Source organism: Mycobacterium appelbergii (assembly GCF_032883035.1).
Lineage (GTDB): Bacteria > Actinomycetota > Actinomycetes > Mycobacteriales > Mycobacteriaceae > Mycobacterium > Mycobacterium appelbergii.
Map to the genome: position 1 here is coordinate 115,344 of NZ_JAMQTH010000011.1, position 56,653 is coordinate 171,996.

Genomic DNA, 56,653 nt, shown 5'->3' on the forward strand with positions numbered 1-56,653 from the left:
GATCGTCACCTCCGCCACGGAAGGGCTGGAGTCCCCGGGACCGGACGACGGTCGGACCTTCATCGCCGACTGTGCCGTCGCGGGCCTGCCGACTGCGGCGTTCCGGCCGCAGAGTGGGAAAGCGCTGATCTGAGCCGGCCTCAGGCCGCGTCGTGGAACACCAGCCCGAGGGTATGGCGCTCACCCGACCGGATCGCCGACACCCCGTGCCGCACCGGCGCCGCCGACCAGCCGCGAGCGGAGCGGACCGGTCGGTCGCGCGTGGTGAACAGATAACCGTGGCCGTGGGGCAGCAGGGTGGCGGTGCCACGGGACTGGGCCCGAGGTCGTTGTTCGACGAGCAGGAACTCGCCACCGGTGTGGTCGATTCCGGGCCGGTTCAGGTTGATCACCACCTGCAGTGGGAAGACGAGCTCCCCGTAGAGGTCGCGGTGCAGCGCGTTGCAGTCGTTCTCGCGGTACCGCAGCAGAATCGCGGTCGAGCGGGTTTGTCCTGCGCGGTGGCACATCTGGAGCCACTCGTCCAACGTGTCCGGCCACGGCGCCGCGCGGCCGAGTTTGTCCGACCAGTCCCGCGCGATCGGCAGCAGCCGCGGATACAGCGCCTGCTTGAGTTCCTCGATGGGCTCGGGGTACGGCGCGCGGAAGTATCGGTACTCGCCTTCGCCGAACCGGTGCCTGCTCATGTCGATGGTGCTGCGGAACCTGTCGTCATCGGTGTACATCGCTTGCAGCTGCGCGGTTTCGGCGTCGGTCAACAGCCGCGGCAGCAACGCACCGCCGTACCCGTTGACCTCAGCGGTGATGGCTTCCCAGTCACCGGAGTCCACGCGCTTGCGCCATCGATCGCTCATGCGGCCTGCTCCAGGTTCAGCAGGGTGGTCTTTGCTGCCAGCCCACCGATGTACCCGCCGAGGGTGCCGTCGGTGCGCAGCACGCGGTGGCAGGGCACCACGACCGGCAGCGGGTTCGTGGCACACGCCGTGCCCACGGCGCGAACGGCTTTGGGATTCCCGACGATCTGGGCGACGGTCTTGTAGGACTCGGTGCGCCCGTAGGGGATGTGTGAGAGCTGGCGCTGCACCACCTGCCGGAATCCACTGGACAGCGAATAGTCCAACGGCAGATCGAACTGGCGGCGCCGGCCTGCGAAATACTCCTCGATCTCGCGTGCTGCGGCGTCCAGACGCTGCGGGGCACGCAGCACGCGCGGGCTCAGGCTGCCTGCCAGGGAAGCCAGCACGGCGTCGTGGTCTTCGACGTCGTAGGCCACCCGGACAAGACCGATCTCGGTCGCGGCCAACAGCAGTGACCCGACCGGGGTATCGATGGTCGTGTAGGCGATGTCCAGCAGACCTTCGGCGGCCGCGGCCTCTTCGAGCCTGCGGTGCAGACGGGCAAGGGTGTCGTTCATCGGTGCGCTTCTTTCAGGAGGGCGTCCGGATATGTGGTTCGTAGGGTGGCGATTCCGTCGGATGCGGCCTTGCGGACCGCTGCGGTGGTACCGCCGACGATCGCCGCGACCTCGGTGTACGGCAGCCCGACGAGATAGTGGTAGGCGATGGCTTGGCGTTGCTTGGGCGGCAGCGCTCTCACCGCATCGGACAAGTCGTCGTCGGCCGGTCCCGGCACTCCGATCGAGGAGGGGCGATCGGGCACCGCGCTCACCGCGACCGCGTCGCGTTGGCGCGCGCGGATGATGTCGACGGACTTGCGGTGGGCGATGGTGACCAGCCACGCCTGGATGTTGGCGTCCTCGGGGAGCTGCGGATATGCGCGTAACGCGGCCAGGAAGGTCTCCGACCATGCGTCCTCGGCGTCGCTGGGGCCGACCACGAAGGTGCACATCCGCAGCACGGTCGCGCCGTGCTTGTCGACGATGCTCTCGAACGGTGCCTTCATGTGCATCGAGGTTCCATGAGCCTGCTCCTTACCCGCGGTGAGTTACTTTCACCCTGTAGACGCGCGGGCGCTCCCGAATGTGAGCCGCAGGCCGAAATTGGACGGTTCTATCCAGGTGGGGCGAAGAATTCCAGGGCGATGCCGTCAGGGTCGCGGAAGCTCAGACCCGAGCCATAGTGGGCGTCGACGATGCCGCCGTGCGCGATGCCGAGTTCATCGAGCCGCGCCTGCCATGCGACCAGGGCGTCGCGGTCAGCGCAACCGAACCCGACGTGGTCAAGCCCGGCGCGTAGTGCGGTGAACGTTTCGTCCGCGACGTCGCGATCGTGCTCGTGGATGCCGAACAGTGTCCCGCCGTCGAGCGCCCACACCACGTGCCGGAAGCCGGCGTCGGTGTGTTCGTCCAGGACCGGGTCGGCACCGATCAGGGCGCGGTACCACGGTGCGCTGACCCCGAGGTCGGTGACGGTGACTGCGACGTGATTGAGCGACGGAAATTCCATGACAACCTCCACTGTCTCAGACGACGCGCCTGCCGTGGCGTGCCCTGGTCCGCATGTCCCACAAGTAGAGCTGATAGCCCAGCAGCCACACCTCCCGGGGGATGACCCGGTCGGCGACACGCAGGCTTTTCAGCAGCCAGTCGAAGCGGCGCTGTTGCGCCCCGCTCCACGGTAGCTGCATGTGCGCGCGGAACTCCGCGGGTAAGAACCCGGCGGTGGCGAACAGGTTGAAGCGTCCGGCCAACAGTCGCAGCGGCGCGGGCAGGAACGCCATCGCAGCCACCCCGTGGAGGTGTTCGCGCACCGGTGGGTCGATCCGTAGGTTCTCCAGCGAGCGTTTCCAGTACTCGTCGAAGGCGCGTCGGTCTGCAGGCCACATGCCGTCGCGCACCTGCAGGGTGGTGCCCAGAGTGCGGGCGTCGGCGTAAATCGCGTCGGCGGACGCGTCGTCGAGCGGGCCGTAGAGAAACTCGTGCATATCGACGTAATACCGGTACAGGCAGGCCGCCACCCACAGCTGCAACTGTGGATCGAATGCGTTGTAGGGCACCGGGCTTGATGCGCCCGAGCGGACCTGGGCGTGTGCCTTGTCGACTGCGGAGCGGATCAGTGCGCGATCGGCATCGGTGCCCATGGTGGCCGCTGCGAGATATGTTCCGGTGGTGCGGGCCCGCTTGAAGGGGTGCTTGTAGACATTGCCGCTGTCGACCGGGCTCTCCAGCACGCCGTATCCGACACCGGGCGAGGACAGTTGCATGATGACATTGGCCGCGGGCAGCAGTACCGCGGCCGGGTTGAGCAGATCGACAACCCTGCGTGGCCGCCGCGGTGGACCCAGCCTCATATCTTCGAGTATCGCAGTCCGGCGGTGGCGGCGGAGGCGGTTACCGGCGCCGTCCGTAGCGGTCCTCGAGCTTCTCCTCGGTGGTGAGCGGCGCGGTCGGGGTCGGCTCACGCACCGCGCGTTCCCGTCGACGTTGCTTGATCTCGGCGAAGATGAAGTAGCCCAACCCGATCGGGGCGACGATGCCGAACGCGATCCACTGGATGCCGTAGGACAGGAACGGCCCGGCGTCGAGATGGGGCAGCGACAGCACCCCGAGCCCGCCGGGCTGATCGGCGACCAACTGCAGATACGAGCCGGCCAGCGGCACCCCGGTCACGGTCGAGATCTGGCCGGGATTGATCGAGTAGACCTGCTGTGCGCCTTCTGCGCGGAACGGTTCCTTACCGATCGCGACGGCTTCCGGATCGCGCAGGCGGGCGGTGATCGTCACCGGATCTCGCGGTGCGTCGGAGACCGGCGGCACCGCCGTCCCCTGCTCCGGCAGCACGTAGCCGCGGTTGACCAGCACGACGGGGCCGCCGTCGACCGCGAACGGGGTCAACACCTCATAGGCGGGGTTGCCGTCGACCACCCGCAGCCGCGCGAGCACCTGGGCCTCGGGCAGATAGTGCCCGGCGGCGGTGACCCGTCGCCACTGTGCGTCGGGGGCGGCCGAATCCTGATGTGGCAGCACGCTGGTCACGGATACGGGCTCGGCCGTCAGGGAATCGGCGATCTGGTTGTTCTCGCGTGAGGTCTTGGTGTTCTTGCCCAGCTGCCACGGCGCCAGCACGGTGAAGCACAGGTACGCGAACGCGATCACCACGACGAACAGCGCCAACCACTGTGGCCGGAACAGGAACGCCAGACGTCGCATCAGCGGGTCCGGTCCGCCAGGGCGGCATCGACCCAGTCATGCAGACCGGGCAGTGCCGCCTCGATCACGGTGAAGACGTCCTCGAAGTCGGACCGGGCGCCGTAGTAGGGATCCTCGACATCGGGGGTGTGGGCCCCTGACCGGGGGTCGAAGGCGCGCAGCATCCGCAGCCGGTCGGGCTCGACACCGAGATCTCGCAGGATGCGGACGTGGTTGCGGCCGAGCGCGACGACCAGGTCAGCACCGAGGTGGTCATCGCAGACCTGAGCGGCACGGTGGGCACTCGGATATCCGCGGTCCTGGAGGACCAGGCAGGCCCGCTCGTCGGCACCGTCGCCGGCGTGCCAGCCACCGGTGCCGGCACTGGTCACCCGGACCAGTTCGCTCAGGCCCCGTTCGCTGATCTGGTGGGCGAACATCTTCTCGGCCATCGGTGACCGGCAGATGTTGCCCGAGCAGACAAACGTCACATGCAGCTCAGGCTGATTCCCCGGTCGCTTCGCGCCTGCCCGCCGGTCAGACACCGAGCACCTCGCGCAGCTCCGCCATGGTCGACACGTGGGCCAGTGCGGCGACTGATCCGGGCTCCGCAAAGTCGGCTGCACCGTAGCCCCAGCCGACCACCACGGTCCCGATGCCGTGTTCGGCGGCGCCCTCGACGTCGTGGGAGCGGTCGCCGACCATCAGCATCTGCTGCGGCAGTGGCTCCAGCTGGGCCAGCGCGCGTGCCACCACGGCGGCCTTGGTGGCACGCGAGCCGTCGGGACTGGCCCCGGCGATCACCTCGAAGTAGCCGTCCAAGCCGAAATGGGTCAGGATCCGGCGCGCGGTGGGCTCGGCCTTCGAGGTGGCCACTGCCAGCCGCACCCCGGCCGTGCTCAGGTCGCTCAGCAGGGCGGGAATGCCGTCGAACAGGCTGTTCATCTCCCAACCGCGGCTGACGTAGTCGGCGCGATAGGCGGCGATGGCGGCGTCGGCGTGTTCGCCGAGGCCGAGTCCGTGCAAGGTGTGGTGCATGGGTGGTCCGACGATCAGGCCGGCGAGATCACCGTCGGGCACCTCGGCGCCGACTGACCGCAGCGCGTGGCAGAAGCTGGACACGATGCCGGCGGCCGAGTCGGTCAGCGTGCCGTCGAGGTCGAACAGCACCAACTGCGGGCGGGTCTGCAGCAGCGTGTCGGTCACAGGGCCAGTCACAACGTCGGTCACGGCCCCATTCTCCCCGATGCGCAGACCGGTCGTCCGAATGCCCGGCCAGGCGCCCGGACCACTAGTGTCGTGCTGTGGAAAGTCCAACCCGCGCGGCCGCCCGTTACCACGGTGACCAGGCAGCTTTGCCGGGCATGCTGGACTTCGCGGTCAACGTCCGCGCCGGGTCGCCGCCTGGCTGGCTGACCGAGCGGCTCACCGCACGGCTGGCCGAGCTCGGCCGCTATCCGAGCGCATCCGATGAGCGGCGCGCGGTCGAGGCCGTCGCGTCCCGACACGGCCGCGACGCGGCGCAGGTGGCGCTGCTGGCCGGCGGGGCCGAGGGCTTCGCCCTGCTGGCCGGTCTGCGGCCCAAGCTTGCGGCCTTGGTGGCACCGTCGTTCACCGAACCCGAAGCGGTGTTCGCGGCCGCCGGGATTCCGGTGCATCACGCGGTGCTGCCGCCGCCGTTCGCGCTGGCCGGGTTGGCGCGGACGCGAGGAGCAGATACACCGGGCATACCCGACGAGGCCGACCTCGTCGTGGTGGGTAATCCGACCAACCCGACCGGTGTGCTGCATCCCCGCGAACACGTCCTGGCGCTGCGCAGGCCGGGTCGGCTGGTGGTGGTCGATGAGGCATTCGCCGACGCCGTTCCGGGCGAACCCGAGTCGCTGGCCGGTGAGTCGCTGCCCGACGTGCTGGTGCTGCGCAGCCTCACCAAGACCTGGTCGCTGGCCGGGCTGCGGGTCGGGTACGCGCTGGGCGCCCCGGAGGTGCTGCACCGGTTGACCGCGCGACGTCCGCACTGGCCGTTGGGAACGCTGCAGTTGGAGGCCATCGCCGCCGCCAACGCACCGGACGCGGTCGCCGAGGCCGCCGCGGGGGCAGCCAGGCTGGCAGTGCTGCGCACCGAGATGACGGCCGCGTTGCGGGCGCTGGGCCTGCACGTGGTCGACGGCGCCGCCCCGTTCGTGCTGTTCGCGGTGCCCGATGCCGAGCTGATGCGAAAACATCTGGAAACCAAAGGCATTGCAGTGCGGCGTTGCGATACTTTCGTGGGCCTGCCGGGAAATTACCTACGCGCCGCGGTCCGGCAACAGTGGCCGGTACTGGTGGACGCCGTGACGGAGGTGCTGCAATGAGTGCGCGGTTGGCTGATGTCATCGCGGTCCTGGACGCCGCCTACCCGCCGCACCTGGCGCACGACTGGGATTCGGTCGGCCTGGTGTGCGGCGACCCCGACGAGGCGGTCGATTCGGTGACGGTCTCGGTCGACGCCACCGCCGCGGTGCTGGCCGAGGTACCCGAGCGGGGCCTGCTGCTCGCGCACCATCCGCTGCTGTTGCGTGGGGTGGACACCGTGGCCGCCAGCACCGCCAAAGGGGCGCTGATCCACCAGCTGATCCGGACCGGGCGGGCGTTGTTCACCGCACACACCAATGCCGACTCGGCCTCGCCCGGGGTATCTGATGCGCTCGCCGAATCGCTCGGGCTGACCGTGGAGAGCGTGCTGTCGCCGGTGCACGCGGGCCCCGACCTGGACAAATGGGTGGTGTACGTGCCTGCGGCCGACGCGTCGACGGTCCGGGACGCATTGTTCGCCGCCGGCGGCGGCCAGATCGGGGACTACTCGCACTGCAGTTGGAGCGTCACCGGGACAGGGCAGTTCCTGCCCCACGACGGCGCGACGCCGACCATCGGCCAGGTCGGCTCCGTTGAACAGGTGTCCGAGGACCGGATCGAGGTGATCGCACCGGCCCGGCTGCGCGCCCGCATCCTGGCCGCACTGCAGGCGGCACACCCCTACGAGGAGCCTGCGTTCGACATCATCGCCCTGGCGCCCATCCCGGGAGATGTCGGGATCGGCCGGGTTGGATCGTTGCCCGAACCAGAGCCGTTGTCGGCGTTCGTATCCCGGGTGTGCCAGGCGTTGCCGGGCACGTCATGGGGGGTGCGGGCCGCTGGTGATCCGGAGGCCATGGTCTCGCGCGTGGCGGTGTGCGGGGGCGCAGGTGACTCTCTGCTCGGCACCGTCACCTCGGCCGGTGTCCAGGCCTACGTGACCTCCGACCTGCGGCACCACCCGGCTGACGAGCACCGCAGGTCCTCTGCGGTGGCGCTCGTCGATGTCGCTCATTGGGCCAGTGAATTTCCATGGTGCGCGCAAGCGGCGGATCTGCTGCGCGCACAATTCGGCGACGCGTTGCCGGTGCGGGTCTGCACAGTTCGCACCGATCCGTGGAACGTCGACAGCGCAATGTAGGACGAGGCAAGGACAAGGCTAGGAAATCGATGAAAGCTGAAGTAAACCAGCAGCGTTCGCTGCTCGCATTGACCGAGGTCGATGCGGAGCTGGCGCGCCTGGCGCATCGTGCCAAGCATCTGGCCGAGCAGCAGCGCCTGGATGAGGCGCAGGCAGAACACGCGGCCGCCAACGACAAGCTGGCCGTACTGGGCATCGCGTTGGAGGACCTCGGCGCCCAGGTGACGAAGTTCGAGACCGAGATCGACTCGGTGCGCCAGCGCGAGGATCGGGACCGCGCGCTGCTCGACGACGGCTCGGTGGGTGCCAAGCAGGTCACCGAAATCCAGCACGAGCTGGAGACTCTGCAGCGGCGTCAGTCCAGCCTGGAGGATTCGTTACTCGAAGTGATGGAGCGACGCGAGGAACTGCTCGCGACGCAGGGCGAGGAGCTGCGTCACATCGACGAGCTGCAGACCGCGCTCAGCGAGGCTCAGCACGCGCGCGATGCCGCGCTGGTGGAAATCGACCAGACGCGGCATCAGAGCGCCACCCGCCGGGATGCCCTGGTGGACGCGATCGATGCCGAGTTGGTTGCGCTCTACGAACGGCAGCGGGCACGCGGTGGGGCCGGTGCCGGGCTGCTGCAAGGGCGCCGCTGCGGTGCGTGCCGCATCGAGATCGACCGCGGCGAGCTGGCCCGCATCTCGGCGGCGGCCGATGACGACGTGTTGCGCTGCCCGGAGTGCGGAGCGATCCTGTTGCGGGTCACACCGTGAAGGTGATTGTCGAGGCCGACGGCGGGTCCCGCGGTAACCCGGGGCCTGCCGGGTATGGCGCGGTGGTGTTCACCGCCGACCACGCGGTGGTGCTCGCCGAACGCAAAGAATCCATCGGCCGCGCCACCAACAATGTCGCCGAGTACCGCGGCCTGATCGCGGGTTTGGAAGCCGCCGCCGCCCAGGGCGCCACCGATGTTGCGGTATCGATGGATTCGAAGCTGGTGGTGGAGCAGATGACCGGCCGCTGGCGGGTCAAACACCCCGACCTGGTGGTCTTACGGCAGGAGGCCGCTGAGCTGGCCGCCGGATTCGATCACATCAGCTACAGCTGGATTCCACGGGCACGCAACAGCCATGCCGATCGACTGGCCAACGAGGCGATGGACGCCGCGGCCGAGGCTCTCCACGACGCTCCCGTTGTCACCGCCGTCGAGAAGGCGGTTGAAAAACCGGCCCCGGCGCCGGCCCCGGTCGGCTGGACCGGGGCGGTTGGCGCGCCCACCCGGCTGTTGCTGCTACGCCACGGCCAGACCGAATTGTCCGTCGAACGGCGCTATTCCGGCCGTGGCAACCCCGCACTGACCCAGGAAGGTCGCCGTCAGGCCGATGCCGCGGCACGGTATCTCGGTGCCCTCGGCGGGGTTGCCGCGGTGGTGACCTCTCCGCTACAGCGGGCCTATGACACCGCCGCGGCGGCGGCCAAGGCGCTCGGGCTCGATGTCGTCGTCGACGATGACCTGATCGAAACCGACTTCGGCGAGTGGGAAGGTCTGACGTTCGCCGAAGCGGCCCAACGCGATCCGGAGTTGCACCGGCGCTGGTTGCGGGACACCGCGATCGAGCCGCCCGGTGGGGAGTCATTCGACACCGTGGCACACCGGGTGCAGCGCGCGCGCGATCGAATCATCGCCGAACACGGCGCGGCCACAGTACTGGTGGTGTCGCACGTGACCCCGATCAAGACCATGCTGAGGCTGGCATTGGACGCCGGAGAAGGCATCTTGTACCGGTTGCACCTCGATCTGGCGTCGCTGTCGATCGCGGAGTTCTATTCCGACGGCGCCTCGTCGGTGCGGCTGGTCAACCAGACCGCGTACCTGTAAGTCAGGCGTGCAGGTGTAGCTGTTCGCCGTGGGGGCCGAAGATGGTGATCGCCTCGACGGGACCGTCCACCACTCCGAACCAGTGTGGTGTCCACGTCGAAAACTCCACGGCTTCACCGGGTTTGACGATGAAGTCCTGGTCTCCGAGCAGCAGTCGCAGTTGCCCGGACAGCACGTACATCCAATCCCGGCCCTCATGAACCGGCCGTTCGGCTGGTGGCTTGCGGCGCCGCGCACTGATCCGGATCTTGTAGGCGTGCAGCCCGCCCGCGGGCCCATTCCGGGTCAGCGGCCAGTAGGTGATGTCGTGGTGCGTGTGTGAGCTGCCTTTGACCCGTGGGTCTTCGGCCTGTGGCGTGCTCAATAGTTCGTCGGTGGTGACCGAAAGCGCGGTCGCCAATCGGGGGAGATGATCGAGTGCGAGCCTGCGCTTGCCGGATTCGAGCCGACTCAGCGTCGACACGTCGATCTGCGCCCGCGTCGCCACATCCTCCAGCGTCAGTCCACGCTGCTGCCGCAACTCGCGCAACCGCCGCCGGGCCAGTGCGTCGACGTTCTCTTCGTCCGCGGATTTTGCCTGCATGGCAAATCAGCTTGGCACTTTTGGCCTGCTTCGGCAAGCTTGGGGCATGGACAACGCATGGGATTGCATCATCGTGGGAGGCGGCGCCGCCGGTCTGAGTGCGGCACTGGTATTGGGCCGGGCCCGCCGCCGGGTTCTGTTGGTCGATGCGGGTAACCAGAGCAACCTGGCTGCGCACGGCATCGGTGGCCTGCTCGGGAACGACGGGCGTCCGCCCGCCGAGCTCTACGCGAGGGGCCGCGCCGAGTTGGCGGCGTATCCGACCGTGGAGGTGCGCAGCGGTGAAGTTGTGCACGGGGAAACGGGTTTCACCCTGAAGCTGGCCGACGGCGCCGTCGAGCGGGCCCGGGCCGTGCTGCTGGCCACCGGAATGGAGTACCGGCCGCCGAAGATCAAGGGCCTTGACGAACTGTGGGGCGGTTCGGTCTTTCACTGCCCCTTCTGCCACGGTTGGGAATTGCGTGACGCACCGCTGGCCGTGGTGGCTCGGGGGGATCGCGCCGTGCATTCGGCTTTGTTGCTGCGCAGTTGGACCGAAGACCTGGTGGTTCTCACCGACGGGTCCGACGGTCTCGATGACGCACAGCTCAAACAACTGGACGCCGCAGGAATCGGCGTGGACGATCGCTCGGTCGCCCAATTCGTCTCGCGTGACGGCGAATTGACGGCGGTTGAGTTCACCGACGGCAACCGCTTGCCGCGGCGCGGCGCGTTGGTGGCCACCACGCTGCACCAGCGCTCGCCGCTCGCGGCGCAACTCGGCGCGATCACCGCACCCGGGCCCTTGGCGGTGAATTCCGTCGCCGTCGACCCGCTCGGGCGTACCTCGGTGCCGGGCCTGTTCGCCGCGGGTGACCTCAGCTCCCAGATGCCGCAGGTCGCTGCGGCGGTCGCCTCGGGCAGTGCCGCGGGAGCTGCCGTCGTGCAGACGCTGCTTGCCGACGATGTCGGACTGCCGGTGCCGCCGTGGCCCACCGAGGTGCTGTCGGCTGCCGAGTACTGGGAACGGCATTACGGGCAACGCGAACGCATCTGGAGCGGACGCGTCAACGCCCAGCTCGAGAACGTGGTCGGCGACCTACCCGCCGGGCGGGTGCTGGATCTCGGCTGCGGAGAGGGCGGCGACGCCGTGTGGTTCGCCGAACACGGCTGGCAGGTCACCGCCGTGGACATCTCGGAGACCGCGCTCAAACGTGCGGCCGCCGAAGCGCAGGCGCGGGGAGTGGGTGATCGCATCACGTTCGAACGGCACGACTTGTCGGAAACCTTCCCGGCAGGCACCTTCGATCTGGTTTCGGCCCAGTTCCTGCACTCCACGGTCCGTCTGGAGCGCCCGCAGATCCTCGCCAACGCGGCGCGGGCCGTGGCGCCGGGTGGGCGCTTCGTGATCGTGGACCATGGGGCGATGCCGTCATGCGCGACGAATGTGCCGCATGATCACCCGTTCCCGAGTGCCGAGGAAGTGCTCGCCGGGCTGGATCTGCCGACTGCCGACTGGGACCGGGAAAGGGTCGAGACCATCGACCGCCAGGCCACCTGGCCGGACGGTCAGCAGGTGACCTTGGCCGACAACGTGATGGTTCTCCGGCGTAAGGCCTGATTCGGCGGGTGGTCGTCGCAAGTTGCCTCATGTCAAGATGCGCGCGAAGGGCGGTTCGTTGCCTCACGTGAACGTGCGCGCTTGGTGACTGGAGCGGGGATGCCGTCGGCGGCTTTGCTGGTGGCCAGGGTGAAGAGCTGGGTGGTCAACGCCTGGATTTGGCGTTGGGTGGCGGCTGGATTGATCAGCGAGTAGGTCCGCTTAATCGCCACGATGCGCTCCACGGTCATGCTCGTGTGGTCGACCGCGCGGTGAAGTGGGGTGGTGGCCTTGTCGTGTTTCCTGGAGACCTTGGCCCCCGTGCGGACTTTGGATAGCAGCTTCTGCTGTGGGTGGAAGTAATTGGTCAGCTTCGACTGTAGTTGCCAGATCTCGTTGAGTAGCAACAATTCTGACGCGGTGTCGTAGCGGTAGTAGCCGACCACGGTGCGGACCACCGACCAGTTCTTTTGCTCGACGTGGCAGCCGTCGTTCTTGTTGCCTGGCCGTGACCGGGTGAAGGTGATGCTGCGGCCTTGGCACCATGCCAGCAGGTCGTCGTTGATGAATTCCGATCCGTTGTCGGAGTCCACGCCCAGGATCGGGAACGGCATCGCGGCGGCGATGTGATTGAGGGCAGCCAGTACCTGTTTAGCCGTCCTGTCGGGTATTGAGCGGTTCTCGGTCCAGCCGGTGGCAATGTCGGTAACCGTCAGCGTGAAGGCATGACCCCCGCCACGATTGCCGCCGTCGTGAAAGACCGTGTCGATCTCGACGAACCCGGGCACGGCGTCATCCCATTCGGCCCAAGTACGCACCGGGATCTGACTTTTGAGCAGCGACCCCGGCTTGGTGCCCCCACGTCCTCTGATCTTGTATTTGGCACGTTCCTCGGCCAGGCGGCGATCGATGGTGGCTGCCGACATCGACACCAGCAGTGCCGCGGTCTCGTCGCTGATCACCAGCTCCCGAAAGTGGCGCAGCACGGCCACGAGCTCTGCGAGCATGGGTGCGAGCCGTTTGCCGGCCGGCATTCCCAGCACCGTCCAGCAGACTGTCAACGCCGCGATGACCTCGGGTCCATACTTCGCAGGACGAGGACCGCGCGCAGCAACGACCTTCGGCTGCAGCGCGGCTTTGAGCACCTTGCGGGCGTGGTTTCGGTGCCAGCCGGTGTTGGCACACAACTCATCGAGAATCCGACTCTTCTCGTGTTTACTTGCCAGCTGGTAGCGGGTCGCAGCCGCCTCGGTGATTGCTCTGCGCTGTGCCAACGTCAACCCCATCCACTGGGCCTACGCGCGCACTTTCAATGAGGCAACGAATCACCGTTTCACGCGCATTTTTGATGAGTCAACGCGGTCGGTGGTGTGTGGCATACTCGAACACATGTTCGATCCGAGTGGGTTGGTGCAGGTCGACCCCGATGCCGACGAGTCGGCGTTACTGCTGCGGATCGCCCAGTTGGAGCAGGTGAAGTCCGCGGCCGCCGCCGGGCAGGCCCGCGCGGCGGCCCGGCTGGATGCCACCCGCCGGGCCCGGGAGGCCGCCGCCGGGGTACCGGCAGCCAAACGCGGCCGCGGGCTGGCCGGTGAGGTGGCCCTGGCCCGGCAGGATTCGCCCAACCGCGGCGGTCAGCACCTGGGGTTGGCCAAGGCGTTGATCCTGGAAATGCCCCACACCCTGGCCGCGCTGGAAGCCGGGGTGCTCTCGGAATGGCGGGCCACCCTGCTGGTGCGGGAGTCGGCGTGTCTGGACGTCGAGGACCGCCGCACCCTCGATGCCGAGATGTGCGCCGAGCTCACCGCCCTGGCCGGCATGGGCGATCAGCGGCTGGTGGCCAGGGCCAAGACCATCGCCTATCGGCTGGATCCACACGCGGTGGTGGCGCGGGCCGCCAACGCCGTGCAGGACAGCCGGGTGACGATCCGCCCGGTGCCCGATTGCATGGCCCGGGTGACGGTGTTGTTGCCCATGGCCCAGGGGGTGGCGGTCTATGCCGCCGCACACCAGGAAGCCAACCGCTGCGGGGACGGCCGGTCGCGGGGGCAGGTGATGACCGACACCATCTTCGAACGGGTCACCGGCCGGCCCGCGCCGGTGCCGGTGCCGGTCGCGGTGAACCTGGTGATCTCGGATCAGACCCTGCTCGGCGGCGACGACAGCCCGGCCGTGGTCGACGGCTACGGCCCGGTCCCGGCGCAGGTGGCCCGCGAGTTGGTCAGCGACGCGGTCACCGATGCGCGCTCGCGGGCCACCCTGCGCCGGCTTTATCGTCATCCGGGGTCGGGGGCGTTGGTGGCGATGCAGTCGCGGGCCCGGAGGTTTCCCACGGCGCTGGCCATGTTCATCCGGTTGCGTGATCAGACCTGTCGCACCCCCTACTGTGATGCCCCGATCCGGCACACCGATCACGCCCGACCCGCTGCCCGGGGCGGGGCGACCAGTGCGCTCAACGGGTTGGGATTGTGTGCACAGTGCAACTACACCAAAGAAGCACCGGGCTGGCGGGTACACACCTTCGACGACAACGGCACCCACACCGCCCTGTTCGTCACCCCCACCGGGGTGGTGTACCGATCCACCGCACCACCACCACCGGGCACCGTGGACATGTACCACAGCCAGACCGAACTACGACTGGCCACCGAATTCGCCCTACCCCACGCGGCTTAGGGTACGGTGATCTGCGCGAACGAGTTGGCCAGGCGGCCGCGGAGCCCAGTTTTCTGGGCGTCGAGGAAAGTCCGGACTTCATAGAGCAGGGTGATTGCCAACGGCAATCCGAGGTGACTCGCGGGAAAGTGCCACAGAAAACAGACCGCCAGCAATGGTAAGGGTGAAACGGTGCGGTAAGAGCGCACCAGCATCCCGGGTGACCGGGATGGCTAGGCAAACCCCACCCGAAGCAAGGCCAAGAAGGCTGCAACCTGGTTGCGGCCGCGCAGGCGTCCGAGGGTTGCTCGCCCGAGTCTGCGGGTAGGCCGCTTGAGGCACCCGGTGACGGTGTGTCCAGATGGATGGTCGCCGCTTCGCTGCCAGTCATGGCGGTGAAGAACAGAATCCGGCTTATCGGCCAACTCGTTCGCCTTGCGCCTAGTGGCTTTTGCGCACCGCCTTACGCAACCGCTTGAGTGCCTCGTCGAGTTGTGCGCGTGAGCGCTCCGCGAGATCGTCCTCCTGCTGGTACAGCAGACCGTAGGTGAAGGTGTCCTCGCCGGCGCCGTATGCGGTTTCGGCCTGTGTGCGTAAGTGGGTCCGGCTCACCACGCTGTCCTGGTGGTCGCCCAGAAGCGTCTGGAGGGATTTGGCCCGGTCCGCCACCTTCGCGGCGCCGGTGGCGGCCGCCGTGTAGCGAAGACGCTTGGCGCCCTTGCGGATTCGGTGCAGGGCCTCGTCATGATCGGCGTTCTCCGGCTGGGCCGCCTCGTCGGCGGCCTTGGCGGCCTTGCGAACCCGTTTGTATGCCGCGTCGATCGTCACCGGCGGGTGATCCTCACCCGGCTGCGCGGTCGACTCAGCCGTGATCAACGCCTCCAACGCATCGAGCAGGCGGAAGTAGCGCTGAGAACGCATCGCCAGCAGTGACCGCCGCAGACCGGCCTCATAGCGCCTCTTGGCGCCGTCGACCAGGCGCTCCCGAATCGGCCCACGCACAAGTTCGGGCGCCAACTCGTCGAGGGCACGCTCGTAGCGCTCGGCCAGTACCTCGGCGTCGCGCGCCACACCGAGTACGCCCGCCAGGGTCCGCAGCTCGTCGAGGATCCAGCCGTCGTCGGCGAGCCCGAATGAGTCCGCCGACTCCTGCAGCAGACTGCGGATCTTTCGCGTCGTCACCCGCATCTGGTGCACGGCGTCATCGCCGTCGGCGCGCACGGCCCGATCCCAGGCCAGTAGCTGGGCAACCTGCTCGGCGATCGCACGGTGCACCGGATCCGACGGCGACGGCCCTGCCTCGGCGGCCGTGCCCGCCGACTCCAGCACTTTGGCCAACTTCGAACCATGCCCCGCAGTGCGGGCCCCGGCGTCGAACAGCCGGTTGGACAGGCGGTCGAGCAGATCGGATGCGGCGTCAGCGGATACCAGTTCGAGCTCCCACTCGCGCCACTGCTGCTCGGCGCCCTCACCCTCGGTCGCTGACGCGGTGACCTGGTCGTCGCAGAACTCGGCAAGGGCTGACCCGTCATGGCCGTGGAGCAGCTCGACGGTGCGCCGCGTGGTGATGCGGGCGATCGGGGAGAGGGTGCGATCACGCACGATCGCCAGCACCGTGTCGACGAGCGCCTCCGGCACGGCGTCGTCGGTGGACCCCAGTGGGGCGCGCACCTCGGTGCGGGCATCGGGACCGGCAGGCAGCTTGAGATGCCAGCCGGCGTCGGAGCCACCGGTGCGGCGCCGCAACGTGATCCGGTGGGCGGCAAGATCACGCCCCGGCGTGTCGAAATACACAGCATCGAGTCGCTGTGATGGCGACTGATCGACCCGGGCCACTGCGGACAACCCGTCGAATGAGGGCCAGACGGTTGACTCGGTTACCTCGAACTTTCGCTCCACTTCGGTGTACCTGGAAGTTTTCGGCGTGTTCGTGGCCATGCTCACCTTCATCATGCACCGGATACGGAGGACCTGAATGCCCAGCGTGCCACAGCTGAACGGACACTTCGACGCGACCGTGGGTCACGGTGCGGTCAAGACTTTCCGCGCCGCGCAAACTTCTACACGCTGATTATGAGGCGATCTCTTAGAATTGAGGTCATGGGCCGCGAAACCATATTGACGCCTACCGCGTCACGTTTGCAGGTCGAGGACTATCTGGACTCAAATGGCAACATCGCCATCCCCGAGGGCACCACCCTCATGTCGTTTTTTCCCCTCAATGTGGCCGCACTCGGCGACACACCCGCCTACCGCTATCTGGACTTCGAACGTGACGGCCAGGCCGTCGAACTGACCTGGACGCAGCTGGACGCGCGAGTGCGTGCTGTCGCGGCCCGGCTGCAGCAGGTGTCCGCGAGCGGCGACCGCGTGGCCATCCTGGCGCCCCAGGGCGTCGAGTATGTCGTTGGGTTCTTCGCCGCCATCCGGGCCGGAAACATCGCGGTGCCGCTGTTCGCCCCGGAACTTCCCGGGCACGCCGAGCGGCTGGATGCGGTGCTCGGCGACGCGGCCCCGACAGTGGTGCTCACCACCACCCCTGCGGCCGAAGCGGCGGGCGCGTTTCTGCGCAAGCTGCCCCGGTCGCGGCGACCCAGGATGATCGCCATCGATGCGGTGCCCGACTCCGTGGGCACGACGTTCACGCCCGTTCCACTCGACAGCGACGACATCGCATATCTGCAGTACACCTCCGGGTCGACCCGCATCCCCGCCGGGGTGGAGATCACCCACCGGTCGGCCTGCACCAACGTGCTGCAGATGATCCTCTCGGTCGGATTGGACTGGAACATCCGCAGCGTGAGCTGGTTGCCGCTGTTTCACGACATGGGTCTGTTGATGATCATGTTCCCTGCGCTGTGTGGCGGGGAGATCACGCTGATGTCCCCGGTGGCGTTTGTCCGGCGGCCCTATCGCTGGATCAAGGAACTCGGGGCTTCGGACCTGCCCACCTTCGCCGCGGCGCCCAACTTCGCCTTTGACCTCGCGGCGCAGCGCGGCCTCCCGCGGGCCGGGGAAACCCTCGACCTGAGCAACGTCGCCGGCCTGATCAACGGGTCTGAGCCCGTCAGCATGGCTTCGATCCAGCGGTTCAACACCGCGTTCGCGCCGTACGGTCTACCGCCCACGGCCGTCAAACCGTCGTACGGAATGGCCGAGGCCACGTTGTTCGTCTCGACGATCGCCCCGGATGCCCAGCCCCGCGCGGTACACGTCGACCGCGAACAATTGGGCGCGGGCCGGGCCGTGGTGGTGCCGGCCGAGAATCCCGGCGCGGTGCCGCAAGTGTCGTGCGGGAAAGTCGCCCGCAGCCAATGGGCGGTGATCGTCGCTCCCGACACCGATGCGGAGCTGCCGGACGGTCACGTCGGTGAAATCTGGCTGCACGGCGACAATGTCGGTCGGGGATATTGGCGTCGCAGCAGTGAAACGGAAGTCGCGTTCCACAACAAGCTGCAATCGCGACTGCCCGAGCGCAGCCATGCTCAGGGGGCGCCGGAGAGCGGGGCGTGGTTCCGCACCGGCGACCTCGGCATGTACCTCGACGGCGACCTCTATATCACCGGGCGGGTCAAGGACATGGTCATCATCGATGGCCGCAACCACTATCCGCAGGACCTGGAAGCGACCGCGGCCGAGGCTTCCCAGGGCGTGCGGCCGGGTTTCGTTGCGGCGTTCTCGGCGCCGACCTCGCCGGGCGACGGCAGGGGCGAACGGCTCGTCATCGTCGCAGAACGCGCGCCCGGGGCCGGGCGGGCCGACCCGGAGCCAATCACCGACGCGATCCGCGCCGCGATCTCCAAGCGGCACGCGGTCGCGGTGTCGGACATCAGACTTGTTGCGGCGGGTTCGATTCCCCGTACCACCAGTGGAAAGTTGGCCCGGCGCGCCTGCCAACGGCAGTATTTGTCGGAACTGTGACAACCGGGTGCGCGGCCAGTTGAGCAGGCCGCCCGATAGAGTGCCGGTCTGTGACCGAGCCCGCCTATGAAGCCATTTCCTTCGAGCAGTCCGGTGCGCTCGCGCGCATCACGCTGAACCGCCCGGACGCCGCAAACGGCATGAACGACACCATGACTCGCGAACTGGCGGATGCCGCCAGGCGCTGCGACACGGCGGGCACCAAGGTGGTGCTGCTGACCGGGTCAGGCCGGTTCTTCTGCGCCGGAGGTGACCTGAAATCGTTTGCCACCGCACCGGATCGCGGGGCGTACATCAAGGGTGTGGCCGACGATCTGCACCGGGCGATCTCGACGTTCGCGAGGATGGACGCCGTGCTGGTCACCGCGGTCAACGGCACCGCGGCAGGTGCGGGATTCAGCATCGCGGTGACGGGGGATCTCGTCCTGGCCGCCGAGTCGGCGTCGTTCACGATGGCCTACACCAAGGTCGGACTGAGCCCGGACGGCAGCTCGTCGTACTACCTTCCGCGCCTCGTGGGCATGCGCCGCGCGCAGGAACTCATGCTGACCAACCGCACGCTGTCGGCCGTACAGGCACAGGAGTGGGGCCTGGTCACCGAGGTGGTGGCCGATGCGGAGTTGGCGCCGCGGGCCGCGGAACTGGCCGAACGGCTGGCCGGCGGTTCCGCAGGCTCCAACGGCGCGGTCAAGTCACTGCTGCTCTCGTCGCTGAAGAACAGCCTTGAGGAGCAGTTGGAGGCTGAGGGCCGTTCGATCGCCACGCGGGCCAACTCCGCCGATGGACGCGAGGGCGTGGACGCGTTTCTCGCCAAGCGCCGGGCCGAATTCGCCTAGCGGGGCGTCCGCTCACCCGCCAGATCAACGAAAGGGTTGAATTCCGGGTCGCGGAGCAGCCATTTCGTTGATCTGGGCAGGCGAGTCAGGTGACTGTGCTCAGTAGCTGTGTTCCTCGGCCGGGAACACCCCGGCCGCGACATCCTCGGCGTACTGCGTTGCCGCACGGTGCAGTTCGCCGCCGACATCGCCGAAGCGCCGGACGAACTTGGCGGTCTTGCCGCTGGTGAGCCCGGCCATGTCCTGCCACACCAGCACCTGGGCGTCGCAATTGGGTCCGGCGCCGATGCCGACGGTCGGAATGGTCAGCTTGCCGGTGATCTGGGTCGCCAGCTCGGCAGGCACCATCTCCAGCACGACGGCGATCGCACCGGCCTCGGCAACCGCGATGGCATCGTGAATCGTCTGGTCGCCGGCATCGCCGCGGCCCTGCACCCGGAACCCGCCCAAACCGTTGACGCTCTGCGGGGTGAAGCCGATGTGAGCCACCACCGGAATGCCGGCCCTGCTCAGCGTGGCGATCTGTTCGGCCACCCGCTCACCGCCCTCCAGCTTGACTGCCTGGGCGCCCGTCTCCTTCATGAAGCGGGTTGCGGTGGCCAGAGCCTGGGTTGCGCTGGACTCGTAGCTGCCGAACGGCAGGTCGGCCACCACCAGCGCATGCGGGGCACCTTTGACGACTGCCCGCGCCAACGGGATCAGTTCGTCGATCGAAATCGGAACGGTGGTGTCGTAGCCGTAGACAACGTTTGCCGCCGAGTCGCCGACGAGCAGCACCGGGATGCCCGCATCGTCGAAAACCCGCGCACTGGAGTAGTCATAACAGGTGAGCATCGCCCACTTGTGGCCTTCGGCCTTCCATTTCTGGAGCGTCACGGTACGGACTTTGGTGCGGGTCGCGCCGGTGGATGTGGTTCGCGGCGTGGCCGCAGCAGTGGAATCGGCAGCACCATAAACAATTTGTTCAGACATCATTGTCCCTCGTGATGGTCGGTTCGATCCTCGTGGCCGTTTCGACGGTCCCCGGGTTCGGCTGACATTGTCAGTCTGCCACTCGCCTGGTTGCCGGCAAAAGGAACGTTCGAGTGGATTTCCTCACAGTCAGCGTCGGCGGCCTTACGATCAGCGGCATGCAAAGGCTCAGCGGACTCGATGCCAGCTTCCTGTATCTGGAAACCGCGTCTCAGCCGATGCACGTGTGCTCGATCCTCGAGCTCGACACGACCACGGTGCCCGGCGGCTACACCTTCGACCGGTTGCGCGACGCACTTTCCCTGCGAATCAAGGCGATGCCCGAGTTCCGCGAGAAACTGGCCGACAGCCGGTTGAACTTCGATCATCCGGTATGGGTCGATGACAAGGACTTTGACGTCGACCGGCACCTGCACCGGATCGGATTGCCTGCGCCGGGCGGTCGCGTCGAGCTGGCCGAAATCTGCGGCCACATCGCCTCATTGCCGTTGGACCGCACCCGGCCGCTGTGGGAGATGTGGGTGATCGAGAACATCGCGGGCACCGACGCGCACGCGGGTGGACGCCTCGCGGTGATGACCAAGGTGCACCACTCCGGTGTGGACGGCGTCACCGGAGCCAATCTCATGTCACAGCTGTGCAGCACGGAGCCCGACGCGCCGCCACCGGACCCGGTGGATGGCGTCGGCGGCGCATCGGAGTTGGAGATCGCGATCAGCGGCGCCGTGCGGTTCATGGCTCGGCCGTTGAAGCTGGTCAACGTGCTGCCGACGACCCTGTCCACGGTGTTCGACACAGTCAAACGGGCCCGCTCCGGGCTGACGATGGCAGCACCGTTCGCTGCGCCCAAAACCGCGTTCAACGCCAACGTCACCGGACATCGCAACGTCGCGTTCGCCCAGCTCAACCTCGAGGACATCAAGAAGGTGAAGAACCACTTCGATGTCAAGGTCAACGACGTGGTGATGGCGCTGGTGTCCGGCGTGCTGCGCACCTATCTGGCCGACCGCGGTGAACTTCCGGACAACTCCCTGGTCGCGATGGTGCCGGTGTCGGTCCACGACCGCTCCGACCGGCCCGGCCGCAATCAGGTGTCGGGCATGTTCTCCCGCCTGGAAACCCACATCGAGGATCCGGCGGATCGGCTGCGCGCCATCGCGCAAGCGAATTCGGTGGCCAAGCAACACAGTTCGGCCATCGGCGCGACGCTGTTACAGGACTGGACGCAGTTCGCCGCGCCCGCGGTGTTCGGTGTCGCGATGCGCGTCTACGCGGCCAGCAGACTCTCGGGCGCCATACCGGTGCACAATCTCGTCATCTCCAACGTGCCGGGCCCCCAGGTGCCGTTGTACTTCCTGGGCTCCGAGGTGTTGGCGATGTATCCGCTTGGCCCGATCTTTCACGGCTCGGGGCTCAACATCACTGTGATGTCGCTGACCGGCAAGCTCGATGTCGGGATCGTCTCGTGCCCGGAGTTGCTGCCCGATCTGTGGGACATGGCCGACGACTTCGTCGTCGCGCTCGAGGAGTTGCTCCAGGCGGTCGGGTAGAGCCGGTCACGGAGCTCATCGACCGGGCCCGGCCTCGATCGATGTTGCGCCATGGCAGCATGTGAAGCCATGAAGCTCAGGATCGGGGCCGCCCGCGTCGGCGTGCTGATAGCGGTGTCGGTACTGGTGCTCGCGGGCTGCAGCAAGGTGGTCGACGGAGAAGCCAGGATCGCGGTGCCCCGTCCAGGCTCACCGGTCCAGTGGTTGCCGTGCAACGCCGGTTCGGGCGACCAGGTGCAGATCCCCGACGGTGCCGAATGTGGGCTGCTGTCGGTTCCGGTGGACTACTCCAAGCCCGATGGCGATGTCGCACAGATCGCGATGATCCGTTTCCCGGCCGCCGGGGAGAAGGTCGGTTCTCTGGTCATCAATCCGGGCGGGCCGGGGGAGTCCGGGGTGGAATCGGCGGTTTCCCTGCTGCCCACCCTGCCGCAGTCGGTGAAGGACCGGTTCGATGTGGTCGGGTTCGACCCGCGTGGCGTGGCCTCGTCGAATCCGGCAGTGTGGTGCAACTCCGATGCCGACAACGACCGGCTACGTGCCGACCCGACCGTGGACTACACCCCGGAGGGCGTGGCGCACCTGGAGAACGAGACCAAGGAGTTCGTCCAGCGCTGTGTCGACAAGATGGGCAAGGAGTTTCTGGCCAATGTCGGCACCGAGAACGTCGCCAAGGACCTCGACGCGATCCGCGGCGCCCTCGGTGACGAGAAGCTGACCTACCTGGGTTACTCCTACGGGACGCGCATCGGCGCCACCTATGCCGAGCAGTTTCCGGACAAGGTCCGCGCGATGATCCTCGACGGCGCCGTCGATCCCAACGCCGACCCCGTGGAGGCAGACATCCGGCAGGCCGCCGCCTTCCAAAAGGCCTTCGACGACTACGCCGCGGACTGCGCCAAGAATGTGGACTGCCCGTTGGGCACCGATCCGGCCAAAGCCGTCGACGTGTACAAGGACCTGGTCTACCCGCTGGTCGAAAACCCCGGGAAAACCAGGGATCCGCGCGGATTGAGTTACAGCGACGCGATCGTCGGCACCATCCTGCCGCTGTACTCGCCCAATCTGTGGCGGCATCTGACCGACGCACTGACCGGCATCAAGAACGGCAACGGTGACCTCATGCTGGCGTTGGCCGACCTGTACATGGGCCGCGACGCCAAGGGCCACTACAACAACTCGACCGACGTGCGGGTGGCCGTCAACTGCATGGATCAACCGCCGGTGACCGACCGTGCCACGGTGGTCGACGAGGACCGCAGGCTTCGCGAGGTCGCCCCGTTCATGAGTTACGGCGAATTCACCGGACACGCGCCTCTGGGCACCTGCGCGTTCTGGCCGGTGCCGCCGACCAGCACCCCGCACGAGATCAAGGTCGAGGGCCTGCCGCCGACACTGGTCGTCTCGACGACCAACGACCCGGCCACCCCGTACCAGGCGGGCGTGGATCTGGCCCGCCAGCTCGGTGGGACGCTGGTCACCTTCGAAGGCACCCAGCACACCGTGGTGTTCCAGGGCAACGCCTGCATCGACGACATCGCGGCCAAATATCTCGTCGATGTCGCGGTGCCGCCGCCGGGCACCAAGTGCTGACGGGCCAATTCCGTTAGATCACCGTATGGTTGCCGGCTGATCACTGGTCGGCCTCGGGCACCGTTGCGGCACAAAAGGCGTGCGACCATGTCAGCCGTGCGGTGGGTGGGCAGGCTTCTAACGGTGGTGCTGCTGATGGCGTCCGCGCTTGCCACCCCGGTCGCCGCGGCGTCGCCCGAAGGAGCCTCGGTTACGCCGTTCGGCACGCCGCCGGTGTGGGGGAGTTGTGCGAACTGGGTCGCGAACCCGGCGGCGATCCCGACCGCCCAGTGCGGCACGGTCGCTGTGCCCGTCGACTGGACAGACGCGGCCAATCCCCAAGGCGCGCAAGCGCAATTGGCGGTGATCCGGATCCCGGCCAGCGGTGAGAAGCTCGGCGCGCTGATGGTCAACCCGGGCGGACCGGGCGCATCGGCGGTCAACACCGTCGCAGGCATGGGTGCCGCGCTCGCCAACACCGAGCTCACCCGCCGATTCGACCTGGTCGGTTTCGATCCGCGTGGGGTGGGCCATTCCACGCCGCAACTGCGGTGCCGCACCGATGCCGAGTTCGACGCCTACCGTCGTGAACCGCTCGCCGACTACAGCCCGGCGGGGGTCGCCCACATCGAAGGGCTGCACCGGCAGCTGGCGCAGCAGTGCCTGGACCGGATGGGCGCGCCGTTCCTCGCCAATATCGGCACGGCGTCGACGGTCCGTGACATGGACACCGTCCGTGCCGCGCTCGGCGAAAACCAGATCAACTACCTCGGCTTCTCCTACGGCACCGAGCTGGGCGCCGCCTACGCCGAGCAGTTCGGCGACCGGGTGCGCACCATGGTGCTCGACGGGGCAGTCAACCCGAACCTGGATCCGGTCAGCAAGAACATCCGCCAAATGGCGGGTTTTCAAAAGGCTTTCGATGCCTACGCCACCGATTGCGCGAAATCGGCAGGCTGCCCGCTCGGCACCGATCCGGCCCAGTTCGTCAGCCGCTACCACCAGCTGGTCGACCCGCTGGTGCAGCGGCCGGGCAGGACCTCGGATCCGCGCGGACTGAGCTACCAGGACGCGACCATCGGCACCGGCAATGCGTTGTACTCGGCCCGGTTCTGGCCCTATCTCACCAGTGGGCTGCTCGGCTTGGCGCGCGGCACCGACGCCGGTGACCTGCTGCTGCTGGCCGATGACTATCAACATCGTGACGCCGCCGGGAAGTACCAGAACCTGCAGGACGCGTTCACCGCCATCCGCTGCGTCGACGCGCCGTACCCGACCGACCCGGCGGTATGGGCGGACGCCGACCGCCGCATCCGCGAGGTCGCACCGTTTTTGGCCTACGGCGCGTTCACCGGGTACGCGCCCCGCGACATCTGTGCGCTGTGGCCGGTTCCGCCCACCTCGGCGCCACATGACGTGAACGGACCGGGCCCGGGCAAGGTTGTGGTGGTCTCGACCACCGGAGACCCGGCCACGCCGTATCAGGCCGGCGTCGAGTTGGCCCGGCAACTGGGCGCCTCGCTGATCTCCTTCGACGGGACCCAACACACGGTGGTGTTCAACGGTGACGCGTGTGTGGACACGGCGGTGTTGAACTTTTTCGTTCACGCGACGCCGCCCGGTGACCTCCGCTGCTAGGTCTTGCAGGGCCGTAACACAGATTTAACAGCCGATGCCTACGCTGCGGGCATGGACCGGCAGAAGGAATTCGTGCTGCGCACGCTGGAGGAACGCGATATCCGTTTCGTCCGGTTGTGGTTCACCGACGTACTCGGATACCTCAAATCGGTGGCGATCGCCCCAGCCGAGCTCGAAGGTGCCTTCGAAGAAGGCATCGGGTTCGACGGATCCTCCATCGAAGGCTTCGCGCGGATCTCCGAATCCGACACTGTGGCGCGGCCTGATCCGTCCACGTTCCAGGTGCTGCCGTGGACCTCCAGCGCCGGCGATCACCACTCCGCGCGGATGTTCTGCGACATCACCATGCCGGACGGTTCACCGTCGTGGGCGGACTCGCGGCATGTGCTGCGCCGCCAGCTCGCCAAGGCCAGCGACCTCGGATTCTCCTGCTACGTCCACCCGGAGATCGAGTTCTTCCTCCTCAAGCCGGGCCCCGACGACGGAAGTGTGCCGATCCCGGCCGACAACGGCGGCTACTTCGACCAGGCCGTGCACGACGCCGCCCCCAACTTCCGCCGCCACGCCATCGACGCGTTGGAGCAGATGGGCATCTCGGTGGAGTTCAGCCACCACGAAGGCGCTCCCGGTCAGCAGGAGATCGACCTGCGCTACGCCGACGCGTTGTCGATGGCCGACAACGTGATGACCTTCCGCTATGTCGTCAAAGAGGTGGCCCTCGGCGACGGGGTGCGCGCATCGTTCATGCCCAAGCCGTTCGCCGAGCATCCGGGCTCGGCCATGCACACCCACATGAGCCTGTTCGAAGGCGATACCAACGCCTTCCACGGCGCCGACGACCCGCTGCAGCTCTCCGATGTGGCCAAGTCCTTCATCGCTGGCATTCTCGAGCACGCCAGCGAGATCAGCGCGGTCACCAATCAGTGGGTGAACTCCTACAAGCGCCTGGTGCACGGCGGCGAGGCGCCGACCGCCGCGTCGTGGGGTGCGGCCAACCGCTCGGCGTTGGTGCGCGTGCCCATGTACACCCCGCGCAAGGCGTCGTCACGCCGCGTCGAGGTGCGCAGCCCCGACTCGGCCTGCAATCCGTACCTGACCTTCGCGGTGCTGCTGGCCGCGGGCCTGCGCGGCGTCGAGAAGGGTTACGTGCTCGGCCCGCAGGCCGAGGACAACGTCTGGAGCCTCACGCCCGAGGAACGCCGCGCCATGGGTTACCGCGAGCTCCCGTCCAGCCTGGGTAACGCACTGGAATTCATGGAGAGCTCCGAGCTGGTCGCGGAAGCGTTGGGGGAGCACGTATTCGACTACTTCCTGCGCAACAAGCGCGCCGAGTGGGAGAACTACCGCAGCCACGTCACCCCTTACGAGCTGAAGACCTACCTCTCGCTGTAGCGCTCACCCCTGACGGCGGGTCCGTGCGATACCGTCGTGGACGTGGCGAAACCTGTGACCGAACGTCCGAAGCTGCCCAGTGTCGGCCGGCTCGGGCTCGTGCAGCCGCAGGCGCCCGCCGAGCTGAAGCGGCTCGGCTGGAACACCGATGCCCATGTCGAGTTGCTGTGGTCGCTGTCGCGTGCGCCGGATCCCGACATCGCCCTGCTGGCCATGGTGCGGCTGGCCGACGAGCTCGAGGATGACTGGGACGAACTGAACCGCGCGCTGCTCACCGATCGCCCGCTTCGCGGCCGGCTGTTCGGCGTGCTGGGTTCATCGTTGGCCCTCGGGGATCACCTGGTGGCCCATCCGCAGTCCTGGCGGCTGTTGGCAGGCGACGTAGAACTCCCGACCGCGGCAGAGCTGCGCCAGACCTTCACCTCGGCCGCAGGTGACGTCGAAATCGCCATGGGCACAAGCACAGCCGTGCCGCCGCTGCGGCAGCTCTACCGGGACCGGCTGCTGGTGCTGGCCGCCCTGGATGTGGCCTCGACCGTGGAGAACGAGCCGGTCCTTCCGTTCGTCACCGTGGCCGCGCACCTGTCCGATCTGGCCGACGCCGCACTCGGCGCGGCACTGACCGTGGCGAGCCGCGCGGTCTGCGACGACGACACCGCACCGCCGCGCCTGGCGGTCATCGCGATGGGTAAATGCGGTGCGCGCGAACTGAACTACGTCAGCGATGTCGACGTCATCTTCGTCGGCGAGCCGGTCGCCGACGGCGCAGCGAACGACAACCTGGCCCTGGCCACCCGGGTGGCCGGTGAGATGATGCGGTTCGCCGCCGACGCCTTCTTCGAGGTGGACGCCGCGTTGCGTCCGGAAGGCAAGCAGGGCCCGCTGGTGCGCACCCTGGACTCCCATCTCGCCTACTACGAACGATGGGCGAAAACCTGGGAGTTCCAGGCACTGCTGAAAGCTCGCCCGGCCGCAGGCGATCCGGACCTGGGCCGGGCCTACATCGAGACGTTGATGCCGATGGTGTGGACGGCCTGCGAGCGCGAAGATTTCGTGCCAGAAGTTCAGGCCATGCGCAGGCGTGTCGAGGAACTGGTTCCCGCCGGTGTCCGGGCCCGCGAGCTCAAACTCGGCACCGGCGGCCTACGCGACGTCGAATTCGCGGTCCAGCTACTGCAACTGGTACACGGCCGTAACGACGAGACGCTGCACGTGGCATCCACGGTGGACGCGCTGGCCGCGCTCGGCACCGGCGGATACGTCGGGCGTGACGACACGGCGAACATGACGGCGTCATACGAATTCCTGCGGCTGCTTGAGCACCGGCTGCAGTTGCAGCGGCTCAAGCGGACCCACATGCTGCCCGACGACAGCGATGACGAGGCGTTCCGCTGGCTGGCGCGCGCCGCGCACGTCCGACCTGACGGCAGGCACGACGCGCAGGGTGTGTTGCGCGAGGAGCTCAAGCGTCAGAGCATGCGGGTGTCGCGGCTGCACGCCAAGCTGTTTTACCAGCCGTTGCTGGAATCGGTGGGCCAGCCCGCGCTGGGCATCCGCGTCGGGATGAGCACCACCGCAGCCGAACGTCAGCTCGCCGCGCTGGGTTACGAGGGTCCGCAGAGCGCGCTGACCCATCTGGCAGCGCTCACCGGCGACGGCAGCCGCCGCGGCCGGGTGCAGCAGGTGCTGCTGCCGACGCTGCTGGACTGGTTGTCGGACACCCCCGATCCGGACGCCGGACTGCTGGCGTACCGGCGGATCAGCGAGGAACTCGCCGAGCAGCGCTGGTATCTGTCCACCCTGCGCGACGAGGGGGCGGTAGCCAAACGACTGATGCGGGTGCTCGGCACCTCGGCCTACATCCCGGAGCTGTTGATGCGGGCGCCCGAGGTCATCCAGCTCTACGCCGACGGCCACAACGGTCCGAAACTCCTTGAGGGAGATCCGGACAGCGTGGCGCGGGCACTGGTGTCCTCGGCGGGACGGTATGCCGATCCGGTACGGGGCATCGCCGCGGCGCGCACGCTGCGCCGGCGCGAGCTGGCCCGCGTCGCCTCCGCCGACGTGCTCGGCATGCTCGACGTGACCGACGTCTGCAAAGCACTGACCACAGTGTGGGTCGCGGTGCTGCAACTGGCTCTCGACGCGGTGATCCGGGCCAACATGCCCGAAGAAGGCGGTCCGCCTGCCCGCATCGCGGTGATCGGCATGGGCCGCCTCGGCGGCGGCGAGCTGGGATACGGCTCCGATGCCGACGTGATGTTCGTCTGCGAACCGTCCAGCGGTGTGGAGGAGACCGTCGCAGTGCGCTGGTCGGTGAGCATCGCCGAACAGGTCCGGGCGCTGCTCGGCACGCCGAGTGCGGATCCGCCACTGGAGGTCGACACCGGTCTGCGCCCGGAGGGACGCAACGGTGCGCTGGTCCGCACCCTGGCCTCCTACGAGGCGTATTACGCGCAGTGGGCGCAGCCCTGGGAGATTCAGGCCCTGCTGCGGGCCCACCGCGTGGCAGGCGACCTCGAGCTCGGCGAGCGCTTCCTGGTCATGATCGACAAGACGAGATACCCGGCGGGCGGGGTGTCGGCGGACGCCGTGCAGGAGATCCGCCGCATCAAGGCCCGCATGGACGCCGAGCGGCTGCCCCGGGGCGCCGATCCCAACACCCACACCAAACTGGGCCGGGGCGGGCTGGCCGACATCGAGTGGACGGTGCAGCTCATGCAGTTGCGCCATGCCCACGAACTGCCTGCGCTGCACAGCACGTCGACACTGGCGGCACTCGACGCGATCGGCGCGGCCGAACTGATCGCCGAGGGCGACGTCGACATGTTGCGGCAGGCCTGGCTGACCGCAACCCGGGCGCGCAATGCGCTGGTGCTCGTCCGCGGCAAACCCACCGATCAACTACCCGGCCCCGGGCGTCAGCTCAACGCGGTGGCGCTGGCGGCAGGCTGGGGCAGCGACGACGGCGGCGAGTTCCTGGACAACTACCTGCGGGTGACGCGTCGGGCGAAGACCGTCGTCCGCAAAATCTTCGGGGGTTGACCGCAGACTCCGCCGGGGGTGGTGTTAGTAAGGATGCGTGGACTATCCGAGCGACGTCATCGCCGCGGCCGAGCACGACCGGCTGCAGGCCCTTTATGAGCCTCTGACACGGGCGGTGCGCGATCTCGTCGACGCCGGCGTCCGAACCGGTGTGGACGAGGACACCATCGCCGACGCCACGGCGGCCATCGAAGCGGTGACCGCGACGTTGCGTGCCGAGCAGCGCGGCGGGCAGCAGGCGATGCGGCACGCCGAGACCGGCCGCCCGGTGGTGTGGGCCAACCCGGTGGTGGGGTTGCGCAACGCGCTGGCACCGCCGCTGACCATCCACCACACCGATGACGGTGCCTGCTGGAGCGAGTTCACGCTCGGTGCGGTCTACGAGGGACCCCCGGGCTGGGTACACGGCGGAATCTGCGCGCTGGTGCTCGACCACATCCTGGGCGAGGTGGCCAGCGGCGGCTTGAGCAAGCCGCTCTACACCGGCACGATCTCCTGCCGTTATGTGCGCGGCACACCGCTCGGCGCACTGCGTGCCGACGCATTCGTGGAGCGCACCGAGGGCATCAAAACCTATGCCCGCGGCCAACTCAGCGATGCCGACGGGGTGACGGTCGAGGCCGAAGGCGTGTTCATCATGCCCTCGTGGGCGCGGAACGCCGGATGAAGTTCTATATCGGCACAGGGTTCATCGAGACCAGCGAGATTGTCGAGATCGCGAAAGCCGCAGACGATCTCGGCTACGACGGCATGGGCATACCCGACCACATCGTCAATCTGGAGACGCTGTCGACGCCCTACCCGTACACCCGCGACGGCCAACGCCGCTGGCAACCGTTCACCCACTGGCCTGATCCGTGGGTGCTCGTGGGTGCGTTGGCACAGGCCACCACGCGGCTGCGATTCGTCACCACCGTGTACATCCCCGCGATGCGGGATCCTTACGGGGCAGCCAAAGCTATTGGCACCGCGGCATATCTGGCCGGCGGCCGCGTCGAACTCGGTGTCGGGGTCGGCTGGTGCTCCGACGAGTTCGACCTCGTCGGAGCACACTTCGACGCCAGGGGCAGGCGTACCGACGAGATGCTGCAGCTGATGCGCGAGCTGTGGGCGCCGGGGTGGACCGAGTTCGACGGGGAGTTCTACACCACGCCGCGCCTGGAGATGGAGCCCTCGCCCGGCCACATCCCGATCTACGTCGGCGGACTGAGCGATCTGGCACTGCGGCGCGCCGCGCGTCACGACGGCTGGATCGGCGATCTGATCTCGACCGACCGCGCCATCGCCGGCATCGCCAGAATCCGTGAACTGAGGGCGGAAGCGGGGCTTTCGATGGACGGCTTCACCGTCCTGACCCCGCTGACCGACGCCTTCACCGTCGAACACTACGAGCGTGCCGCGGCAGGCGGGATCACCCACACCCTGACCATGCCGTGGATGTTCTACACCGGCCCGCAGGCCACGCTGGCCGAGAAGATCGACGGGATGAAGCGTTTCCGAAAGGATCTGCAGCTGGACTAACGCCGGGAGCGGGCGGCGTCCAGCGCGAAAGCGCCACCGCCGATCGCGGCAAGCAGCAGGAAGCCGAAGCAGAACAGCACCGCGGGCTCGCCACCGTTCTCCAGGGGGAACAGACCCTTGGGCTGATGCTGGGTGAAGTAGGCCACCGCCATCTCGCCCGACGCGATGAACGCCGCGATCCGGGTGAACAGACCGGCCACGATCATCAGGCCGAGGACCACCTCGATCACCCCGGCGAACCAGAACGGCCAGGTGCCGACCGGCACCGCACCGCCGCCGGTATCAACCGGCCAGGCAAAGAGTTTCGCTGCCCCGTGGACAGCCAACAGGAATCCGAACACCACGCGGAAGATGCCGATGATGACGGGGGAGTATGTGGTGAGCCGGGCGTCCAAGTTCGTCGTCATAGGCAGACAATACGCGTTGCTGGCAGGTAACTCACAGCTCCAGCAGCACCGTTACCGGCCCGTCATTCGTCAGTTCCACCTGCATGTTCGCGCCGAAAGCTCCTGTTTGCACAACGGCGCCCAAGTCCCGTAAGCCCTGGCTGAACTCGGCCACGAGCGGTTCGGCGACCGGGCCGGGAGCAGCAGCGTTCCAGGATGGCCGTCTGCCCTTGTCGGTGTTGGCATACAGCGTGAACTGGCTGATCACCAGAATCGGTGCGCTGAGGTCCGACGCCGACCGCTCGCCATCGAGAATCCGCAACTGCCAGAGCTTTTCGGCAAGCTTGCGGGCTTTCGCGACGTCGTCGTCATGGGTGACGCCGACCAATGCGAGTAAGCCCTGCCCTTCGGGGTGGATCGCACCGACGACTTCGCCGTCCACCGAAACGCTCGCCGAGGTCACCCTTTGCACCAGAACACGCATCGGTCCATTGTGCGGGCTGCGCCGGGCCGGCCCGCGAGCAGACAGTTATGTCCCCCAAAACCGGAGTTTTGGGGGACATAACTGTCTGCTCGCGCTAGGAAGGTGACGCCCTACACGTCGTAGTAGAGCGAGAACTCGTAGGGGTGGGGCCGGATCTGGATCGGCAGGATTTCGTTCTCCCGCTTGTAGGAGATCCAGGTCTCGATCAGGTCTTCGGTGAAAACGCCACCCTCGGTGAGGTATTCGTGATCGTCCTCGAGCCTGTCGATCACCGCCGCCAGGGAGGTCGGGGCCTGCGGGATGTTGGCGGCCTCGTCCGGCGGCAACTCGTAGAGATCCTTGTCGACCGGAGCCAGCGGCTCGATCTTCTTCTTGATGCCGTCGATGCCTGCCATCAGCATGGCCGCGAATGCCAGGTACGGGTTGCCCGAGCTGTCCGGGCAACGGAACTCGAGACGCTTGGCCTTCGGGTTGTTGCCGGTGATCGGGATCCGGACACAGGCCGAGCGGTTGCGCTGGCTGTACACCAGGTTGATCGGGGCCTCATAGCCCGGCACCAGGCGCTTGTAGGAGTTCACCGTCGGGTTGGTGAAGGCCAGCAGCGACGGCGCGTGGTGCAGGATGCCGCCGATGTAGTGCCGTGCGAGGTCGGACAGGCCCGCGTAACCGGACTCGTCGTGGAACAGCGGCGCGCCGTCCTTCCACAGCGACTGGTGGGCGTGCATGCCCGATCCGTTGTCACCGAACAGCGGCTTGGGCATGAAGGTGACGGTCTTGCCGTTCTTCCACGCGGTGTTCTTGATGATGTACTTGAACAGCAGCACATCGTCGGCCGCATGCAGCAGCGTGTTGAACTTGTAGTTGATCTCGGCCTGGCCTGCGGTGCCCACCTCGTGGTGGCCGCGCTCGAGGGTGAAGCCGGCGTTGATCAGGTTGGTCGACATCTCGTCACGCAGGTCGACGTAGTGGTCATACGGCGCGACGGGGAAGTAGCCGCCCTTCTGCCGCACCTTGTAGCCGAGGTTGGGGCTGCCGTCGGCCTCCAGCGGTTCGCCGGTGTTCCACCAACCCGACTCAGAGTCGACCTCGTAGAACGTGCCGTTGATCCGCGAGTCGAAGCTCACCGAGTCGAAGATGTAGAACTCGGCCTCGGCACCGAAGAAGCAGGTGTCGGCGATACCGGTGCTGGCCAGGTAGTTCTCGGCCTTGCGGGCAACGTTGCGGGGGTCGCGGGAGTAGGCCTCGCGGGTGAACGGGTCGTGCACGAAGAAGTTCAGGTTGAGCGTCTTGGCGGCCCGGAAAGGGTCGATCCGGGCGGTCTCGGGATCAGGCAGCAGCATCATGTCGGATTCGTGAATCGACTGGAATCCGCGCACCGACGAGCCGTCGAAGGCGAGGCCGTCCTCGAAGACGCTTTCGTCGAACGCCGTTGCCGGGATCGAGAAGTGCTGGACGACGCCGGGCAGATCGCAGAAGCGAATGTCGACGTACTCGACGTTTTCGTCCTTGATCTGCTTGATGATGTCGTCGGCCGTCTTTTCTGCCACTGAGTGTCTCCTTTACTGGTAACCCGCGGCTTGACGCTATGGACACGATGTTGCGCGGTCGTCAACCACATGTTGCGCCGACGTTACGCAATTGCACATGGCCGTGACCTCAAGCACTCTGCACGGCCCACCTATCCTGGCAGCATGGCCCGCGAGATTTCATCCTGGATGTCCGGTCCGGCATCGCAACCGGCCGGCGGTTACCCGGGTGAGCGGCTCGGGCTGCCTGAGCAGGGGCCGGGTTCGATCGCACGGTTCGGCAGGCGCATCGCCGCACTGGTGGTCGACTGGCTCGTTGCGTTGGGTGCCACCGCTGTGCTGGCACTGGCGCTGGGTTTATTGACCCGCGAGCAACTGCTGTATTCGCAGGAGTCCCGCAACATCACCCTGTTGGTCTGGCTGGTGATCGGGGTGGCGTCGGTGCGGCTGTTCGGGTTCACGCCGGGCCAGTATGCGCTCGGGCTGGTGGTGATCCCGTTCGACGGCCGCGACCACGTCGGGTTGGGCCGTGCGCTGGTACGCAACCTGCTGATCGTGCTGGTGATCCCGGCGCTGTTCACCGACGCCGATCACCGCGGACTACACGATCTGGCGTCCAAGACCGCCGTGGTGCGACGCTAGCGCCTGCGCACGGTGCGCTGCACACCACGCATCTTCGCCGCGGCGGGCATCGGACCCTTGGGCATCGCGGCGGGGCCGACCTTGGTGCCAAGGGCCGCCAGCCGCGATTCCAGCGAATCCATCTGCTTGACGGTGATGTTGGCGGGCAGCTTCGTCAGATGGCGTTCCAGTTTGGACAGCGGAACCTCGCCCTCGCCGTTGCCGACCACGATGTCGTAGATCGGGATGTCCCCGACCAGTCGCGCGGTGCGCTTCTTCTCCTGGGCGAGCAGCGGTTTGACCCGCCCCGGCGAACCTTCGCCGACGAAGATCACGCCTGGCCTGCCGATCACCCGGTGCACCGCGTCGAAGTTACCGGTGGCCGCCACACCCGGGGTGACCCGCCACTTGCCGCGCAGATTGTCCAGCGCCCACGCGGCGGCGCCGGTCTGGCCTTCGGCCTTGCGGTAGACGGACTTCTGGGCGCGGCGACCGAAGATGATGAAGGCGACCAGCACGCCGAGAACCACGCCGAGCGGGATCAGCGTGAACGTGGTGAACCCGCCGATCAGAATCCCCGCGACCACAGCGATCGCCACGATCAGCACGAACGCACCGATCATGTACGGCAGTAGCCGCTTGTCCTCTTTACGCTGAATCTGGAACGCCTGCCACAGCTGGCTGCGGCGCTGCTTGGAGGCAGCCTTACGCGCGGCCTTCGCCTCGGCTTTTGCCGCTTTGGTCTGCGCGGCATTGCGGGATTTCGCCATGAGATCAGGATACGGGGGGAGTGCCCGCGAACCGAAGTCGCGCGGCCTGTGCGTAGAGCTTGCCGGCCCGGTAGGACGACCGCACCAACGGACCGGCCAACACACCGGCGAAACCGAGGCCCTCGGCGTACGTCGACAACTCGACGAACTCGTCGGGATGCACCCAACGCTCCACCGGATGGTGGCGCGGCGAAGGCCGCAGGTACTGGGTGATGGTGACGATGTCGCAGCCGGCGTCGTGCAGATCCCGCAGCGCCGTGTGCACCTCTTCGATGGTCTCGCCCATACCGAGGATCAAGTTGGACTTGGTGACCAGACCGTAGTCGCGGGCCGCGGTGAGCACCGCGAGGCTCCGCTCGTAACGGAAACCCGGGCGGATGCGCTTGAAGATGCGTGGCACGGTCTCGACGTTGTGCGCCAACACTTCCGGGCGGGTGGCGAACACTTCTTCCAACTGCTCGGGGACACCGTTGAAGTCGGGGATTAGCAACTCCACACCCGTATTCGGGTTGAGCGCCTTGATGGCACGCACCGTCTCGGCGTACAGCCAGGCCCCGCCGTCAGGCTGGTCGTCGCGGGCCACGCCGGTCACCGTCGAGTAGCGCAGGCCCATCGCCTGCACACTCTCGGCCACACGGCGGGGCTCGTCGCGGTCCAGCTCGGCAGGCTTGCCGGTGTCGATCTGGCAGAAATCACAGCGCCGCGTGCACTGCTCCCCACCGATCAGGAAGGTGGCCTCGCGGTCCTCCCAGCATTCGAAGATGTTGGGGCACCCGGCTTCCTCGCAGACCGTATGCAGGCCTTCCCGCTTCACCAAGCCCTTGAGTTCGGTGTATTCCGGCCCCATCTTGGCGCGGGTCTTGATCCACGGCGGTTTGCGTTCGATCGGGGTCTGCGCATTGCGGACCTCCAGGCGAAGCAGCTTCCGTCCCTCTGGCACGACAGTCACAGATTCATCCTACGTTCAGCGCTACTTGCAGTCGGCCGTCGAGGGCATCACACACCGATGCGGCGACGCGGTCCGTGACGTCGTCGACGCCGATGTGCCTGCCCAACTCGGCGGTCAGCGATGTCACGCCGGCGTCGACGATGCCGCACGGGACGATCGACGAGTACGCGTTGAGATCACAGTCGCAGTTGAGAGCAAAGCCGTGCAGCGTCGTCGCCCGCGACACCCGGATCCCGATCGCGCCGACCTTGCGGGCGGGTCCGCGGGCGTCGGCCTGGACCCACACTCCGGACCGGCCCTCGACGCGACCCGTCTGCAACCCGAACTCGGCACACACCGCGATGAGTGCTTCCTCGATGCGCCGAACGAAATTCACCACATCCAACGGTTCGGTCAGTCCGATGATCGGGTAACCGACCAACTGACCGGGGCCGTGCCAGGTGATCTTGCCGCCCCGGTCGGTGTCGACCACCGGGGTGCCGTCCAACGGGCGCTCATGCGCCTCGGTGCGTTTGCCTGCGGTGTAGACGGGTGGGTGCTGCAGTAACAGCAGGGCGTCCGGACCGCCGGCGACTCTGGCGTCGGCAACCTCGCGTTGCAGTTGCCAGGCGTCCCGGTAATCGACGGTGCCCAAGCGACGCACATCGACAGTCGCATTCGATGAGCGGATGGATGTCACAGCGTTGACGGTACTCGTCAGATGTCCTTCGGTCCGGTGATGTAGGTGAGTGCTTCGCCGACGGTGTTGTGATGGAACGCGAACCCGGCATTCTCCAAGGCTGCGGGGATGGCGCGCTGCCCGGCAAGCAGGCCCTCGTCGGCGAATTCGCCCAGCAACGCGCGCAACGCGAAGCCGGGAACCATCATCGGGGTCGGGCGGTTGAGTGCCCGGCCCAGTGCGGCGGTGAACTCCGCATTGGTCACCGGCGCCGGTCCGGTGAGGTTCACCGGGCCAGACACCGCCTCGGATGACATCGCGAACAGCACCGCGCGGACCTCGTCCTCCAGGCTGATCCACGGCAGGTACTGACGGCCGTTGCCCAGCCGGGCGCCGAGGCCGAACGAGAACAGTGGTTTCAGCCGGCTCAACATGCCGCCGGACCGGGCCAGCACCAGACCGGTGCGCATCAGCACCACCCGGGTTCCTGCGGCGGCGGCCGGCTTCGTCGCCGCCTCCCAGTCCTGACACAACTGAGCCAGAAAGCCCCGGCCCGCCGGGGCGGACTCATCGGTGACCCGGTCGCGGGTGTCGCCGTAGAAACCCACGGCGCTGGCGTTGACCAGCACGGGCACCCCGGCCTCGGCCACCGCCCCGGCCAGCACCTCGGTCGGGGCGATGCGACTGTCGCGCAGGCTCTGTTTGAACGCGCCCGACCACCGCTTCGCGCCGACGTTGACCCCGCACAGGTTCACCACCGCGTCGACGCCGCGCAGCGCCCCCGCATCGAACTCGCCTGTATCTGGGTTCCAGAACAGTTCGTCGGCGTTCGACGGAGCCCGTCGCACGATCCGCAGCACCCGGTCGTCAGCGGCACGTAACGCCGACACCAGTGCCGAGCCGATCAGACCTGACGATCCCGCAATCGCAATGACGGCGTCGGCCACAGTGGCGAAAGCCCCTTTCTGAACAGCTGTCAGAGGCCGAGGTCGGCCTCGAACGCGCCTTCCTCGAGCCGGCGCCTGATGGTGGTCACGAACCGCCCTGCGTCGGCGCCGTCGATCAACCGGTGGTCGTAGGTGAGCGGCAGATAGCACACCGACCGCACGCCGATCGACTCGTTGCCGTAGTCGTCGGAGATCACCCGGGGACGCTTGACGATCGCGCCGGTACCCAGCATCGCCGCCTGCGGCGGGACCAGGATGGGCGTGTCGAACAGTGCGCCCTGGCTGCCGATGTTGGTGATGGTGAACGTGCCACCGGACAACTCGTCGGGCTTGAGGTTGCCGGACCGCGCCCGCGCGGCGATGTCGGCGATGGCACGCGCCAGCCCGCCGAGCGACAGGTCACCCGCGTTGTGGATCACCGGGGAGAGCAGTCCCTGATCGGTGTCCACCGCGAAACCGAGATGCTCGGCGTCGTAGTAGGTGATCTCCTTGGATTCCTCGTTGTAGCTGGCGTTGATGTTCGGGTGGATCTTCAGCGCGTCGATCACCGCCCGGGCAATGAACGGCAGGTAGGTCAGATTGACGCCTTCGCGTTCGGCGAAATCCGCCTTGGCGCGGGCTCGCAACGACACGATCTTGGTCATGTCGACCTCGTGCGTCTGCGTCAATTGCGCTGTGGCCTGCAGAGATTCGCGCGTCTTCTTCGCGGTGATCTGGCGGATCCGGTTGGCCTTCTGCGTGGTACCGCGCAGATGCGCCAACGCCGGTGCCGGTGCCGCCGGTGCCGCCGCGGCGGGAGCGGAAGCGGCCGGGGCGGCCGGCGCCTCGGGGGCCTTGTTCGCCTCGGCCGCGGCCAGCACATCCTGCTTGCGGATGCGGCCACCGACTCCGGTGCCCTTGACCGCGGCGAGGTCGATGTTGTTCTCCGACGCCAGCTTTCGCACCAAGGGGGTGACATAGGGTGCGCCGTCGGTCGAAGCCGACGCGGCGGGTGCGGCAGCGGGTGCCGCGGCAGGCGCGGGCTTGGGTTCGGCCTTGGTCGCCGGGGTGGGCTCGGGCTTCGGTTCCGGTTTCGGCTCCGGCTTGGGTTCGGGCTTCGGCTCGGCCTGAGCCGGCGGGGGCGACGCGGGAGCGGGTGCGGCGGCCGGTGCCGCGCCGGCGTCACCGATCTTGGCCAGCTCGCCGCCGACCTCGACGGTGTCGTCCTCTTCGGCAGTGATCGAGAGCAGGGTGCCGGCAACCGGCGAGGGGATCTCGGTGTCGACCTTGTCGGTGGACACCTCGACCAGGGGCTCGTCGACCTCGACGCTGTCACCGACATTCTTCAGCCAGCGGGTGACGGTGCCTTCGGTGACCGATTCGCCGAGTTCCGGCATCAGCACCGGGGTAGCCGAACCCGACGCGGCCGGCTGGGCAGGCGCGGGCGCGCTCTGGGCCGACTCGGCGGGCGCGGCCGACGGCTCGGTGGCGACGGGCTCGGGTTCGGGTTCGGGTTCCGGGGTTGCCTCGGGGGCGGGAGCTTGCGAACCTGCTTCCGCGGCGTCGCCGATCACGGCGAGTTCGCCGCCGATCTCCACGGTGTCGTCTTCTTGCGCGACGATCTTGGTCAGCACACCCGCGGCGGGCGACGGGATCTCGGTGTCGACCTTGTCTGTGGACACCTCCAGCAGCGGCTCGTCGACTTCGACCGTATCGCCCTCCTGTTTGAGCCAGCGGGTGACAGTCCCCTCGGTGACGCTCTCACCTAGTGCAGGCATCTGGACGGAGATGGACATGTGTGTTTACTCCTCGGACGGTCACTTGTGACGACTCGAACTCTGGCTTACCACAGCAAGGTGCACTGGGTGCGGCACCTACTTGGATTGTCCGGACCATCCTGTCATTGTTCGGCAATTCGCACTCACTCAGGGTTGCCCAGACCTCTGGCACTATCGAACTAACGATCCGCAGCAAAGGAGAGCGTTACGTTGGGGCTGTTCGACAGGTTTCGCCGGGGTGGTTCCGCGCGCGTGTCGGGCGGCGATCGAGCGGAAGATCTGCGTTATCTGAGCCAGTGGGTGGCCGACCACGTCGGTGTGGAGGCGTACGTCGAACCCAAGACCACCGTCACCGACGTCACCGTGGTGCTGGTTGCCGCCGACGGTGAGTGGACCCGGCGCCGCGCCGGTGGCGACTCGGGTGCCCGCCGGCTCAGTGATCGACTGCAGATCCCGGTGTACGACGTCCAGAAGGTGGGCTATCCGCAGCGCATGCGTGACTACGACGCGCGTCGTCGCATCGAACGGCAACGCGCCGCGCGACAGGAACTCGAGGAGAGCTAGAGTCACAGTCACCGATACCACTGGTATTGGATACTGTTGGTTACAGATAACCTCGTGGAGGTGGCCATGCAGCGCTTCGTCGACAGCTGGGACGGGACCCGTATCGCGGTCTTCGAACAGGGCGACCCCGATCTCCCCACGCTCGTGATGGCGCACGGCTGGCCGGACTCGCATGTGCTGTGGGACGGCGTGGTCGCGCGACTGGCCGACCGGTTCCGCATCGTGCGCTACGACAACCGCGGTGCCGGGGCCTCCGACGTGCCGAAGCCGGTCTCTGCCTACACGATGGAGCGGTTCGCCGACGACTTCTCCGCCGTCATCGACGAGGTCAGCCCCGGCGCCCCCGTGCATGTGCTGGCGCACGACTGGGGTTCGGTCGGGGTGTGGGAATACCTGAGCAGGTCCGGTTCGGGTGACCGTGTGGCGTCGTTCACGTCGGTCTCCGGACCGAGCAGCGACCACTACGGTGCGTTCCTGAAGGACCGGCTGGCGCGGCCCTACCGGCCCGTCCGGTTCGCGCGGGCGGTCAATCTCGCATCGCGGTTCACCTACTGGATCCCGTTCTCGTTGCCGGTGATCGCACCCGCGTTGATGCGGCGCGGCGCGGCGCGGCGGTTGCAGGCCATCGACACCCCCGGGCCCAAGTTCCAGTCCGACAACCTCGACGTCGATGCCGCCAACTCATTGAAGATCTACCGGGCCAACGCTTTCCGCTCGTTCCGCCGCACCCGACGCGACCATTACGTGGCGGTGCCGGTGCAGGTCATCTGCAACGACGACGATCCGGTGGTGCTCGGACACGGCTACGACGACGAGTCGCGCTGGGTCGCGCGACTGTGGCGCCGTGATCTCAAGGCCGGGCACTGGGCGCCGTTCTCCCACCCGCAGGCGATCGCGGCGGCGGTGGCCGAACTGGTCGAGCACCTCGAAGGGGCACCCGCCGCACGGGCTTTGCAGCGAGCCGAGGTCGGTCGTTCCCGCGAGACATTCGGGGACACCCTGGTTTCGGTGACGGGTGCGGGTAGCGGCATCGGCCGGGCGACCGCGCTGGCGTTCGCCGCCGAGGGCGCCGAAGTGGTGGTCAGCGACATCGACGAGGCGGCCGCCAAAGAGACCGCGGCCCAGATCGCCGCCCGCGGCGGCACCGCGCATGCCTACGAACTCGACGTCGCCGATGCCGATGCGGTGCAACGATTTGTCGAGGCGGTGTGCGAGGCGCACGGCGTGCCCGATGTGGTCGTCAACAATGCGGGGATCGGACACGCGGGGAACTTCCTCGACACTCCGGCCGAGCAGTATGACCGCGTGTTGGACGTCAACTTCGGGGGAGTGGTGAACTGTTGTCGCGCTTTCGCCCATCGCCTCGTCGAGCGCGGCGCGGGCGGGCACATCGTCAACGTGGCCTCGATGGCGGCCTACACGCCGGCGCAGGCGATGAACGCCTATGCCACCAGCAAGGCCGCGGTGTACATGTTCTCCGACTGTCTGCGCGCCGAACTGGCCTCGGCAGGAATCGGCTTGACCACCATCTGCCCAGGGGTCATCGACACCAACATCGTCGAGACCACCCACTTCGACGTGCCTGAGTACAAGCAGGCCGACGTCGAGCAGTGGCGGGCGAAGGCGAAGAAGGGCTTCGTCGCGCGCCGCTACGGGCCGGACAAGGTGGCCCGCGCCATCCTGACCGCGGTCGCCAAGAACAAGGCCATCCGCCCCGTCACTCCCGAAGCCTATGCGGTGTACGGCCTTTCGCGGCTGTTGCCGTCGGCGTTGCGGCGGGCGGCGCGAGCGGGCTCGCTCTAGCCGTTCTGCGCGATGTCTTCCAGCGCCGCGAACATGGTCCGAGTCGGTACCCCGGTGCCACCCTTGGGGGTGTAACCCCACGGTCCACCGGTGTTGTATGCCGGTGCGGCGACGTCGATGTGGGCCCAGCCGACGCCGTCGGCGACGAACTCCCGCAGGTAGGTACCGGCGACGAGCATCCCGGCAAACCGTGAGCCACTGACGTTGGCCAGATCGGCGACCGTCGACTTCAGATCGTCCTTGAGTTCCTCGGGCAGCGGCATGGCCCAGGCGTTTTCGCCGACCTGCTGCGACAGCGTCGCCACCCGGTCACGGAACTCGTCGCTGCCCATCACCCCCGGCGTGCGGGCGCCCAGCGCCACGGTCTGTGCGCCGGTCAGTGTCGAGGTCTCGATCAGGTAATCGGGGTTGTCCTCGCAGGCCCGTACGATCGCGTCGGCCAGGACCAGCCGGCCCTCGGCGTCGGTGTTGAGCACCTCCACGGTGATCCCGCCGTACTGCGTGAGCACGTCGCCCGGGCGCTGCGCGGTCGCGGACGGCATGTTCTCGGCCATCGGCACGGTCGCGATCACGTCGATGGGCAGCCCGCGCACCGCCGCCAACACGACCGTCGCGACCACCGCAGCCGCCCCGCCCATGTCCGAGGTCATGTGGTGCATGTTGGCCGCAGGCTTGATCGAGATGCCGCCGGTGTCGAACGTGATGCCCTTGCCGACCAGCGCGACCCGCTTGGCCTTCTTTGACGTGCCGCCGCGGTGGGTCAGCCGCACCAGCCGCGGTGGCCGTGAGGACCCCTGGCCGACACCGATGATGCCGCCGTAGCCTCCCTTGGCCAATGCCTTCTCGTCGAGCACCTCGACCTCAAGTCCGGCGGCCTCGCCCAAAGCCTTGGCCCCCTTGGCGAATTCAGCGGGGAACAGGTGACTGGGCGGGGTGTTCACGAAATCCCTGGCGGTCGCCACGGCAGTGGCGATATCCACTGCCCGCTGCGCTTCGGCCTTCGTCGCGGCCTTCGCGTCGGCCGCCAATGCGGTGATCTTCTGCAGGCCGGCATCCTTGGGTGCGGTCTTGGCGCTGCGGAACTCGCTGAACCGGTACGCGCCGAGGATCAGGCCCTCGACCGCGGCCTCCAGGTCGATGACCGAAAGGGTGGTGATGACCGTAGAGACCTTGTCCAGTGAGCGCGCGGCGTTACCGGCGACGCGGCGGATCGTATCGGCCTGCCACTCGTCGGCGGGGGAACCGAGGCCGACGGCCAGCACGCTGGCGACCGGGAGGGTGGCGATCACCAGACGGTGCGACTGGCCCTGGTCGCCGGTTGCGCCGAGCCCCTTCAGGCCCGACTCGATGGCCGCGATCGCGTCCTGGTCCAGGAACGACTCGGCCGCCAGGACCTGCGGCCCGGAATCGCCTGTGACGACCGGCACGATCAACACTGCGTCGGAGACGCCGCGCCGAGGCAGGGACGAGCTGACGGTGACGGTGGGGGCCTGGTATCCGGGTGCGCTGCTCACCCGGTTCACCCTAGTCAGCCCGGATCAGCGCAGTGCAAAGGCCGGTACCGGTTGGTCGAAGCCCTTCAACGTCAACGGCGCCACGGCAGCACTCGGCTGATCCGGCAGGGCTGCGTGTAGTGGTGCCGACACCAGGATCTGGCCCGGCTCGGCGGACTCCACGAGCCTGGCGGCCAGGTTGACGGTGTTGCCGAAATAGTCGCCGTTGATGGCCAGCACCGAGCCGTAGTCAAGGCCGGCCCGCACCTGCAGGTGTGACTGCCTGGCCCGCGGATGCCCGACCAGGTCGACGGCCACCTGCACCAGTTGTTCGGGCGTCGGACTCACCCACATCACCGCGTCGCCGATGAACTTGACCACCCGCCCACGGTCGGCGTGCACGACGTCGGACGCGGTGGCGCTGAACGCGTTGAGCAGTTTCGTGAGCTCGTTCGTGGTCAACATCTGGGTCAGCGAGGTGAACCCGGACAGGTCGGCAAACCCGATGCCGCACACCACCGTTGACGATCCATCGCGGATCACGTGTTCGAAGTAGGTGCGGGTGCTCATCAAGTGGTGACGGTGCACGGCGTCGATCATCTCCCCGATGCGGGGCACGAATGCGGCGGCGGTCCGGTAGGCCCGAGCGGTGGCCAGTTCGTTGTGCGTGTGCTCGAGTTGGAGCTCGGGGGAGCCGGTCCGGATCACCGATGAAATGGCCTCCGAAAGCCTCGCCATGCCGGAACCGATGACCCGCAGCAGCCCCGTCGCGGACTCCTCTCCCAGCAGGGCACGCATGTCGGCCCAGGTGCGCAGGCCGTCCACGTCGGCCTGGCTCAACGCAGGCACGTCGGGAGCGGCGACGGTCAGGCCGAGCGCGGCCCAGGCGTGTTCGACATCGACAACCGGTACACCGATGGCGGCTGCCGCGCCTGCGAGACTGTAGGTCGGTGGGCCCGACCACTGCAGCACGTCGCCTGCCAGTCCGAACAGCCTGCCGCGCCGCTCGGCCTGGATCATCTCGTCCGCGGTGAACCCGAGCCCGTCCAGATATTCGATGAGCGGAGCCCGCTGCCGCGCGTCGGTGATCCCGGCGGCCTCCAGCGCATCGAAATCCACCACCAGGCAAGTGTGGCAGCCCGACGCCGGACGCAGGGTGCAGATTAGGGTGAGGCCTGTGAGTGACGACCTGCTGCACGGACCGCTGGAAGACCGCCACCGCGAGCTGGGGGCCAGCTTCGCCGAGTTCGGTGGCTGGTTGATGCCGGTGTCGTACGCGGGGACGGTGTCCGAGCACACCGCCACCCGGGAGTCCGTCGGCCTGTTCGACGTCAGCCATCTCGGCAAGGCACTGGTGCGTGGGCCCGGGGCCGCTGCCTACGTCAACTCCGCACTCACCAACGATCTGAACCGCATCGAACCGGGCAAGGCGCAGTACACCCTGTGCTGTACAGAAAACGGCGGCGTGATCGACGATCTCATCGTCTACTACGTCTCCGACGACGAGATCTTCCTGGTGCCCAACGCGGCCAACACCGCGGCTGTGGTCGCCGAGCTGCGCAAGCATGCGCCTGCCGGGCTGACCATCACCGATGAGCACCGCTCGTATGCGGTGCTTGCCGTGCAGGGGCCGAAATCGGCCGAGGTGCTCGAGGCTCTCGGCCTGCCCACCGACATGGATTACATGGGTTACGCCGACGCCGAGTCCCACGGTGTCCACGTGCGGGTGTGCCGGACGGGTTACACCGGTGAGCACGGGTATGAGCTGCTCCCGGACTGGGACCGCGCGCCCGTGGTGTTCGATGCGCTGCTGGCCGCGGTGCGTGCCGCAGGCGGCGAGCCTGCCGGCCTGGGCGCCCGCGACACGTTGCGCACCGAGATGGGTTATCCGTTGCACGGCCACGAGCTGTCGTTGGACATCTCGCCGCTGCAGGCCCGCTGCGGTTGGGCCATCGGGTGGAAGAAAGACGATTTCTGGGGGCGCGAGAAATTGCTCGCCGAGAAGCAGGCCGGGCCGTCGCGGGTGCTGCGCGGCCTGCGGGCGACGGGCCGCGGGGTGCTGCGCGCCGACCTGACGGTGCTCGACGGGGATACGCCCGTAGGCATCACCACCTCCGGGACCTTCTCTCCCACTTTGAAAGTCGGCATCGCGCTGGCGCTGCTCGACACCGCCCACGAGATCGCCGACGGTCAGCGCGTCACGGTCGACGTGCGTGGCAGGGCGGTTGAATGCGAAGTTCTCAAGCCTCCTTTCGTGGACGCGAAAACTCGCTAGTCTCGGGCGATACAATCGCTGCATGACTAGCGGCCTTCTCGAGTTCACGGTTTCTGCCAACGCGAATCCGGCGGCCGATGCGGTACGTGAATCCATCCTGGCCAACCCCGGCTTCGGCAAATTCCACACCGACCACATGGTGTCGATCGACTACACGGCCGGTCAGGGTTGGCATGACGCACAGGTGATCCCGTACGGCCCGATCGAACTCGATCCCTCGGCCGTGGTGCTCCACTACGCGCAGGAGATCTTCGAGGGCCTCAAGGCCTACCGCTGGGCGGACGGTTCCATCGTGTCGTTCCGGCCGGAGGCCAACGCGGCGCGGCTGCAGTCCTCCGCGCGCAGGCTGGCCATCCCGGAACTGCCCGCCGAGGTGTTTCTCGAATCGTTGCGCCAGCTCATCGCGGTCGACGGGCAGTGGGTGCCCGCGGCGGGCGGTGAGGAATCGCTGTACCTGCGGCCGTTCGTCATCGCCACCGAGCCGGGACTGGGTGTCCGGCCGGCCAGCGATTACCGCTACCTGGTCATCGGCTCCCCGGCCGGGGCGTACTTCAAGGGCGGCATCAAACCGGTGAGCGTGTGGTTGTCGCACGAATACGTGCGTGCGTCGCCCGGCGGTACCGGCGCGGCCAAGTTCGGCGGCAACTACGCGGCCTCCCTGCTGGCCCAGGCCCAGGCGGCCGACAACGGGTGCGACCAGGTGGTGTGGCTGGATGCCATCGAGCGCCGGTACGTCGAGGAGATGGGCGGGATGAACCTGTTCTTCGTCTTCGGCAGCGGCGGTTCGGCCCGCCTGGTCACCCCTGAGCTGTCCGGATCCCTGCTTCCCGGCATCACGCGGGATTCGTTGCTGCAGTTGGCAACTGATGCCGGGTTCGCTGTTGAGGAACGCAAGATCGACGTCGACGAATGGCAGAAGAAGGCCGCTGCCGGGGAGATCACCGAGGTGTTCGCCTGCGGGACGGCCGCGGTGATCACGCCGGTGTCACACGTCAAGCACGGCGATGGCGAGTTCACGATCGCCGACGGCCAACCGGGCGAGATCACGATGGCGTTGCGCGACACCCTCACCGGGATCCAGCGCGGTACCTTCGCCGACACCCACGGCTGGATGGCACGGCTGAATTAGCCGAACCGGCCGATCGCCAGGCCGAGCGCCGCGACGGTCGTCGTCACCTCGACGGCGGCGCCCAGGACATCGCCGGTGATGCCGCCGAAGCGCCGCACGCAGTGGGCGACCAGCAGCACAGAACAACCGACCGCGACCATGACCGCGACCGGGCCCTGCCACGCCAGGGGACCGGCGAACACCGCCAGCGCCGCCACGGCGAGCAGCCAGCCCACCACCACGGCGACCGGCTGGCTCCCTGCCACCGCACCGCCCAATGAGCTGCCGGATGCCGCCGGTACCGAGCGCCGACACGCCGCGACCGCCGCGACCCGGCCTGCCGCAACCGCGGTGATGACAGCGACGGCGTCCAATTGGGCGAACGCCAACGCCTGCGCGACGATCGCGACCACCGCTGCGGCGACCCCGAACGGGCCTGCCGAGCCGTCGCGCATGACGGTCAGCGCACGTTCCGGCGGGCCGTAGCAGCCGAGGCCGTCCACGGTGTCGCACAGTCCGTCGATGTGCAGCCCGCGGGTGACCAGCAGGAGCACCGCAACCGCCAACAGCCCGGCCAGCGGGTTGCCCGGCCCGAAGGCCCATCCGCCTGCCAAGACAATGGCGGCGGCCAGGGCCCCGAGCGTCAACCCCACCAGGGGCAGCGCGGTCAGCGCACCGCGGCCCACCTTCGTCGTCGATCGGACGGGCAGCACCGTGCCGAATGCGAAAGCTCCGGTCAATGAACCGATCATGGCGTGTTCTCGGAGATTCCCGCCTCATCGAAAGTCGCCATCGAGGCCAGGGCGGCGACCGCGGCGCGCACGATCGGCAGGGCCACCACAGCCCCGGTGCCCTCGCCGAGGCGCATCCGCAGATCCACGATCGGATCCAACTCCAGGGCCGATAGTGCCAGGGTGTGCGCCGGCTCGGTGGAGCGGTGACCGGCCTGCCACCATGCCCGCGCACCCGGAGCCAGCCGTTCGGCCACGAGTGCTGCGGCCGTCACCACCACCCCGTCCAGCAACACCGGGGTACGCCGTAACGCGGCCTGTGCACAGAAACCGGCCATCGCCGCCACGTCCGCACCGCCGCAGACCCGCAACAGGCTCAGCGGGTCCTCGGTCACGGCACGGGCCCGGTACAGCGCGTCCCGCACCGCCGAGGTCTTGCGCATCCAGCCGAGGTCGTCGATACCGGTGCCGCGCCCCACCGCCACGACCGGTTCGGCGCCGGTCAGTGCGGCGATCAAAGCCGTTGCCGCGGTGGTGTTCCCGATGCCCATATCGCCGGCGATGAGCAGGTCGGCGCCGGCGTCGACCTCTTCGTCGGCGATCCGCCTGCCTGCGGCGACGGCCGCATCGGTCTCCTCGGCGCTCAGGGCGTCGGCCACCGCGATGTTGCCCGCACCGCGGCGCACCTTGTGCGCACCGATCGCCGGGGACAGTGGCGCGTCGCAGTCCACCGCGATGTCGACCACCCGCACCGACGCGCCCGCCACCTCGGCCAGCACATTGATCGCGGCCCCGCCCGCATCGAAATTCGCCACCATCTGGCCGGTCACCGCCGACGGGTACGCCGACACTCCGGCCTCGGTCACGCCGTGATCACCGGCGAACACCACCACCCGTGGACGCACGAACTGCCGGGGCGGGCACGCGCCCTGACAGGAGGCCACCCAGGCCGCCAGGTCCTCGAGGCGGCCCAGGGACTGCGGGGGCTTGGTCAACCGGCCCTGACGGTCCCGCGCCGCCGCGGCCACCTCCGCGTCCGGCGGCGTGACGGCGTCGAACGGTTCGGTCATGACGGCTCCTTCACCGTGAGCGGCTGGCCGGCCACCACCAGGACCACCCGGTCACACGTCGCGGCCAGACGCTGGTTGATCGAGCCCAGTTCGTCGGCGAAACGGCGCCCGGCCTCGGTGGCGGGGACCACGCTCAACCCGACCTCCGGGCTGACCAGCACCAGGGGAGCGGTGCAGGCGCCGACCGCCCGCACCAGCTGATCGGCATCGTCGCGGATCGCCGCACCGCTCCAGGCGCCGCGGCGGTCCATCGTCGCGGTCAGCCAGCCGCCGATGTCATCGACCAGCGTGGGGGTCACGTCAGGGCCGCCCAGCTCGGCGGCCAGATCGACGGTCTCCACCGTGCGCCACTGTGTGGGGCGACGCTCCCGGTGCGCTGCCACCCGGGCCGACCACGCCGGATCGTCCTCGACGCAGGCACCGGTGGCCACGTAGCGCACCGGACCGTCTCCGGCAGCTGCGGTGACAGCTGATTCCGCCCACTGCGACTTGCCCGACCTGATACCGCCGAGCACCAGGGTCCGCACCGGCGTCAGGCCGTATCCGCCGGCATCAAGCGACCTTCTCGCCGCGGTTGACCACCGGCCGCGGTGCCCGCATCCGGCGTATCTGGGACGCTCGACTGGCCGCGTAAAAGCCGAGTTTCCATCCACTCTCGGTGTTGTCGGGGAACTTCTCGTCGACCATGTGGTTCACCTTGCGGCCAACGAGCAAGCCGTCGACCAACATGATCAGCACCAGGATCAACATCGCGTACGACAGGATCTGCTGGAACTGCACCGACGGCAGCGCCAGCATGAAGAAGATCATCGCAAGGGCGGCCGGCATGAACAGCCCGAGCACGTTGCGCCGGGCATCGACGATGTTGCGGACGTAGCGGCGCACCGGTCCCTTGTCGCGGGGGAGCAGGTAGGCGTCCTCGCCTGCCATCATCTTTTCCCGGCGTTCGGACATGTCGGCGCGGCGCACTAGGCGTTCGGCCTTGCGTTCCTCGCGGCTCAGCTTCGGCCCCTGCAGCTCTTTGCGGCGTTTGCGGGCCTCCGCCGAGGTCAGCGGCGCCGGTGCGACGGGTCCTCGTCGCTTGGCCGCCTCGTTCCGTTTGGGGGTCGGCCTGCCCTTCGGCGCGGTCGCCGTACCGGTGCCGTTCGCCCGACCGGTGGCGTCGGTGGCGCCCGTCGTGTCGGCGGCACCTTCGTCGTCCCCGCCGTCGTTGTCCTTGTTACGGCCCAGCAGTTTCACGCCCGCCAGGTTACTGCCCGTCGGATGCCTTCTCCCCACATGCCCCAGCCCGGTGGATAGCTCGGGAATACCGGCGGAACAAGGTACCGTTGAGTCAGTCGACACGTGGGCATGCCCGCGTATCGCATGTACTTCGGCATCGGCGATGCCCAGGGATGTATTAGGGAGAGCAATGACTGTTCAGGAAACCACCGCCACCGAGACCCATGGTGTGACCCTGTCGGACGCTGCGGCAACCAAGGCGAAGGCGCTGTTGGACCAGGAGGGTCGCGACGACCTGGCACTGCGTATCGCGGTCCAGCCGGGTGGTTGTGCCGGATTGCGTTACAACCTGTTCTTCGACGATCGCGCCCTCGACGGGGACCTGACGGCCGAGTTCGCCGGCGTCAACCTCACCGTGGACCGCATGAGCGCGCCGTACGTGCAGGGCGCCACGATCGACTTCGTCGACACCATCGAGAAGCAGGGCTTCACGATCGACAACCCGAACGCCACCGGTTCCTGCGCCTGCGGCGATTCGTTCAACTGAGCCGCGAGGCGGTCAGTGCCGCACGTCAGTACTGACCGCCCGTTCGCAGCACATACGAGCACACCAGCACATCGTTGCTCTTCCCGTCGTTGAGGACGAGTAGCTGGGCGACACCTTGCTGCTCTTCCCTCGGGGACTGCTGACCGCGCGTCGACCCACTCGCCGGCGCCACCCGCATCGAGAACAGCACCTGGGCCTGGGTGGTGGACCACGGCACGACCTTGTCGATGTTGGTCACCTCGGCGCGGCTGAACTGCTTACGGAATGCGTCGCTGGCCAGGCTGGCGACCGCAAGGTCCGTGCGGCGCTCCTTGACGGCGTCGAACAGTCCGCACCCGGTGTGTCGCGCGACCGTTTCGTCGTCACCGTCGATCAGCGCGTTGAGGTACTCCTGGATCGCCGCCTGCGCCCGCTCATTGGACACCACCTGCGGTGGCGCACTGTTGTCCCGGCCTGCCACGACCACCGCCGTCGATACGGCGGCCAACGCCGCCACGGTCAGAACCACGGCCAGGATCTTCGGCCAGCGCCGCCGCTTCGGATAGGGCACCGGCGGCGGCAGCGTTCCGGGATAGGCGGACGGCACCTGCTCCGGATAGGGCTGGGGCGGAACGGATTCGGGGTACTGGTAGGAACCAGTCATTAATTGGCGCTCCCCGCGGGTATGGATGTGGTCAGGCGTCGAGCGTGACCCGGCATACAGCTATACGCAGGTTAGCGCACCTTCGGAAATCGGGGCCGGGAGCGAGCGGCAATCCGGACTGCCGGCGCGGGTACCCTTTCCTAGGCGGCTTAACGAAATGAAGGGTGACGCTTCGTGACCATTGCAGTTACCGGGTCCATCGCGACCGACCATCTCATGCGATTTCCCGGGAAATTCTCCGAACAACTGCTGGCCGATCATCTGCAGAAGGTGTCCCTGAGCTTCCTGGTGGACGATCTGGTGATCCACCGCGGCGGTGTCGCGGGGAACATGGCGTACGCAATCGGGATCCTCGGTGGCGACGTCGCGCTGGTCGGCGCGGCCGGCCAGGATTTCGACGGTTACCGGTCCTGGCTGGAATCGGCGAAAGTGGACTGCGACAGTGTGCTGATCTCCGAGTCGGCCTACACCGCGCGATTCGTCTGCACCACCGACGAGGACATGGCGCAGATCGCCTCGTTCTACCCGGGCGCCATGTCCGAGGCCCGCAACATCTCACTGGCCGACCTGGTCGCCCGCACCGGTGCGCCGGAATTGGTGATCGTCGGGGCCAACGATCCCGACGCGATGTTCTTGCACACCGAGGAATGCCGCAAGCTCGGGTTGGCCTTCGCCGCCGACCCATCGCAGCAACTCGCCCGGCTCAACGGTGAAGAGATCCGCAAGCTGATCGACGGCGCAACCTACCTGTTCACCAACGACTACGAGTGGGACCTGCTGCTGCAGAAGTCGGGGTGGACCGAGGCGGACGTGATGAGCCAGATCGGGCTGCGCGTCACCACTCTCGGCCCCAAGGGAGTGGACCTGGTCGACCCCGAGGGCAACTGCGTGCATGTCGACGTGGTGCCCGAAAAGCATCAGGCCGACCCGACGGGAATCGGCGACGCGTTCCGCGCCGGGTTCCTCACGGGGCGCAGCGCCGGACTGAACCTGGAGCGGTCGGCGCAGTTGGCCTCCCTGGTCGCGGTCCTGGTCCTCGAGGCGACCGGCCCGCAGGAATGGACCTGGGACCGCGCCGAGGCCGTGCGACGGCTGACCGACGCCTACGGCGCCGACGCGGGCGAGGAGATCGGCAAAGCGCTGGGTTAGCGCTGCCGATCAGAGCTGCACCGGGTAGTGCGGCTCTTTGATCTGTGGGGTCACGCTGTGCTCGACGAAGATCGCGTGCCACAGCATGAACACCAGCACGGTCCACAGCCGACGGCTGTGATCGCTGACACCGGCGCGGTGCTCGTCGAGCATGGTGCGCACCGCCGCCAGGTCCACCCATTCGCCGGCCTGTGATGCGGCGACGGTGGCATACGCCCAGTCCATCAGCTCACCCGCACGCAACCAGTGCCGGATCGGCACCGGGAAGCCCAGCTTCGGGCGGTTCAGCACATGCGCGGGCACGACCGGCTCCAGCGCCCGGCGCAGCGCGAACTTCGTCGTCGCCCGGGTGATCTTCTGATCGACGGGCAGCCGGGAGGCCACCGCGAACACCTCGGGATCCAAGAACGGCACCCGCAGTTCCAGTGAGTTGGCCATGGTCATCTTGTCCGCCTTGACCAGGATGTCGCCACGCAGCCAGGTGAACAGATCGATGTGCTGCATGCGGGCCACCGGATCCCAGCCGGCGGACTCGGCATACAGCGCCTTGGTGACGTCGGTGTGCGTCCACTCCGGGCGGAAGCCAGGCAGCACCCCGCGCAGCTGCTCATCGGAGAAGCTGCGCGCATTGCCGTAGTAGCGCTCTTCCAAGGTCAGCGACCCCCGGTGCAGCAGGCTCTTACCGCGCATGCCTTCCGGCAGGGGTTTCGACGCCTTGCCCAGCGACTTGCGCACCGGACGGGGCAGATAGTCGAAGGGCTTCAACGACAGCGGCTCGCGGTAGATCGTGTACCCGCCGAACAACTCGTCGGCGCCCTCCCCGGAGAGCACCACCTTGACGTGCTTGCGGGCCTCCCTGGCGATGAAGAATAACGGCACCAGCGCCGGGTCGGCCACCGGTTCGTCGAGGTACCAGACGATCTCGGGCAGCGCCTCGACGAACTCGGCCTGACTGACCACCTTGGTGACATGTCTGGCGCCGATCGCCTCGGCCGAGGCCACCGCCACATCGACCTCGGAAAAGCCCTCGCGCTCGAATCCGGTGGTGAACGTGATCAACCGCGGGTTGTGGCGCATTGCGAGCGCGGCGATTGCCGTGGAATCGATGCCGCCGGACAGAAATGCCCCGACCGTGACGTCGGCGCGCATGTGTTTGGCGACCGAATCCTCCAGCGCCGCGGTGACCTCGTCGTAGCGGGCCTGCTCGGATCCCGTCACGAACGGCACGGCGCTGAACTTCGGCACGAAGTAGCGCGTCACCTCCGGTCGGGCGCCCGGCCGCACCCTGGCGTAACTGCCAGATTCCAGCCTGCGGATGCCACGGTGCAGCGTTTCCGGCTCGGGCACGTATTGCAGAACCGTGTAGTGCTGCACAGCACGTTCGTCGATGCCCAGGTCGACCTCGAGCACGTCGGCCAGATCCAGCAGGCACTTTTTCTCGCTGCCCACCGCTGTCCCGCCCGGCCCGGTCGCCATGAACAGGGGTTTGATACCGAACGGGTCGCGTGCGCAGAACAGTTCCTGCTCGGCGGTGTCCCACAGCGCGAAGGCGAACATCCCGCGCAGCCGGCTCAAGGCCTCCACACCCCAGTAGTGGTACGCAGCGACGATGGCTTCGCCGTCACCGTCGGTGTGAAAAACCGCACCGAATTCGGACCCCAGTGCCGCACGCAGTTCGAGGTAGTTGTAGATCTCTCCGTTGAACACGAGCAGGTAGCGGTCCGGTGCCTCGGGTGGGCCCCACCGCAGTGGCTGGTGACTGTGGGCAATATCGATGATCGACAGTCGGTTGAAGCCGAGCACCACCGACCCGTTCGGGTCGTCGGCCACCGAATCCGCCCAGGTTCCCGGCTCGTCGGGCCCCCGGTGGCGCATGAGATGAGCGGCGCGGGCAACCTCACCGGCCATCGCATCGACCCGCAGGGATCTCGAAGGGTCAGTTACCAGGGCCAGCAGTCCGCACACCGCGCCAGTATGCCTAATCGCCGCGGGTGTGTAGACCTGCACCCGAGCGAGTTCGCCGGTCGCTTCGCCGGTGTCCATCGGCGTGGTCTACGCTGCGTAGTATTCGCTGAAGTGAACGACCGCTCGCGGTCGATTAATCCTGACTTCTAGGAGGCGCCAACGTGACACCTCGCGGGCTGAGGCCGGTGGCTCGGGCGGCGTTATTGTCAATTGTCCTGGGTGGCACCGCGGTGCTGCTGAGCGGCTGCAGCTGGTCGGACGCGCTTGCGCTCGGCTGGCCGACCGGCATCACCCCAGAGGGCAAACTCAACCGCGAGCTGTGGATCGGCTCGGTGATTGCGTCGTTCGTGGTCGGTGCGATCGTGTGGGGACTGATCTTCTGGTCCAGCGCGTTCCACCGCAAGAAGAAGACCGACACCGAGTTGCCGCGTCAGTTCGGCTACAACATGCCGCTCGAACTGGTGCTGACGGTCATCCCGTTCCTCATCATCTCGGTGCTGTTCTACTTCACCGTGGTGGTGCAGGAACGCATGCTGCACAAGGACCCCAACCCTGAGGTCGTCATTGACGTGACCGCCTTCCAGTGGAACTGGAAGTTCGGCTACCAGAAGGTCGCCTACACCGACGGCACGTTCAATTACGAAGGCGCCGACCCGGAGCGCAAGGCCGCGATGACGTCAAAGCCGGAAGGCACCGACGAGCACGGCGAGGAGAAGGTCGGCGCGGTGCACGGCCTCAACCCCGAGGACCGCACCTACCTGAACTTCGACAAGATCGAGACGCTGGGCACCTCCAACGAGATCCCGGTGCTGGTGCTGCCGGTCGGTAAGCGCGTCGAGTTCCAACTGAACTCGGCCGACGTGATCCACGGCTTCTGGATCCCCGAGTTCCTGTTCAAGCGCGACGTTATGCCGGACCCGGTGGCCAACAACTCTGACCACATCTTCCAGGTCAGCAAGATCGACGAGACCGGCGCATTCGTCGGGCGTTGCACCGAGATGTGCGGCACCTACCACTCGATGATGAACTTCGAGATCCGAGTGGTGGAGCCCAACGACTTCAAGGCCTACATCGACCAGCGCGCCGCCGGCAAGACCAATGCCGAAGCGCTGGAAGCGATCAACCAGCCTCCGCTGGCCACCACCACGCACCCGTTCGACACCCGACGCGGTGAGCTGGCACCGCAGGCGAGCAAGTAGGGACACCTCATGCATATTGAAGCTCGGTTGTTCGAGATCCTCACCGCCTTCTTCGCCCTGTCCACAGTGGTGTACGCGGTCCTGACCTCGATGTTCGCCACCGGCGGCGTGGAATGGGCCGGCACCACTGCCCTGGCGCTGACGACCGGTCTGACCCTGATCACGGGTACGTTCTTCCGCTTCGTGGCGCGCCGGCTCGATACCCGCCCCGAGGACTACGAGGACGCCGAGATCAGCGACGGCGCCGGGGAACTGGGCTTCTACGCCCCGCACAGCTGGTGGCCGATCCTGATCGCGCTGTCCTTCTCGACCGCCGCGGTCGGGACCGCGCTGTGGCTGCCGTGGCTGATGGTCGCAGGCATCTGCTTTGTGCTCACCTCGGCCGCCGGGCTCGTCTTCGAGTACTACTGGGGCCCGGAAAAGCACTGACCCCACTGGGGCCCGTGCCTGCCGACCGCCTGGTCAAGGTCACAATCGGGACACCAGTTCCCCGACCCACGGCACCGCCGTAATCACTCTCGCCGTCCGGTTGGGTAATGTTGCCGGGGCACTGTCAACTGCGAACGGGCTTGCGGTGTGCCAGTGAAGCAGTCGAGAAGGATAGGCGTAGATGAGCGGGCCGAATCCCACTGAGCCGGACGCCTTCGGTCCGGATCTGCCGGATGACCAACCTGGGAAGCACTCAGCACCCGAGGACCAGAAGCAGGTTGCTGGTACCGACGCGGTCACCGGAGAGACCGAGTTCTATTCGCAGGCGTATTCGGCGCCCGAGTCGGAGCAGTTCACCAGCGGCCCGTACGTGCCCGCCGATTCGGCGCTGTACGACTACGACTCCTACGACCCCGCCACCGAGCTGGTAGACCAGCAGCCACCGCCACGCTGGCCGTGGGTGGTCGGCATCACCGCCATCGTCGCCGCGATCGCGCTGGTGGCCTCGGTAGCGGTGCTGGTGACCCGCGACGACGAGACCGCCACACTGGCGACACCGGAGACGAGCACCACCACTTCCGCGCCGCCGGTACAGGACGAGATCACCACCACGACGCCGCCGCCGGCACCACCACCGCCGCCACCGCCGACGTCGGAAGCGCCACCTCCACCGCCGCCTCCGGAGACGGTGACGGTCACCGAGCCGCCGCCTCCGCCGCCCGCACCGAGTGAGGCAGCGCCACCGCCTGCGCCCACGACGGCGCCGCCGGCCCCGACCACCACGCCTGCGGGTCCCCGGCAGGTCACGTATTCGGTCACCGGCACCAAGGCGCCCGGCGACATCATCACAATCACCTACGTCGACGGGAACGGCAACCGGCGGACGCTGCGAAACGTCTACATTCCGTGGACCTTCACCATGACCCCGATCTCCAATTCCGATGTGGGTTCGGTCGAGGCATCGAGCCTGTTCCTGGTGAGCAGGCTGAACTGCTCGATCACCGCCAGTGACGGAACGGTGCTGTCCTCCAACGCCAACAACTCCGCACAGACAGCCTGCTGATGACGGGGCCATTCGACGATCTGGACAACACTGACCGGGTGCTGCTCGGAACCGCCGTCGTGGCGTGGCTCGCGGCACTGGGGGCCGGGGTGGCCGCCGCTGTGGCGCTGGTCGAACTGGGCAGCACCCGCCCGGAAGCCGCCGCTGAGTCCGCAGACACGCCGTGGCTGCTCTACGGCGTCATTGGAATATCGGTTCTGGTCATTGCGGGCGCCGTGCCGCTGTTGTTGCGGGCCCGGTCCCAAGCCGGAAACCGCCAGCCGGCCCGCAGCTCGGCCCGATGGGCACAGCAGACGTCGCGTCGACCCGAGCGTGGCGGTGGCTACCCGGCGGCGCGGGCCCCGGTCAGTCAGTACCGGCCTGACGGTGAGGCCGCAGTCGCGGTCGAACAGGTGTGGCTGCGTTACACGTTGGCTGTGGCGTGCGCGATGGGTGTGGCGACGGCCTTGACGGGGATCGGCACCTACCTGCTGGCCACCGACAGTGACGTCGCCGCCTGGTGCTGCTTCGGCGTTGCCGGCCTCATCACCGTCGGCATGATCTCGCTGCCCATAGTAGCGCTGCGTCAGCTCAATTCGCTGACTGTGTAGGTCGTTTCGGCCCGA

The 56,653-nt window shown here is 67.6% G+C and carries 55 protein-coding genes and 1 other RNA gene (1 of these 56 running past the window's edge); 28 read left to right on the forward strand and 28 right to left on the reverse strand.

The window, feature by feature from the left end:
- Window positions 1-133: the 3' end of an SMP-30/gluconolactonase/LRE family protein gene (locus M1247_RS24355; protein ID WP_317158970.1), read on the forward strand. It extends 743 nt beyond the left edge of the window; the window shows 133 of its 876 coding nt (coding positions 744-876); its start codon lies beyond the left edge, outside the window; the stop codon is at window positions 131-133.
- A gap of 7 nt (window positions 134-140) precedes the next feature.
- Here the strand turns inward: M1247_RS24355 and M1247_RS24360 are convergent, their stop codons facing one another.
- From M1247_RS24360 to M1247_RS24395, 8 genes are all read right to left on the reverse strand, one after another.
- On the reverse strand, window positions 141-854 hold the full coding sequence (locus M1247_RS24360; RefSeq protein ID WP_317158971.1) for a 2OG-Fe(II) oxygenase: 714 nt from the start codon (window positions 852-854) through the stop codon (window positions 141-143).
- Window positions 851-1,414 carry a methylated-DNA--[protein]-cysteine S-methyltransferase gene (locus M1247_RS24365; protein WP_317158972.1) on the reverse strand — a complete coding sequence of 188 codons (564 nt, stop codon included), beginning with the start codon at window positions 1,412-1,414 and terminating at the stop codon, window positions 851-853. The genes M1247_RS24360 and M1247_RS24365 overlap by 4 nt, the downstream gene beginning before the upstream one ends.
- Complete coding sequence (locus M1247_RS24370; RefSeq protein WP_317158973.1) at window positions 1,411-1,902, reverse strand: RNA polymerase sigma factor; 492 nt, start codon at window positions 1,900-1,902, stop codon at window positions 1,411-1,413. The genes M1247_RS24365 and M1247_RS24370 overlap by 4 nt, the downstream gene beginning before the upstream one ends.
- Window positions 1,903-2,009: 107 nt before the next feature.
- Complete coding sequence (locus tag M1247_RS24375) at window positions 2,010-2,405, reverse strand: VOC family protein (RefSeq protein WP_317158974.1); 396 nt, start codon at window positions 2,403-2,405, stop codon at window positions 2,010-2,012.
- A gap of 16 nt (window positions 2,406-2,421) precedes the next feature.
- Window positions 2,422-3,249, reverse strand: a complete 828-nt coding sequence (locus tag M1247_RS24380; RefSeq protein ID WP_317158975.1) for an oxygenase MpaB family protein — start codon at window positions 3,247-3,249, stop codon at window positions 2,422-2,424.
- Between the two features lie 40 nt (window positions 3,250-3,289).
- Entirely contained in the window at window positions 3,290-4,108 is an 819-nt protein-coding gene (locus M1247_RS24385) for an SURF1 family cytochrome oxidase biogenesis protein (protein ID WP_317158976.1), read from the reverse strand.
- Complete coding sequence (locus M1247_RS24390) at window positions 4,108-4,632, reverse strand: low molecular weight protein-tyrosine-phosphatase (protein ID WP_317158977.1); 525 nt, start codon at window positions 4,630-4,632, stop codon at window positions 4,108-4,110. The genes M1247_RS24385 and M1247_RS24390 overlap by 1 nt, the downstream gene beginning before the upstream one ends.
- Window positions 4,625-5,293 (reverse strand): HAD-IA family hydrolase, encoded by a 669-nt coding sequence (locus M1247_RS24395; protein ID WP_317159117.1) that lies wholly within the window; start codon window positions 5,291-5,293, stop codon window positions 4,625-4,627. Before M1247_RS24395 ends, M1247_RS24390 begins: the two co-directional genes overlap by 8 nt.
- Before the next feature lie 98 nt (window positions 5,294-5,391).
- Between M1247_RS24395 and cobC the strand changes: the two genes are divergently transcribed.
- The 4 genes from cobC to M1247_RS24415 are packed head-to-tail and all read left to right on the forward strand — an operon-like array spanning window position 5,392 to window position 9,426.
- Complete coding sequence (gene cobC, locus M1247_RS24400; RefSeq protein ID WP_317158978.1) at window positions 5,392-6,441, forward strand: Rv2231c family histidinol phosphate aminotransferase CobC; 1,050 nt, start codon at window positions 5,392-5,394, stop codon at window positions 6,439-6,441.
- The gene (locus M1247_RS24405) at window positions 6,438-7,562 is read left to right on the forward strand and encodes a Nif3-like dinuclear metal center hexameric protein (RefSeq protein ID WP_317158979.1); all 1,125 of its coding nucleotides are present in this window, start codon (window positions 6,438-6,440) and stop codon (window positions 7,560-7,562) included. The genes cobC and M1247_RS24405 overlap by 4 nt, the downstream gene beginning before the upstream one ends.
- 29 nt (window positions 7,563-7,591) lie before the next feature.
- Complete coding sequence (locus M1247_RS24410) at window positions 7,592-8,320, forward strand: zinc ribbon domain-containing protein (RefSeq protein WP_317158980.1); 729 nt, start codon at window positions 7,592-7,594, stop codon at window positions 8,318-8,320.
- Window positions 8,317-9,426 (forward strand): bifunctional RNase H/acid phosphatase, encoded by a 1,110-nt coding sequence (locus M1247_RS24415; protein WP_317158981.1) that lies wholly within the window; start codon window positions 8,317-8,319, stop codon window positions 9,424-9,426. Before M1247_RS24410 ends, M1247_RS24415 begins: the two co-directional genes overlap by 4 nt.
- A 1-nt stretch (window position 9,427) precedes the next feature.
- Here the strand turns inward: M1247_RS24415 and M1247_RS24420 are convergent, their stop codons facing one another.
- The gene (locus M1247_RS24420) at window positions 9,428-10,009 is read right to left on the reverse strand and encodes a type II toxin-antitoxin system RelB family anti-toxin (RefSeq protein WP_317158982.1); all 582 of its coding nucleotides are present in this window, start codon (window positions 10,007-10,009) and stop codon (window positions 9,428-9,430) included.
- 46 nt (window positions 10,010-10,055) lie between these two features.
- On the opposite strand from M1247_RS24420, the gene M1247_RS24425 reads away from it, so the two are divergent.
- Window positions 10,056-11,609 carry an FAD-dependent oxidoreductase gene (locus M1247_RS24425; protein WP_317158983.1) on the forward strand — a complete coding sequence of 518 codons (1,554 nt, stop codon included), beginning with the start codon at window positions 10,056-10,058 and terminating at the stop codon, window positions 11,607-11,609.
- A gap of 32 nt (window positions 11,610-11,641) precedes the next feature.
- On the opposite strand, the gene M1247_RS24430 is transcribed toward M1247_RS24425, so the two are convergent.
- Window positions 11,642-12,874 (reverse strand): DDE-type integrase/transposase/recombinase, encoded by a 1,233-nt coding sequence (locus M1247_RS24430; RefSeq protein WP_317158984.1) that lies wholly within the window; start codon window positions 12,872-12,874, stop codon window positions 11,642-11,644.
- Between the two features lie 103 nt (window positions 12,875-12,977).
- Between M1247_RS24430 and M1247_RS24435 the strand changes: the two genes are divergently transcribed.
- Window positions 12,978-14,264: an HNH endonuclease gene (locus M1247_RS24435; RefSeq protein WP_317158985.1), complete on the forward strand. Its 1,287-nt coding sequence runs from the start codon at window positions 12,978-12,980 to the stop codon at window positions 14,262-14,264.
- Between the two features lie 20 nt (window positions 14,265-14,284).
- Window positions 14,285-14,676, forward strand: an RNA gene (rnpB, locus tag M1247_RS24440) — RNase P RNA component class A.
- An 8-nt stretch (window positions 14,677-14,684) separates the two neighbouring features.
- On the opposite strand, the gene M1247_RS24445 is transcribed toward rnpB, so the two are convergent.
- The gene (locus tag M1247_RS24445) at window positions 14,685-16,181 is read right to left on the reverse strand and encodes a CYTH and CHAD domain-containing protein (protein WP_317158986.1); all 1,497 of its coding nucleotides are present in this window, start codon (window positions 16,179-16,181) and stop codon (window positions 14,685-14,687) included.
- A 162-nt stretch (window positions 16,182-16,343) separates the two neighbouring features.
- Here M1247_RS24445 and M1247_RS24450 point away from each other — a divergent pair, with 162 nt between their 5' ends.
- Together M1247_RS24450 and M1247_RS24455 are read left to right on the forward strand one after the other, a co-directional pair.
- Entirely contained in the window at window positions 16,344-18,164 is a 1,821-nt protein-coding gene (locus M1247_RS24450; protein WP_317158987.1) for a fatty acyl-AMP ligase, read from the forward strand.
- A 50-nt stretch (window positions 18,165-18,214) separates the two neighbouring features.
- Complete coding sequence (locus tag M1247_RS24455) at window positions 18,215-19,000, forward strand: enoyl-CoA hydratase/isomerase family protein (protein WP_317158988.1); 786 nt, start codon at window positions 18,215-18,217, stop codon at window positions 18,998-19,000.
- A 99-nt stretch (window positions 19,001-19,099) separates the two neighbouring features.
- On the opposite strand, the gene panB is transcribed toward M1247_RS24455, so the two are convergent.
- Entirely contained in the window at window positions 19,100-19,972 is an 873-nt protein-coding gene (panB, locus tag M1247_RS24460) for a 3-methyl-2-oxobutanoate hydroxymethyltransferase (RefSeq protein ID WP_317158989.1), read from the reverse strand.
- 158 nt (window positions 19,973-20,130) lie between these two features.
- Between panB and M1247_RS24465 the strand changes: the two genes are divergently transcribed.
- The 7 genes from M1247_RS24465 (at window position 20,131) to M1247_RS24495 (ending at window position 30,690) form a co-directional block, all read left to right on the forward strand.
- A complete protein-coding gene (locus M1247_RS24465) occupies window positions 20,131-21,522 on the forward strand; it encodes a WS/DGAT/MGAT family O-acyltransferase (protein WP_317159118.1) in 1,392 nt (463 codons plus the stop codon).
- Between the two features lie 69 nt (window positions 21,523-21,591).
- Complete coding sequence (locus M1247_RS24470; protein ID WP_317158990.1) at window positions 21,592-23,115, forward strand: alpha/beta hydrolase; 1,524 nt, start codon at window positions 21,592-21,594, stop codon at window positions 23,113-23,115.
- A gap of 87 nt (window positions 23,116-23,202) precedes the next feature.
- Window positions 23,203-24,732 (forward strand): alpha/beta hydrolase, encoded by a 1,530-nt coding sequence (locus tag M1247_RS24475; protein ID WP_317158991.1) that lies wholly within the window; start codon window positions 23,203-23,205, stop codon window positions 24,730-24,732.
- 51 nt (window positions 24,733-24,783) lie between these two features.
- Window positions 24,784-26,124: a type I glutamate--ammonia ligase gene (glnA, locus tag M1247_RS24480; RefSeq protein ID WP_317158992.1), complete on the forward strand. Its 1,341-nt coding sequence runs from the start codon at window positions 24,784-24,786 to the stop codon at window positions 26,122-26,124.
- 36 nt (window positions 26,125-26,160) lie between these two features.
- Window positions 26,161-29,169, forward strand: a complete 3,009-nt coding sequence (locus M1247_RS24485) for a bifunctional [glutamine synthetase] adenylyltransferase/[glutamine synthetase]-adenylyl-L-tyrosine phosphorylase (protein WP_317158993.1) — start codon at window positions 26,161-26,163, stop codon at window positions 29,167-29,169.
- A 37-nt stretch (window positions 29,170-29,206) separates the two neighbouring features.
- The gene (locus M1247_RS24490; protein ID WP_317158994.1) at window positions 29,207-29,836 is read left to right on the forward strand and encodes a PaaI family thioesterase; all 630 of its coding nucleotides are present in this window, start codon (window positions 29,207-29,209) and stop codon (window positions 29,834-29,836) included.
- Window positions 29,833-30,690, forward strand: coding sequence for a TIGR03619 family F420-dependent LLM class oxidoreductase (locus M1247_RS24495; protein ID WP_317159119.1), 858 nt, complete (start codon window positions 29,833-29,835; stop codon window positions 30,688-30,690). The genes M1247_RS24490 and M1247_RS24495 overlap by 4 nt, the downstream gene beginning before the upstream one ends.
- On the opposite strand, the gene M1247_RS24500 is transcribed toward M1247_RS24495, so the two are convergent.
- From M1247_RS24500 to glnA (M1247_RS24510), 3 genes are all read right to left on the reverse strand, one after another.
- Window positions 30,687-31,097, reverse strand: a complete 411-nt coding sequence (locus M1247_RS24500; RefSeq protein ID WP_317158995.1) for a DoxX family protein — start codon at window positions 31,095-31,097, stop codon at window positions 30,687-30,689. The two genes, M1247_RS24495 and M1247_RS24500, sit on opposite strands and share 4 nt — an antisense overlap.
- A 31-nt stretch (window positions 31,098-31,128) precedes the next feature.
- Window positions 31,129-31,560, reverse strand: coding sequence for a D-aminoacyl-tRNA deacylase (gene dtd, locus M1247_RS24505; protein ID WP_317158996.1), 432 nt, complete (start codon window positions 31,558-31,560; stop codon window positions 31,129-31,131).
- A gap of 110 nt (window positions 31,561-31,670) precedes the next feature.
- A complete protein-coding gene (glnA, locus tag M1247_RS24510) occupies window positions 31,671-33,107 on the reverse strand; it encodes a type I glutamate--ammonia ligase (RefSeq protein ID WP_317158997.1) in 1,437 nt (478 codons plus the stop codon).
- A gap of 144 nt (window positions 33,108-33,251) precedes the next feature.
- On the opposite strand from glnA (M1247_RS24510), the gene M1247_RS24515 reads away from it, so the two are divergent.
- The gene (locus M1247_RS24515; protein ID WP_317158998.1) at window positions 33,252-33,728 is read left to right on the forward strand and encodes an RDD family protein; all 477 of its coding nucleotides are present in this window, start codon (window positions 33,252-33,254) and stop codon (window positions 33,726-33,728) included.
- Here the strand turns inward: M1247_RS24515 and M1247_RS24520 are convergent.
- The 5 genes from M1247_RS24520 to sucB are packed head-to-tail and all read right to left on the reverse strand — an operon-like array spanning window position 33,725 to window position 38,806.
- On the reverse strand, window positions 33,725-34,477 hold the full coding sequence (locus M1247_RS24520) for a DUF4191 domain-containing protein (RefSeq protein WP_317158999.1): 753 nt from the start codon (window positions 34,475-34,477) through the stop codon (window positions 33,725-33,727). The two genes, M1247_RS24515 and M1247_RS24520, sit on opposite strands and share 4 nt — an antisense overlap.
- A 4-nt stretch (window positions 34,478-34,481) precedes the next feature.
- Window positions 34,482-35,426 carry a lipoyl synthase gene (gene lipA / locus M1247_RS24525; protein WP_317159000.1) on the reverse strand — a complete coding sequence of 315 codons (945 nt, stop codon included), beginning with the start codon at window positions 35,424-35,426 and terminating at the stop codon, window positions 34,482-34,484.
- Between the two features lie 4 nt (window positions 35,427-35,430).
- Window positions 35,431-36,105 carry a lipoyl(octanoyl) transferase LipB gene (lipB, locus tag M1247_RS24530; RefSeq protein ID WP_317159001.1) on the reverse strand — a complete coding sequence of 225 codons (675 nt, stop codon included), beginning with the start codon at window positions 36,103-36,105 and terminating at the stop codon, window positions 35,431-35,433.
- Window positions 36,106-36,122: 17 nt separating this feature from the next.
- Window positions 36,123-37,031, reverse strand: coding sequence for a TIGR01777 family oxidoreductase (locus M1247_RS24535; protein ID WP_317159002.1), 909 nt, complete (start codon window positions 37,029-37,031; stop codon window positions 36,123-36,125).
- Between the two features lie 29 nt (window positions 37,032-37,060).
- A complete protein-coding gene (gene sucB / locus M1247_RS24540) occupies window positions 37,061-38,806 on the reverse strand; it encodes a 2-oxoglutarate dehydrogenase, E2 component, dihydrolipoamide succinyltransferase (protein WP_317159003.1) in 1,746 nt (581 codons plus the stop codon).
- Between the two features lie 192 nt (window positions 38,807-38,998).
- On the opposite strand from sucB, the gene M1247_RS24545 reads away from it, so the two are divergent.
- Together M1247_RS24545 and M1247_RS24550 are read left to right on the forward strand one after the other, a co-directional pair.
- The gene (locus tag M1247_RS24545; protein WP_317159004.1) at window positions 38,999-39,352 is read left to right on the forward strand and encodes an oxidoreductase; all 354 of its coding nucleotides are present in this window, start codon (window positions 38,999-39,001) and stop codon (window positions 39,350-39,352) included.
- Window positions 39,353-39,418: 66 nt separating this feature from the next.
- Window positions 39,419-41,155 (forward strand): SDR family oxidoreductase, encoded by a 1,737-nt coding sequence (locus tag M1247_RS24550; protein ID WP_317159120.1) that lies wholly within the window; start codon window positions 39,419-39,421, stop codon window positions 41,153-41,155.
- Here the strand turns inward: M1247_RS24550 and M1247_RS24555 are convergent.
- The gene (locus tag M1247_RS24555; protein WP_317159005.1) at window positions 41,152-42,669 is read right to left on the reverse strand and encodes a leucyl aminopeptidase; all 1,518 of its coding nucleotides are present in this window, start codon (window positions 42,667-42,669) and stop codon (window positions 41,152-41,154) included. The two genes, M1247_RS24550 and M1247_RS24555, sit on opposite strands and share 4 nt — an antisense overlap.
- Before the next feature lie 24 nt (window positions 42,670-42,693).
- Complete coding sequence (locus tag M1247_RS24560) at window positions 42,694-43,770, reverse strand: adenylate/guanylate cyclase domain-containing protein (RefSeq protein ID WP_317159006.1); 1,077 nt, start codon at window positions 43,768-43,770, stop codon at window positions 42,694-42,696.
- Between the two features lie 55 nt (window positions 43,771-43,825).
- Between M1247_RS24560 and gcvT the strand changes: the two genes are divergently transcribed.
- Both gcvT and M1247_RS24570 read left to right on the forward strand, forming a co-directional pair.
- Window positions 43,826-44,923, forward strand: a complete 1,098-nt coding sequence (gene gcvT / locus M1247_RS24565) for a glycine cleavage system aminomethyltransferase GcvT (protein WP_317159007.1) — start codon at window positions 43,826-43,828, stop codon at window positions 44,921-44,923.
- 22 nt (window positions 44,924-44,945) lie between these two features.
- Window positions 44,946-46,052: a branched-chain amino acid aminotransferase gene (locus M1247_RS24570; RefSeq protein WP_317159008.1), complete on the forward strand. Its 1,107-nt coding sequence runs from the start codon at window positions 44,946-44,948 to the stop codon at window positions 46,050-46,052.
- Here M1247_RS24570 and M1247_RS24575 read toward each other — a convergent pair.
- Genes M1247_RS24575 through M1247_RS24590 form a run of 4 tightly spaced genes read right to left on the reverse strand, consistent with a single transcriptional unit; the run spans window position 46,049 to window position 49,071 of the window.
- The gene (locus M1247_RS24575) at window positions 46,049-46,783 is read right to left on the reverse strand and encodes an adenosylcobinamide-GDP ribazoletransferase (protein ID WP_317159009.1); all 735 of its coding nucleotides are present in this window, start codon (window positions 46,781-46,783) and stop codon (window positions 46,049-46,051) included. The two genes, M1247_RS24570 and M1247_RS24575, sit on opposite strands and share 4 nt — an antisense overlap.
- Window positions 46,780-47,832, reverse strand: coding sequence for a nicotinate-nucleotide--dimethylbenzimidazole phosphoribosyltransferase (cobT, locus tag M1247_RS24580; protein ID WP_317159010.1), 1,053 nt, complete (start codon window positions 47,830-47,832; stop codon window positions 46,780-46,782). Before cobT ends, M1247_RS24575 begins: the two co-directional genes overlap by 4 nt.
- Window positions 47,829-48,359, reverse strand: coding sequence for a bifunctional adenosylcobinamide kinase/adenosylcobinamide-phosphate guanylyltransferase (locus M1247_RS24585; RefSeq protein WP_317159011.1), 531 nt, complete (start codon window positions 48,357-48,359; stop codon window positions 47,829-47,831). Before M1247_RS24585 ends, cobT begins: the two co-directional genes overlap by 4 nt.
- Window positions 48,360-48,384: 25 nt before the next feature.
- A complete protein-coding gene (locus M1247_RS24590) occupies window positions 48,385-49,071 on the reverse strand; it encodes a DUF3043 domain-containing protein (protein ID WP_317159012.1) in 687 nt (228 codons plus the stop codon).
- A 172-nt stretch (window positions 49,072-49,243) separates the two neighbouring features.
- Between M1247_RS24590 and M1247_RS24595 the strand changes: the two genes are divergently transcribed.
- Entirely contained in the window at window positions 49,244-49,600 is a 357-nt protein-coding gene (locus tag M1247_RS24595; protein ID WP_317159013.1) for a HesB/IscA family protein, read from the forward strand.
- A gap of 25 nt (window positions 49,601-49,625) precedes the next feature.
- Here the strand turns inward: M1247_RS24595 and M1247_RS24600 are convergent, their stop codons facing one another.
- Window positions 49,626-50,243 carry an Rv0361 family membrane protein gene (locus M1247_RS24600; RefSeq protein WP_317159014.1) on the reverse strand — a complete coding sequence of 206 codons (618 nt, stop codon included), beginning with the start codon at window positions 50,241-50,243 and terminating at the stop codon, window positions 49,626-49,628.
- 174 nt (window positions 50,244-50,417) lie between these two features.
- Here M1247_RS24600 and M1247_RS24605 point away from each other — a divergent pair, with 174 nt between their 5' ends.
- A complete protein-coding gene (locus M1247_RS24605) occupies window positions 50,418-51,392 on the forward strand; it encodes a carbohydrate kinase family protein (RefSeq protein WP_317159015.1) in 975 nt (324 codons plus the stop codon).
- Window positions 51,393-51,401: 9 nt separating this feature from the next.
- Here the strand turns inward: M1247_RS24605 and asnB are convergent, their stop codons facing one another.
- Complete coding sequence (gene asnB / locus M1247_RS24610) at window positions 51,402-53,357, reverse strand: asparagine synthase (glutamine-hydrolyzing) (protein WP_317159121.1); 1,956 nt, start codon at window positions 53,355-53,357, stop codon at window positions 51,402-51,404.
- A gap of 161 nt (window positions 53,358-53,518) precedes the next feature.
- Here asnB and ctaC point away from each other — a divergent pair, with 161 nt between their 5' ends.
- The 4 genes from ctaC (at window position 53,519) to M1247_RS24630 (ending at window position 56,638) form a co-directional block, all read left to right on the forward strand.
- Window positions 53,519-54,556 (forward strand): aa3-type cytochrome oxidase subunit II, encoded by a 1,038-nt coding sequence (ctaC, locus tag M1247_RS24615; protein WP_317159016.1) that lies wholly within the window; start codon window positions 53,519-53,521, stop codon window positions 54,554-54,556.
- A 9-nt stretch (window positions 54,557-54,565) separates the two neighbouring features.
- Window positions 54,566-54,985, forward strand: coding sequence for a cytochrome c oxidase subunit 4 (locus tag M1247_RS24620; RefSeq protein WP_317159017.1), 420 nt, complete (start codon window positions 54,566-54,568; stop codon window positions 54,983-54,985).
- Between the two features lie 181 nt (window positions 54,986-55,166).
- The gene (locus M1247_RS24625; protein ID WP_317159018.1) at window positions 55,167-56,048 is read left to right on the forward strand and encodes an MmpS family transport accessory protein; all 882 of its coding nucleotides are present in this window, start codon (window positions 55,167-55,169) and stop codon (window positions 56,046-56,048) included.
- Complete coding sequence (locus tag M1247_RS24630) at window positions 56,048-56,638, forward strand: DUF2561 family protein (RefSeq protein ID WP_317159019.1); 591 nt, start codon at window positions 56,048-56,050, stop codon at window positions 56,636-56,638. The genes M1247_RS24625 and M1247_RS24630 overlap by 1 nt, the downstream gene beginning before the upstream one ends.
- Window positions 56,639-56,653 lie beyond the last annotated feature (15 nt).

Excerpts from the sequence above, each read along its gene's own strand:
- M1247_RS24620 (WP_317159017.1), top strand. The coding sequence starts at position 54,566 with ATGCATATTGAAGCTCGGTTGTTCGAGATCCTCACCGCCTTCTTCGCC.
- M1247_RS24520 (WP_317158999.1), bottom strand. The coding sequence starts at position 34,477 with ATGGCGAAATCCCGCAATGCCGCGCAGACCAAAGCGGCAAAAGCCGAG.
- M1247_RS24430 (WP_317158984.1), bottom strand. The coding sequence starts at position 12,874 with ATGGGGTTGACGTTGGCACAGCGCAGAGCAATCACCGAGGCGGCTGCG.
- M1247_RS24470 (WP_317158990.1), top strand. The coding sequence starts at position 21,592 with ATGAAGCTCAGGATCGGGGCCGCCCGCGTCGGCGTGCTGATAGCGGTG.
- M1247_RS24425 (WP_317158983.1), top strand. The coding sequence starts at position 10,056 with ATGGACAACGCATGGGATTGCATCATCGTGGGAGGCGGCGCCGCCGGT.
- M1247_RS24515 (WP_317158998.1), top strand. The coding sequence starts at position 33,252 with ATGGCCCGCGAGATTTCATCCTGGATGTCCGGTCCGGCATCGCAACCG.
- M1247_RS24380 (WP_317158975.1), bottom strand. The coding sequence starts at position 3,249 with ATGAGGCTGGGTCCACCGCGGCGGCCACGCAGGGTTGTCGATCTGCTC.
- M1247_RS24420 (WP_317158982.1), bottom strand. The coding sequence starts at position 10,009 with ATGCAGGCAAAATCCGCGGACGAAGAGAACGTCGACGCACTGGCCCGG.
- M1247_RS24630 (WP_317159019.1), top strand. The coding sequence starts at position 56,048 with ATGACGGGGCCATTCGACGATCTGGACAACACTGACCGGGTGCTGCTC.
- M1247_RS24475 (WP_317158991.1), top strand. The coding sequence starts at position 23,203 with ATGTCAGCCGTGCGGTGGGTGGGCAGGCTTCTAACGGTGGTGCTGCTG.
- cobT (WP_317159010.1), bottom strand. The coding sequence starts at position 47,832 with ATGACCGAACCGTTCGACGCCGTCACGCCGCCGGACGCGGAGGTGGCC.
- M1247_RS24575 (WP_317159009.1), bottom strand. The coding sequence starts at position 46,783 with ATGATCGGTTCATTGACCGGAGCTTTCGCATTCGGCACGGTGCTGCCC.
- M1247_RS24445 (WP_317158986.1), bottom strand. The coding sequence starts at position 16,181 with ATGGCCACGAACACGCCGAAAACTTCCAGGTACACCGAAGTGGAGCGA.
- dtd (WP_317158996.1), bottom strand. The coding sequence starts at position 31,560 with ATGCGTGTTCTGGTGCAAAGGGTGACCTCGGCGAGCGTTTCGGTGGAC.
- M1247_RS24595 (WP_317159013.1), top strand. The coding sequence starts at position 49,244 with ATGACTGTTCAGGAAACCACCGCCACCGAGACCCATGGTGTGACCCTG.
- M1247_RS24385 (WP_317158976.1), bottom strand. The coding sequence starts at position 4,108 with ATGCGACGTCTGGCGTTCCTGTTCCGGCCACAGTGGTTGGCGCTGTTC.
- M1247_RS24465 (WP_317159118.1), top strand. The coding sequence starts at position 20,131 with ATGCAAAGGCTCAGCGGACTCGATGCCAGCTTCCTGTATCTGGAAACC.
- M1247_RS24360 (WP_317158971.1), bottom strand. The coding sequence starts at position 854 with ATGAGCGATCGATGGCGCAAGCGCGTGGACTCCGGTGACTGGGAAGCC.
- M1247_RS24450 (WP_317158987.1), top strand. The coding sequence starts at position 16,344 with ATGGGCCGCGAAACCATATTGACGCCTACCGCGTCACGTTTGCAGGTC.
- M1247_RS24405 (WP_317158979.1), top strand. The coding sequence starts at position 6,438 with ATGAGTGCGCGGTTGGCTGATGTCATCGCGGTCCTGGACGCCGCCTAC.
- M1247_RS24625 (WP_317159018.1), top strand. The coding sequence starts at position 55,167 with ATGAGCGGGCCGAATCCCACTGAGCCGGACGCCTTCGGTCCGGATCTG.
- M1247_RS24570 (WP_317159008.1), top strand. The coding sequence starts at position 44,946 with ATGACTAGCGGCCTTCTCGAGTTCACGGTTTCTGCCAACGCGAATCCG.
- M1247_RS24375 (WP_317158974.1), bottom strand. The coding sequence starts at position 2,405 with ATGGAATTTCCGTCGCTCAATCACGTCGCAGTCACCGTCACCGACCTC.
- M1247_RS24500 (WP_317158995.1), bottom strand. The coding sequence starts at position 31,097 with ATGACGACGAACTTGGACGCCCGGCTCACCACATACTCCCCCGTCATC.
- M1247_RS24365 (WP_317158972.1), bottom strand. The coding sequence starts at position 1,414 with ATGAACGACACCCTTGCCCGTCTGCACCGCAGGCTCGAAGAGGCCGCG.
- M1247_RS24550 (WP_317159120.1), top strand. The coding sequence starts at position 39,419 with ATGCAGCGCTTCGTCGACAGCTGGGACGGGACCCGTATCGCGGTCTTC.
- panB (WP_317158989.1), bottom strand. The coding sequence starts at position 19,972 with ATGTCTGAACAAATTGTTTATGGTGCTGCCGATTCCACTGCTGCGGCC.
- M1247_RS24410 (WP_317158980.1), top strand. The coding sequence starts at position 7,592 with ATGAAAGCTGAAGTAAACCAGCAGCGTTCGCTGCTCGCATTGACCGAG.
- M1247_RS24600 (WP_317159014.1), bottom strand. The coding sequence starts at position 50,243 with ATGACTGGTTCCTACCAGTACCCCGAATCCGTTCCGCCCCAGCCCTAT.
- M1247_RS24370 (WP_317158973.1), bottom strand. The coding sequence starts at position 1,902 with ATGAAGGCACCGTTCGAGAGCATCGTCGACAAGCACGGCGCGACCGTG.
- M1247_RS24435 (WP_317158985.1), top strand. The coding sequence starts at position 12,978 with ATGTTCGATCCGAGTGGGTTGGTGCAGGTCGACCCCGATGCCGACGAG.
- M1247_RS24495 (WP_317159119.1), top strand. The coding sequence starts at position 29,833 with ATGAAGTTCTATATCGGCACAGGGTTCATCGAGACCAGCGAGATTGTC.
- sucB (WP_317159003.1), bottom strand. The coding sequence starts at position 38,806 with ATGTCCATCTCCGTCCAGATGCCTGCACTAGGTGAGAGCGTCACCGAG.
- glnA (WP_317158992.1), top strand. The coding sequence starts at position 24,784 with ATGGACCGGCAGAAGGAATTCGTGCTGCGCACGCTGGAGGAACGCGAT.